The organism is Streptomyces sp. NPDC003943 (assembly GCF_053605265.1).
Window position 1 is genome coordinate 1 of the sequence record NZ_JBSGIW010000045.1, and the last position, 55138, is coordinate 55138.

At 73.7% G+C, this 55138-nt stretch carries 54 protein-coding genes and 1 pseudogene (1 of these 55 cut by a window edge); 25 read left to right on the forward strand and 30 right to left on the reverse strand.

Features of this window, described 5'->3' with window-relative positions; translation table 11 throughout:
- From ACWEV0_RS19580 to ACWEV0_RS19590, 3 genes are all read right to left on the reverse strand, one after another.
- Nucleotides 1–2408 (reverse strand): AAA family ATPase (locus ACWEV0_RS19580; protein WP_453150573.1); only part of this gene is annotated, 2408 nt, incomplete at its 3' end.
- The gene (locus ACWEV0_RS19585; protein ID WP_453150574.1) at nucleotides 2405–3574 is read right to left on the reverse strand and encodes an exonuclease SbcCD subunit D; all 1170 of its coding nucleotides are present in this window, start codon (nucleotides 3572–3574) and stop codon (nucleotides 2405–2407) included. The genes ACWEV0_RS19585 and ACWEV0_RS19580, both read right to left, overlap by 4 nt.
- 69 nt (nucleotides 3575–3643) lie before the next feature.
- Complete coding sequence (locus ACWEV0_RS19590; RefSeq protein WP_453150575.1) at nucleotides 3644–4270, reverse strand: YigZ family protein; 627 nt, start codon at nucleotides 4268–4270, stop codon at nucleotides 3644–3646.
- Nucleotides 4271–4370: 100 nt separating this feature from the next.
- On the opposite strand from ACWEV0_RS19590, the gene ACWEV0_RS19595 reads away from it, so the two are divergent.
- On the forward strand, nucleotides 4371–4778 hold the full coding sequence (locus ACWEV0_RS19595; RefSeq protein WP_453150576.1) for a CoA-binding protein: 408 nt from the start codon (nucleotides 4371–4373) through the stop codon (nucleotides 4776–4778).
- Between the two features lie 2 nt (nucleotides 4779–4780).
- Here ACWEV0_RS19595 and ACWEV0_RS19600 read toward each other — a convergent pair whose 3' ends face one another.
- Nucleotides 4781–5344 (reverse strand): YbaK/EbsC family protein, encoded by a 564-nt coding sequence (locus tag ACWEV0_RS19600; protein WP_453150578.1) that lies wholly within the window; start codon nucleotides 5342–5344, stop codon nucleotides 4781–4783.
- 44 nt (nucleotides 5345–5388) lie between these two features.
- Entirely contained in the window at nucleotides 5389–5961 is a 573-nt protein-coding gene (locus ACWEV0_RS19605; protein WP_453150579.1) for a helix-turn-helix domain-containing protein, read from the reverse strand.
- A gap of 104 nt (nucleotides 5962–6065) precedes the next feature.
- Between ACWEV0_RS19605 and ACWEV0_RS19610 the strand changes: the two genes are divergently transcribed.
- Nucleotides 6066–6947: an EamA family transporter gene (locus tag ACWEV0_RS19610; protein ID WP_453150629.1), complete on the forward strand. Its 882-nt coding sequence runs from the start codon at nucleotides 6066–6068 to the stop codon at nucleotides 6945–6947.
- 122 nt (nucleotides 6948–7069) lie between these two features.
- Here ACWEV0_RS19610 and ACWEV0_RS19615 read toward each other — a convergent pair whose 3' ends face one another.
- Nucleotides 7070–7837: an acyltransferase gene (locus tag ACWEV0_RS19615; protein ID WP_453150580.1), complete on the reverse strand. Its 768-nt coding sequence runs from the start codon at nucleotides 7835–7837 to the stop codon at nucleotides 7070–7072.
- Nucleotides 7838–7959: 122 nt separating this feature from the next.
- On the opposite strand from ACWEV0_RS19615, the gene ACWEV0_RS19620 reads away from it, so the two are divergent.
- A complete protein-coding gene (locus ACWEV0_RS19620) occupies nucleotides 7960–8499 on the forward strand; it encodes a gamma carbonic anhydrase family protein (protein WP_403789293.1) in 540 nt (179 codons plus the stop codon).
- Nucleotides 8500–8527: 28 nt separating this feature from the next.
- Here the strand turns inward: ACWEV0_RS19620 and ACWEV0_RS19625 are convergent, their stop codons facing one another.
- The 3 genes from ACWEV0_RS19625 to ACWEV0_RS19635 form a co-directional block, all read right to left on the reverse strand.
- Nucleotides 8528–9199, reverse strand: coding sequence for a DedA family protein (locus ACWEV0_RS19625; RefSeq protein WP_453150581.1), 672 nt, complete (start codon nucleotides 9197–9199; stop codon nucleotides 8528–8530).
- Nucleotides 9200–9282: 83 nt separating this feature from the next.
- Nucleotides 9283–12063, reverse strand: a complete 2781-nt coding sequence (locus ACWEV0_RS19630; RefSeq protein ID WP_453150582.1) for a glycoside hydrolase family 3 C-terminal domain-containing protein — start codon at nucleotides 12061–12063, stop codon at nucleotides 9283–9285.
- Between the two features lie 125 nt (nucleotides 12064–12188).
- Nucleotides 12189–12626 (reverse strand): DUF4442 domain-containing protein, encoded by a 438-nt coding sequence (locus tag ACWEV0_RS19635; protein WP_453150630.1) that lies wholly within the window; start codon nucleotides 12624–12626, stop codon nucleotides 12189–12191.
- A gap of 157 nt (nucleotides 12627–12783) precedes the next feature.
- Between ACWEV0_RS19635 and ACWEV0_RS19640 the strand changes: the two genes are divergently transcribed.
- Both ACWEV0_RS19640 and ACWEV0_RS19645 read left to right on the forward strand, forming a co-directional pair.
- On the forward strand, nucleotides 12784–13911 hold the full coding sequence (locus ACWEV0_RS19640; protein WP_453150583.1) for a hypothetical protein: 1128 nt from the start codon (nucleotides 12784–12786) through the stop codon (nucleotides 13909–13911).
- A gap of 94 nt (nucleotides 13912–14005) precedes the next feature.
- Nucleotides 14006–15283: an MFS transporter gene (locus tag ACWEV0_RS19645; protein ID WP_453150584.1), complete on the forward strand. Its 1278-nt coding sequence runs from the start codon at nucleotides 14006–14008 to the stop codon at nucleotides 15281–15283.
- A gap of 237 nt (nucleotides 15284–15520) precedes the next feature.
- Here the strand turns inward: ACWEV0_RS19645 and ACWEV0_RS19650 are convergent, their stop codons facing one another.
- The 4 genes from ACWEV0_RS19650 to ACWEV0_RS19665 form a co-directional block, all read right to left on the reverse strand.
- Nucleotides 15521–16312, reverse strand: a complete 792-nt coding sequence (locus ACWEV0_RS19650; protein ID WP_453150631.1) for a spermidine synthase — start codon at nucleotides 16310–16312, stop codon at nucleotides 15521–15523.
- Between the two features lie 130 nt (nucleotides 16313–16442).
- Complete coding sequence (locus ACWEV0_RS19655) at nucleotides 16443–17306, reverse strand: patatin-like phospholipase family protein (protein WP_453150585.1); 864 nt, start codon at nucleotides 17304–17306, stop codon at nucleotides 16443–16445.
- Between the two features lie 304 nt (nucleotides 17307–17610).
- Complete coding sequence (gene tuf / locus ACWEV0_RS19660) at nucleotides 17611–18843, reverse strand: elongation factor Tu (RefSeq protein WP_453150586.1); 1233 nt, start codon at nucleotides 18841–18843, stop codon at nucleotides 17611–17613.
- Nucleotides 18844–19093: 250 nt separating this feature from the next.
- Nucleotides 19094–19804: a DNA alkylation repair protein gene (locus tag ACWEV0_RS19665; RefSeq protein ID WP_453150587.1), complete on the reverse strand. Its 711-nt coding sequence runs from the start codon at nucleotides 19802–19804 to the stop codon at nucleotides 19094–19096.
- 263 nt (nucleotides 19805–20067) lie between these two features.
- Between ACWEV0_RS19665 and ACWEV0_RS19670 the strand changes: the two genes are divergently transcribed.
- The 3 genes from ACWEV0_RS19670 (at nucleotide 20068) to ACWEV0_RS19680 (ending at nucleotide 22321) form a co-directional block, all read left to right on the forward strand.
- The gene (locus tag ACWEV0_RS19670; protein ID WP_453150588.1) at nucleotides 20068–20769 is read left to right on the forward strand and encodes a TVP38/TMEM64 family protein; all 702 of its coding nucleotides are present in this window, start codon (nucleotides 20068–20070) and stop codon (nucleotides 20767–20769) included.
- A 31-nt stretch (nucleotides 20770–20800) separates the two neighbouring features.
- Nucleotides 20801–21286, forward strand: coding sequence for a hypothetical protein (locus ACWEV0_RS19675; protein ID WP_453150589.1), 486 nt, complete (start codon nucleotides 20801–20803; stop codon nucleotides 21284–21286).
- Nucleotides 21287–21445: 159 nt separating this feature from the next.
- Nucleotides 21446–22321: an undecaprenyl-diphosphate phosphatase gene (locus ACWEV0_RS19680; RefSeq protein WP_453150591.1), complete on the forward strand. Its 876-nt coding sequence runs from the start codon at nucleotides 21446–21448 to the stop codon at nucleotides 22319–22321.
- A 150-nt stretch (nucleotides 22322–22471) separates the two neighbouring features.
- Here ACWEV0_RS19680 and ACWEV0_RS19685 read toward each other — a convergent pair whose 3' ends face one another.
- Nucleotides 22472–23335 carry a methyltransferase domain-containing protein gene (locus ACWEV0_RS19685; RefSeq protein ID WP_453150632.1) on the reverse strand — a complete coding sequence of 288 codons (864 nt, stop codon included), beginning with the start codon at nucleotides 23333–23335 and terminating at the stop codon, nucleotides 22472–22474.
- 354 nt (nucleotides 23336–23689) lie between these two features.
- On the opposite strand from ACWEV0_RS19685, the gene ACWEV0_RS19690 reads away from it, so the two are divergent.
- A complete protein-coding gene (locus ACWEV0_RS19690) occupies nucleotides 23690–25588 on the forward strand; it encodes an FHA domain-containing protein (protein ID WP_453150592.1) in 1899 nt (632 codons plus the stop codon).
- 158 nt (nucleotides 25589–25746) lie between these two features.
- Here ACWEV0_RS19690 and ACWEV0_RS19695 read toward each other — a convergent pair.
- Nucleotides 25747–26657 (reverse strand): annotated as a pseudogene (locus ACWEV0_RS19695) (cryptochrome/photolyase family protein); the annotation flags it as partial.
- 262 nt (nucleotides 26658–26919) lie between these two features.
- Here ACWEV0_RS19695 and ACWEV0_RS19700 point away from each other — a divergent pair.
- The 3 genes from ACWEV0_RS19700 to ACWEV0_RS19710 all read left to right on the forward strand — a co-directional run bounded on the left by ACWEV0_RS19700 (nucleotide 26920) and on the right by ACWEV0_RS19710 (nucleotide 30353).
- Entirely contained in the window at nucleotides 26920–27498 is a 579-nt protein-coding gene (locus tag ACWEV0_RS19700; RefSeq protein WP_453150593.1) for a fasciclin domain-containing protein, read from the forward strand.
- Nucleotides 27499–27592: 94 nt separating this feature from the next.
- Nucleotides 27593–28054 (forward strand): MarR family winged helix-turn-helix transcriptional regulator, encoded by a 462-nt coding sequence (locus tag ACWEV0_RS19705; protein ID WP_453150594.1) that lies wholly within the window; start codon nucleotides 27593–27595, stop codon nucleotides 28052–28054.
- A 226-nt stretch (nucleotides 28055–28280) separates the two neighbouring features.
- Nucleotides 28281–30353 carry an MMPL family transporter gene (locus tag ACWEV0_RS19710; RefSeq protein WP_453150595.1) on the forward strand — a complete coding sequence of 691 codons (2073 nt, stop codon included), beginning with the start codon at nucleotides 28281–28283 and terminating at the stop codon, nucleotides 30351–30353.
- Here the strand turns inward: ACWEV0_RS19710 and ACWEV0_RS19715 are convergent.
- Entirely contained in the window at nucleotides 30341–31234 is an 894-nt protein-coding gene (locus tag ACWEV0_RS19715) for an oxygenase MpaB family protein (protein ID WP_453150597.1), read from the reverse strand. The genes ACWEV0_RS19710 and ACWEV0_RS19715 overlap by 13 nt on opposite strands.
- Before the next feature lie 249 nt (nucleotides 31235–31483).
- On the opposite strand from ACWEV0_RS19715, the gene ACWEV0_RS19720 reads away from it, so the two are divergent.
- The 5 genes from ACWEV0_RS19720 (at nucleotide 31484) to ACWEV0_RS19740 (ending at nucleotide 36398) form a co-directional block, all read left to right on the forward strand.
- Nucleotides 31484–32107, forward strand: a complete 624-nt coding sequence (locus ACWEV0_RS19720; protein WP_453150599.1) for a sigma-70 family RNA polymerase sigma factor — start codon at nucleotides 31484–31486, stop codon at nucleotides 32105–32107.
- Nucleotides 32108–32204: 97 nt separating this feature from the next.
- Nucleotides 32205–33461 (forward strand): NAD(P)/FAD-dependent oxidoreductase, encoded by a 1257-nt coding sequence (locus ACWEV0_RS19725; protein WP_453150600.1) that lies wholly within the window; start codon nucleotides 32205–32207, stop codon nucleotides 33459–33461.
- Nucleotides 33461–34216, forward strand: coding sequence for a DUF1365 domain-containing protein (locus ACWEV0_RS19730; protein ID WP_453150601.1), 756 nt, complete (start codon nucleotides 33461–33463; stop codon nucleotides 34214–34216). The genes ACWEV0_RS19725 and ACWEV0_RS19730 overlap by 1 nt, the downstream gene beginning before the upstream one ends.
- Nucleotides 34213–35535: a class I SAM-dependent methyltransferase gene (locus ACWEV0_RS19735; protein WP_453150602.1), complete on the forward strand. Its 1323-nt coding sequence runs from the start codon at nucleotides 34213–34215 to the stop codon at nucleotides 35533–35535. The genes ACWEV0_RS19730 and ACWEV0_RS19735 overlap by 4 nt, the downstream gene beginning before the upstream one ends.
- Nucleotides 35532–36398 carry a DUF1295 domain-containing protein gene (locus ACWEV0_RS19740; protein ID WP_453150603.1) on the forward strand — a complete coding sequence of 289 codons (867 nt, stop codon included), beginning with the start codon at nucleotides 35532–35534 and terminating at the stop codon, nucleotides 36396–36398. Before ACWEV0_RS19735 ends, ACWEV0_RS19740 begins: the two co-directional genes overlap by 4 nt.
- A 13-nt stretch (nucleotides 36399–36411) precedes the next feature.
- On the opposite strand, the gene ACWEV0_RS19745 is transcribed toward ACWEV0_RS19740, so the two are convergent.
- From ACWEV0_RS19745 to ACWEV0_RS19755, 3 genes are all read right to left on the reverse strand, one after another.
- On the reverse strand, nucleotides 36412–37488 hold the full coding sequence (locus ACWEV0_RS19745; protein ID WP_453150604.1) for a MerR family transcriptional regulator: 1077 nt from the start codon (nucleotides 37486–37488) through the stop codon (nucleotides 36412–36414).
- Nucleotides 37489–37556: 68 nt separating this feature from the next.
- Nucleotides 37557–37994 carry an SRPBCC family protein gene (locus ACWEV0_RS19750; protein ID WP_453150605.1) on the reverse strand — a complete coding sequence of 146 codons (438 nt, stop codon included), beginning with the start codon at nucleotides 37992–37994 and terminating at the stop codon, nucleotides 37557–37559.
- Nucleotides 37995–38123: 129 nt separating this feature from the next.
- A complete protein-coding gene (locus tag ACWEV0_RS19755; RefSeq protein WP_453150606.1) occupies nucleotides 38124–39395 on the reverse strand; it encodes an NAD(P)/FAD-dependent oxidoreductase in 1272 nt (423 codons plus the stop codon).
- Between the two features lie 254 nt (nucleotides 39396–39649).
- Between ACWEV0_RS19755 and ACWEV0_RS19760 the strand changes: the two genes are divergently transcribed.
- Complete coding sequence (locus ACWEV0_RS19760; protein WP_453150607.1) at nucleotides 39650–40087, forward strand: nuclear transport factor 2 family protein; 438 nt, start codon at nucleotides 39650–39652, stop codon at nucleotides 40085–40087.
- 137 nt (nucleotides 40088–40224) lie between these two features.
- A complete protein-coding gene (gene lnt, locus ACWEV0_RS19765) occupies nucleotides 40225–41814 on the forward strand; it encodes an apolipoprotein N-acyltransferase (protein ID WP_453150608.1) in 1590 nt (529 codons plus the stop codon).
- Here lnt and ACWEV0_RS19770 read toward each other — a convergent pair.
- Both ACWEV0_RS19770 and ACWEV0_RS19775 read right to left on the reverse strand, forming a co-directional pair.
- Complete coding sequence (locus tag ACWEV0_RS19770) at nucleotides 41786–42691, reverse strand: Gfo/Idh/MocA family protein (RefSeq protein WP_453150609.1); 906 nt, start codon at nucleotides 42689–42691, stop codon at nucleotides 41786–41788. The two genes, lnt and ACWEV0_RS19770, sit on opposite strands and share 29 nt — an antisense overlap.
- 43 nt (nucleotides 42692–42734) lie before the next feature.
- The gene (locus ACWEV0_RS19775; RefSeq protein WP_453150610.1) at nucleotides 42735–43931 is read right to left on the reverse strand and encodes an FAD-dependent monooxygenase; all 1197 of its coding nucleotides are present in this window, start codon (nucleotides 43929–43931) and stop codon (nucleotides 42735–42737) included.
- 91 nt (nucleotides 43932–44022) lie between these two features.
- Between ACWEV0_RS19775 and ACWEV0_RS19780 the strand changes: the two genes are divergently transcribed.
- From ACWEV0_RS19780 to ACWEV0_RS19790, 3 genes are all read left to right on the forward strand, one after another.
- Nucleotides 44023–44652, forward strand: a complete 630-nt coding sequence (locus ACWEV0_RS19780) for a TetR/AcrR family transcriptional regulator (RefSeq protein ID WP_453150611.1) — start codon at nucleotides 44023–44025, stop codon at nucleotides 44650–44652.
- 43 nt (nucleotides 44653–44695) lie between these two features.
- Complete coding sequence (locus ACWEV0_RS19785) at nucleotides 44696–45232, forward strand: DinB family protein (protein ID WP_453150612.1); 537 nt, start codon at nucleotides 44696–44698, stop codon at nucleotides 45230–45232.
- A 136-nt stretch (nucleotides 45233–45368) separates the two neighbouring features.
- Complete coding sequence (locus ACWEV0_RS19790; RefSeq protein ID WP_453150613.1) at nucleotides 45369–45842, forward strand: hypothetical protein; 474 nt, start codon at nucleotides 45369–45371, stop codon at nucleotides 45840–45842.
- Nucleotides 45843–45876: 34 nt separating this feature from the next.
- Here ACWEV0_RS19790 and ACWEV0_RS19795 read toward each other — a convergent pair whose 3' ends face one another.
- From ACWEV0_RS19795 to ACWEV0_RS19825, 7 genes are all read right to left on the reverse strand, one after another.
- Nucleotides 45877–46368: a hypothetical protein gene (locus tag ACWEV0_RS19795; protein WP_453150633.1), complete on the reverse strand. Its 492-nt coding sequence runs from the start codon at nucleotides 46366–46368 to the stop codon at nucleotides 45877–45879.
- 86 nt (nucleotides 46369–46454) lie between these two features.
- A complete protein-coding gene (gene ung / locus ACWEV0_RS19800; RefSeq protein ID WP_453150614.1) occupies nucleotides 46455–47138 on the reverse strand; it encodes a uracil-DNA glycosylase in 684 nt (227 codons plus the stop codon).
- Between the two features lie 106 nt (nucleotides 47139–47244).
- Nucleotides 47245–48825: an ABC transporter substrate-binding protein gene (locus ACWEV0_RS19805; protein WP_453150615.1), complete on the reverse strand. Its 1581-nt coding sequence runs from the start codon at nucleotides 48823–48825 to the stop codon at nucleotides 47245–47247.
- 148 nt (nucleotides 48826–48973) lie between these two features.
- Complete coding sequence (locus tag ACWEV0_RS19810; RefSeq protein ID WP_453150616.1) at nucleotides 48974–49741, reverse strand: SDR family oxidoreductase; 768 nt, start codon at nucleotides 49739–49741, stop codon at nucleotides 48974–48976.
- A gap of 41 nt (nucleotides 49742–49782) precedes the next feature.
- Nucleotides 49783–50544 (reverse strand): 3-oxoacyl-ACP reductase FabG, encoded by a 762-nt coding sequence (gene fabG / locus ACWEV0_RS19815; RefSeq protein WP_453150617.1) that lies wholly within the window; start codon nucleotides 50542–50544, stop codon nucleotides 49783–49785.
- Nucleotides 50545–50707: 163 nt separating this feature from the next.
- A complete protein-coding gene (locus ACWEV0_RS19820) occupies nucleotides 50708–51091 on the reverse strand; it encodes a DUF3037 domain-containing protein (protein ID WP_403789314.1) in 384 nt (127 codons plus the stop codon).
- Entirely contained in the window at nucleotides 51088–51942 is an 855-nt protein-coding gene (locus ACWEV0_RS19825; protein ID WP_453150618.1) for a HipA family kinase, read from the reverse strand. Before ACWEV0_RS19825 ends, ACWEV0_RS19820 begins: the two co-directional genes overlap by 4 nt.
- Before the next feature lie 121 nt (nucleotides 51943–52063).
- On the opposite strand from ACWEV0_RS19825, the gene ACWEV0_RS19830 reads away from it, so the two are divergent.
- Nucleotides 52064–52465 carry a Rieske (2Fe-2S) protein gene (locus ACWEV0_RS19830; protein WP_453150619.1) on the forward strand — a complete coding sequence of 134 codons (402 nt, stop codon included), beginning with the start codon at nucleotides 52064–52066 and terminating at the stop codon, nucleotides 52463–52465.
- Here ACWEV0_RS19830 and ACWEV0_RS19835 read toward each other — a convergent pair.
- On the reverse strand, nucleotides 52452–53102 hold the full coding sequence (locus ACWEV0_RS19835; RefSeq protein ID WP_453150620.1) for a cysteine hydrolase: 651 nt from the start codon (nucleotides 53100–53102) through the stop codon (nucleotides 52452–52454). The genes ACWEV0_RS19830 and ACWEV0_RS19835 overlap by 14 nt on opposite strands.
- An 85-nt stretch (nucleotides 53103–53187) precedes the next feature.
- Between ACWEV0_RS19835 and ACWEV0_RS19840 the strand changes: the two genes are divergently transcribed.
- On the forward strand, nucleotides 53188–53655 hold the full coding sequence (locus tag ACWEV0_RS19840; protein WP_453150621.1) for a pyridoxamine 5'-phosphate oxidase family protein: 468 nt from the start codon (nucleotides 53188–53190) through the stop codon (nucleotides 53653–53655).
- Nucleotides 53656–53708: 53 nt separating this feature from the next.
- Here ACWEV0_RS19840 and ACWEV0_RS19845 read toward each other — a convergent pair whose 3' ends face one another.
- Nucleotides 53709–54614 carry a LysR family transcriptional regulator gene (locus ACWEV0_RS19845; protein ID WP_453150622.1) on the reverse strand — a complete coding sequence of 302 codons (906 nt, stop codon included), beginning with the start codon at nucleotides 54612–54614 and terminating at the stop codon, nucleotides 53709–53711.
- 75 nt (nucleotides 54615–54689) lie between these two features.
- Here ACWEV0_RS19845 and ACWEV0_RS19850 point away from each other — a divergent pair, with 75 nt between their 5' ends.
- Nucleotides 54690–55138, forward strand: the 5' portion of a protein-coding gene (locus ACWEV0_RS19850) for a DMT family transporter (protein WP_453150623.1). Its footprint extends 565 nt past the window's final position; only the first 449 of its 1014 coding nucleotides appear in the window; it begins with the start codon at nucleotides 54690–54692; its stop codon lies beyond the right edge, outside the window.

The window sequence follows — 55138 nt, forward strand, 5'->3', positions numbered from 1 at the left end:
GCGTGCGCGGCTTCGGCGGCGGCCGGGTCGGCGGGCGGCAGCGCGGCGGCGGCAGCGGTGGCCTCCTCCCCGAGCCGGTCGGCGACGGCCGCGGCCTCGGCCTGCCAGGCGTCGACCCGCTGCTGCAGCGTGCGGCGGGTGGTCTCGTCGAGCAGCGCGGCCGCGGCCTCGGCGGGCGTGTCGAACCCCGCCCTGAACGCGGCGTCGGCCAGCCGGTCGTCGGCCTCCTTGAGCCCCCGCGCGGTCACCTCGGCGGCCCGCACGGCCTCCGCCGCCTCGGTCAGCAAGGCGATCCGCCGCTCGAGCAGCGTCGCGTGCGCGGCCACACTCCCGGACTCGCCGCGCCCCCGCGCCAGTTCACCCGCCAGAACGGCCTGCTCCTCCTCCAGCGCCTCGCGCCGTGACGTCCGCGCCGCCACCCGCCGCTCGGCCTCACGCAGCGCGGCCCCCCGCTCCTCGTACTCCCGCTCGGCCCGCGCCAGCTCCTCACGCGCGGCATGCGTCTGCGCGGCGAGCGCATGCGCTTCGGCGTACGCCCGGGTGAGCTCGTCGACCTCACGGACGAGATCCGCGACGGCGGGATCGAGGGCCGGGTCGGCGCCGGAGCCATCGGCCGGCGCCGGGTGCGCGGCCGCGGTCCGGACGCGAGCGCCGGGCTCGTCGGCGGCCGTCGACGCCGCGCGCGCCTCCTGCCGCGCCGCCTCCCACGCCTCCGCGGTCGCGGCGACGCCGGTCTCCGCCGCCGTGCGCAGCTCGTCGGCGTGTGTGTACGCGGCGTAGGCGGTGTCCTCGGCGGCGCGGTCGACGTGGCCGGCGGTGGTGCGGGCGGGGGCGGGGTGGGTGGCGGAGCCGCAGACCTGGCAGGGGGCGCCGGGTTCGAGGGCGGCGGCGAGTTCGGCGGCGATGCCGCGCAGACGGCGGGACTTGACGTCGAGCCAGTGCTCGTGGGCCTCGTTCCGGCGCTCGCGGGCGGTCGTCAACCGCTCCCGGGCGGCCGCGAGTTCGGCGGCGAGCTCGTCGCGGCGGCGGGCGGCGGCGAGGCGGCGGCGGGCCGGGGCGAGGCGGCCGGCGAGCTGTTCGGCGCGGGCGGTGGCGTCCTGGGCGGCCTCGATGCGCTGCCGCAGTGCGGTGCGGCGCGGCTCCCAGCCGGCCAGCCAGGCGGCGGCGTCCTGGAGGAACTCCTCGTCGGCACGGGCCTCCCGGTCGAGGCTCGCGCGCTCGGCGGTGATCTCGGCGTGCCGGGCTTCGGCACGGCGGGCGGACTCCAGACCGCCGAGCTCCTCGCGGAGCCGCCGCTCGACCGTGGAGAGGTGTTCGGCGCCGGCGTCGGCGAGGTCGGGCGGCAGCACGGAACGGGCCCGGTCGCGGGCGCTGTTCGCGGTGCGGTGGGCTGCCTCGGCGTGCTCGCGCAGGCCGAGCGCGGGGGCGACGCGGTCGGCCTTGAGGGAGCGGTCGAGGGCGGCCTGCCAGTCGTCGCGCTGCGGGCGGCGGGCGGTCAGCTCCGCCTGGCGGCGGAGCGCGTCGGCGTGCCGGGCCTGCCGGTCGGCGAGTTCGCGGGCGGCGTCGAGCGCGGCGCGGGCGCCGGTCTGCCGCCGCTCGGCGGCGGCGAGGCGCAGCTCGGCGATGTCGAGGGTCTCGCGGGCCTCGCTGCGGGCGAGGGCGGCGCGGATCTGGACGGCCTCGGCGAGGCCGGGTTCGCCGGGCCGCTCCGCCACGTCGGCGGCGCTCCCGGTCCCGGCGGCCTGGGCCATCCGGTGGGCGAGGGCGAGCAGCCGCTCGTCGCCCTCGCGGACCTGGTGCTCGGCGACCCGGCGCAGCTCGGCGAGGCGGTCCTCGACGGCCGCGAAGCGGCGGGTGTCGAAGAGCCGGCCGAGGAGCTTGCCGCGGGCCTCGGCGTCGGCGCGCAGGAAGCGGGCGAAGTCGCCCTGGGGCAGCAGCACGACCTGGCAGAACTGGTCCCGGCTCATGCCGAGGAGCTGGCTGATCTCCTCGCCGATCTCCTGGTGGGAGCGGCTGAGCGCGCGCCACTCACCGGTCCCGGCGTCGCGCTCGCGCAGCCAGCTCTGCGCCTTCTCCGTGGTGAAGCCGCTGCCACGCTTCTTGGGGCGCTGCTGGGCGGGCCGGCGGGTGATCTCCAGGCGCCGCTCTCCGACGGTGAGGTCGAGGGTGACCTCGGTGTACGTGCCGGCGGCGGCGTGGTCGCTGCGCAGTCCGGCGCCGGGGCTCTGCCGGGCGCCGGGAACGGCTCCGTACAGCGCGAAGCAGACGGCGTCGAGGACGGAGGTCTTGCCGGCGCCGGTGGGTCCGTGGAGCAGGAAGAGCCCGGCGGACGACAGGGCGTCGAAGTCGATCTCCTGGGTGGTGCCGAAGGGCCCGAAGGCGGTGACGGCGAGGCGGTGGAGTCTCACCGGCTCACCTCGCGCTCGGCCGCGTCCACCCGGACGTCGTCGAAGGCGCCGTGGAGGACGGTCCGCTCGGCGCCGTCGGGTCCGGCGCCGCCGCGGACGTGCGCGACGAAGTCCTCGGCGATCTGCTGGTCGCTGCGGTCGCGGAGGCGGCTGGCGTAGGAGACGAGGGCGTCGTCGTCGCCGCGCTCGGGGTCGAAGACCAAATTCAGGGTGTGCGGGAAGCGGGCGCAGATCCGGGCCATGGGGTCCGCGGGGCGCACCGGGTCGGTGAGGGTCGCCTCGACCCAGGCGTCCTCGTGGCGGGCGAGGGCGGGGTCGGCGAGCAGGTCGTCGAGGTGGCCGCGGATCCGGGCGAGCGGGCGGGGCACGGGGCAGTCGACACGCTCGGCGAGGTCGACGGCGCCGTCCGCGCCGAGCTCGATCAGCCACATGGTCTTGCGGTGGTCGGCCTCGGAGAAGGAGTACGCGAGCGGGGAGCCGGAGTAGCGGACGCGCGGGGTGATGGTCTGGCTGCCGTGGAGGTGGCCGAGGGCCACGTAGTCGACGCCGTCGAAGACCCCGGCGGGGACGGCGGCGACGCCGCCGACGGTGATGTCGCGCTCGCTGTCGCTGGGTTCGCCGCCGGCGACGAAGGCGTGGGCGAGGACGACCGAGCGGGTGCCTTCGGGGCGGGTGGCGAGGTCGGCGCGGACCCGGTCCATGGCGGCGGCGAGCACGGCCTCGTGGCCGGCCTTCTCGGCGCCGAACTGCTCGCGGACCAGGGCTGGTTCGAGGTAGGGCAGGCCGTAGAGGGCGACATCGCCGTGGGCGTCGGCGAGCACGACGGGGGTGCCGGCGCCGGCCGGGTCGGTGCGCAGGTGAATGCCGGCGCGCTGGATGAGGCCGGCGCCGACGCCGAGGCGGCGGGCCGAGTCGTGGTTGCCGGAGATCATGACGGTGGGCACCCCGGCGTCGGCGAGCCGGTGCAGGGCGGTGTCGAAGAGCTCGACGGCCGCGAGCGGGGGCACGGCGCGGTCGTAGACGTCCCCGGCCACCAGCACCGCGTCCACCTCGCGCTCGCGCACCGTCGCCACCAGATGGTCGAGGAACGCGGCCTGGGCGTCGAGCAGCGCGACCCGGTGGAACGACCGTCCCAGGTGCCAGTCCGACGTGTGCAGAAGCCTCATGGTTCCTGAGCGTATCGGTGGGGTACGACAACGCCGGCCGGCTCTGCGGTGCCGGACCGGGACGCCGGCTCACCCGTCGCCGTATGCCTCGCCGCCCAGTTCGAACGTGGCCTCGCCTGCCGTGGCGTCGGCGAGCCAGGCCGTGAAGTCCGTCACATCGGCGTCGGGCAGCCCGATCTCGATGGTGACGGCCTCCCCGTACGCCACCTCGCGGACGGACCGGCCGGTGGACCGCAGGTCGTTCTGGAGCTTGCCCGCGCGGTGGTGGTCGACGGTGACGGTGGCGAGCCGGTAGCGGCGCCGGGTGATCGTGCCGAGCGCGTCCAGCGCCTCGCCGACGACCCCGCCGTACGCGCGGATGAGCCCGCCCGCGCCGAGCTTCACGCCGCCGTAGTAGCGGGTGACGACGGCGGCGACGTAACGCATCTCGCGCCGCAAAAGCATCTGCAGCATCGGGACCCCGGCGGTGCCGCCGGGCTCGCCGTCGTCCGAGGCCTTCTGGACGGAGGCGTCCGCGCCGATGACGTACGCGAAGCAGTTGTGGGTGGCCGTCGGGTGCTCGCGCCTGATCCTGGCGACGAACGCCTGCGCCTCCTCCTCGGTGGCGACGGGCGCCAGCGCGCAGATGAAGCGCGATCGGTTGATCTCGGTCTCGTGGACGCCCTCGCCGGCGAGCGTGCGGTACTGCTCCTGCATCCCGCCAGCCTATGCGCTCCCCGCGTGCGGGAATCTCCTGGTGATCGTGCCGGTTGCACGGTGCGGCAGACCACGTCACCAGGCCCGCAGGAGGCAGCGCATGTACGGCACCCCGGAGACCGTTCGCAGGATCCTCACCGAGAGCGGCGACACGTGGGCGATCGTGGGGCTGTCCAACAACAGCGCCCGGGCGGCGTACGGGGTGGCGCGGACGCTCCAGCGGTTCGGGAAGCGGATCGTGCCGGTGCATCCGAAGGCGGAGACGGTGCACGGCGAGCAGGGGTACGCCTCGCTCGCGGACATCCCGTTCCCGGTGGACGTGGTCGATGTGTTCGTGAACAGCGAGCTGGCGGGCGCTGTCGCCGATCAGGCGGTCGGGATCGGCGCCAAGGCCGTCTGGTTCCAGCTCGGGGTGGTCGACGTGGAGGCGTACGCGCGGACGCGGGAGGCGGGGCTCGAGATCGTGATGGACCGCTGCCCCGCCATCGAGATACCGCGGCTGGGCTGACGCTACTCCGCCGCCAGGCCCAGGCCCTCCAGGACGACGGCGCCGGGGAGCTCCGCGAGGGCCTTGCCGGGCACGATGAGCTTGCCGCGCCGGCGTCCGCTGCCGATGAGGACCCACTCGGTGTCGACGACGGCGGCGTCCACGAGGACGGGCCAGGCGGCGGGCAGGCCGATCGGGGTGATGCCGCCGTATTCCATGCCGGTGTCGCCGGTCGCGGTCTCGATCGGCGCGAAGCGTGCCTTGCGGGCACCGAGTTCGCGCCGGACGGCGCCGTTGACGTCGACGCGGGTGGCGGAGCGGACGACGCACGCGGCCAGGGTGGTGGTCTCGCCGCGCTTGCCGGCGACGATCACGCAGTTGGCGGAGTCGTCGAGCAGCCGCGGCCCGTAGTGCTCGACGAAGACGGCGGTGTCGGCGATGGCCGGGTCGGTGTCCACGTAGAGGAGCTGCTCGGCCGGCACGGTGCCGCGCCAGGCGCGGACGGCCGCCGCCACGGGGTCGGTGAGCAGGTCGAGGCAGTCGGGGGCGGGTCGGGCGTCGTCGAAGTCTCCGAGAGGTGCGCGCATGCCCGGCACGCTAGCAAGTCGGCTTGCCGCGGCGGCCGTTCGTCTCAGCGGGCGGGCGGGATGGAGACGGCCATCGTCATCACCACGGTCTGGTCGCCGTCGTTGCGGTAGGCGTGCGGCACGTTGCTCTCGAAGACGGCGGAGGTGCCGGCCGGCATCGGGTGCTCCACTCCGTCCACGACGAGGGTGAGCGTCCCGGCGGTGACGTGGAGGAGTTCGGTGGTGCCGTCGGGGTGCGGGTCGGAGGCGCTGCCGTCGCCCGGCATCAGGGTCCACTCCCACAGCTCCAGGGGTCCGCGGGCCTCGGTGCCGACGAGGAGCGTGGTGTGGCTGCCGGTGGAGGTGGACCACATCCGTACGGCCTGCTCCGGCGGCACGAGCCGGACGTGGGGGCCCTGCTCGTAGTCGAGCAGGGTGGTGATCGAGACGCCGAGCGCGTCGGCCAGCTTGACCGTGGTGCCGACGCTGGGGTTCGTGCGGGCCTGCTCGATCTGGATGATCATGCCGCGGCTGACCCCGGCCCTGGCGGCGAGGGCGTCCAGCGTGAAGCCGCGTTCGTTGCGCCAGCGCCTGAGGTTGCGGGCGAGCGACTGGGTGAGCTGATCGAGGTCCGACACTTTCCGTCCAATATCGTGAATGACAGAGTTCAACAGGTTGTACTACCGTGTGGTGCACCCGATTGTTCACTGCACTGTACTGCGAGGCACCCCTGATGACGGCACTGACGGCGGTGTTCGCCCTGGCCACCAGTCTGCTCTGGGGACTCGCCGACTTCGGCGGCGGGCTGCTGACCCGCCGCTTCCCCGCCTTGACCGTCGTGGTCGTCTCGCAGTCCATAGCCGTCGTCGTCCTCAGCACGGTCGTCCTCGCCACCGGCGCGCTCGACGAGGCCGGGCCCCGGCTCTGGTACGCGGTCGCGGCCGGCACGGTCGGCCCCGCCGCGATGCTCGCCTTCTACCGGGCCCTCGCGCTCGGCCCGATGGGCGTGGTCTCCCCGCTCGGCTCGCTCGGCGTGGTCGTCCCCGTCGGCGTCGGCCTGCTCCTCGGCGACCGGCCGGGACTGCTCCAGTTCGCCGGGATCGCGGTGGCGGTCGTCGGTGTCGTCCTGGCCGGCGGCCCCGAACTGCGCGGCGCGCCCGTGCAGCGCCAGGCGGTGCTCCTCACCCTGGTCGCGGCTTTCGGCTTCGGCGCGGTGATGGCCCTGATCTCCGAGGCGTCCACCACTCTGACCGGCCTCTTCCTCGCCCTCTTCGTGCAGCGCGTGACCAATGTCGTCGTGGGCGGCGGCGCCCTGTGGTTCTCCGTCAGGCGCGGCGGCCGCGCCCTGCCGGAGGCCCTGCCGGAGGGCGGCGGCGCCCTCAAGGCCATCGCCCTGGCGCTCCCGGCACTCGCTTTCGTGGGGCTCGCGGACGTCGCCGCGAACGGCACCTACTCACTGGCCGCCCAGCGCGGCCCGGTCACCGTGGCCGCGGTCCTCGCCAGTCTCTACCCCGTGGTCACGGCGCTGGCCGCCCGCGGCGTGCTCAAGGAACGGCTCCGCGCGGTCCAGGCCGCGGGCGCGGGCCTGGCCCTGGTGGGCACGGTCCTGCTGGCGTCCGGCTGACGCGCCGTCAACCGTCCCCCTCGTACGGTCACGCCGTCAGTCACGCGGGGCGCGGTCACGCGGTCAGTCTGACCGCCACGCCGTCGGATGCCGCCCGGAAGACCGACGTGCCGACCGCGGAATCAGCGCTCCAGCTCCGCCAGGTCGTTCAGCTCCTGATCGCCGAGCCCGGCGAGCGCCGCCAGCTGCTCCGGGGTGATGCCGTCCGGTATCGGTCGCGGTGCCGGCGTGCGCAGCGGGGGCTGCCAGCCCTTCTCCGGGTCGTAGGAGCGGACCACCTTCGCGGGCGCGCCCGCCACCACCGCGTGGTCGGGCACCTCGCCCCGTACGACCGCTCCGGCGGCCACCACCACGTTCCGGCCGAGCCGGGCGCCGGGCAGGATCACGGCGCCGGTGCCGAGCCAGCAGCCGGGGCCGATGACGACCGGTTCGGAGCGGGGCCACTGGCGCCCGACGGGCACGTCGGGGTCGTCGTAGCTGTGGTTGGTCGAGGTGATGTAGACGTACGGGCCGCAGTAGGTGTCCGAGCCGATGGTGATGGGCGCGTCGGCGATGACGTGGCTGCCGCGGCCGAGGACGACGCCGTCACCCAGGGTCAGCACCGTGTCCGTGCCCAGGTCGAGGTCGGGCAGCATGCCGGCGGTCAGCGTGACCTGCTCGGCGATGATGCAGCAGGCGCCTATCTCGATCCACCGCTCGCCGAAGACCGTGCCCTGCGGGAACGCGAGCCGGGTGCCCTCGCCGATCCGGCGGAAGCGCAGCCGCCCCGGGTGCTCGGCCGTGACCGCGCCGGCCTGCTGGATCCGGCGCCAGCCGCCCTGCAGCGCGCGGGCGACGGCACGGCGCCGCCAGGCGGTCAGCGATGAGAACGTGTTTCTGTTCCGGGGCACCCGGACACCGTAGTCGGCGGCGTCGCCGCTGATCAGGCCGGTGCGCTGTGATGTCCGTCATGAGCGCGGACTAGGGTGCGGTCCGAGCGCGACCGACACAGCCAGCGATGCAGGAGCGAACGATGTCAGAGATCTCAGGGGCGTTGATCAAGGGCGTGGGCGGCAAGGAGCCGCAGGTGGATCCGACCGCCTTCACCGCCCCGACCTCGGTGGTGCTCGGCGAGGTGACCCTCGGGCCGCGCACCAGCGTCTGGTACCACGCCGTGCTGCGCGCGGACTGCGGGCCGATCGAGCTCGGCGAGGACACCAACGTGCAGGACAACTGCACGGTCCACGTCGACCCGGGCTTCCCGGTGTCGATCGGCGCGCGGGTGACCATCGGCCACAACGCGACCGTGCACGGCTGCGTCATCGAGGACGACGTCCTCGTGGGCATGGGCGCGACCGTCCTCAACGGGGCCCGGATCGGCGCCGGCTCGCTGGTCGCCGCGCAGGCGCTCGTCCCGCAGGGCATGCAGGTGCCGCCGGGCTCCCTGGTGGCGGGCGTGCCCGCGAAGGTGCGCCGTCCGCTGACGGAGGAGGAGCAGGCGGGGCTCCGGCTCAACGCCGAGATGTACCTGCACCTCGCGAAGGCCCACGCAGAGACCTTCGCGGACGAGTAGCCCCGGCGAACCCGAGACCCTGAAGGCGCTATTCGGCGGCGGCCGTCTTCGGGACGGCCGTCTGCTCACCCGAGGCCGAGGCCGCCGAGTGGGCGGCGGCGGCCTTCTTGGCCCGGTTCTTCAGGATCAGCATCGACACCAGGCCGATGAGGACCGCGAGCACCAGGCCGAGCCACGAGAAGCGCTTGAGCCATGCCTCGGCGACGATGCCCACGGTGTAGATGACGGCCGTCGTGCCGCCGGCCCACAGCACGCCGCCGAGGACGTTGGCGATCAGGAACTTCCAGTACGGCATGCGCAGCACGCCCGCGAGCGGTCCGGCGAAGATCCGCAGCAGGGCGACGAAGCGGCCGAAGAAGACCGCCCACATGCCCCACTTCTCGAAGGAGCGCTCGGCGAGGCCGATGTTGGCCTCGCTGAAGTGCTTGGGGAACCGCTTCCCGAGCCTGGTGAGCAGCGGCCGGCCGCCCTTGCGGCCGATCGCGTAGCCGATGGAGTCGCCGACGACCGCGCCGACGCTGGCGCAGGCGCCGAGCACGTACGGGTTGATGTGGCCGTGCTGGGACGCGAGCAGGGCCGAGCTCACGAGGACGATCTCGCCGGGCAGCGGGATGCCCAGGCTCTCGATCCCGATCACCACCCCGACCAGTGCGTAGACGGCGATCGCGGGGATCGTCTCCAGCCATTCCTGGACGTGCACGCGGGTTCCTCTCCCGTGTCGGCGACCGTTTCGGCGACCGTAATCGATCCGGGGCAGCCTACCCCGGCCGCGGTAAGCGGGCTCTAAGCGCGGCCCCGCCCGGGCGGGCTCTGGGCGCCGCCCCGGCCCGGTGCCGCCGGGACCTCGGCCCGCGCCGTCAGCCGGAGTTCGCGGGAGGACGCCCCGACCCACACCTGCCGCCGCCCGGTGCCGAGCACCCAGCGGTGCCGGGCCGGGTCCCAGGAGGACAGCGTCCGCGCGGCGACCGGGACGGTGATCCGGCGGCGTTCCCGGGGGGCGAGCTGGAGCCGCCGGTAGCCGGCGAGCAGCCGGACCGGCTGGTCGATGCCGAGGGCGGCGAGGTCGGGCGAGGGGCCGAGGTAGATCTGCGGCACGTCGACGCCGGTGCGCAGCCCGGTGTTGACGACGGTGAAACTGACGTGGAGCCCGTCACCGGCCGCCGCGACGTCGAGTTCCCCGTACCCGAAGGTGGTGTACGACAGGCCGTGGCCGAACGGGAACAGCGGCGTGACGCCCTGGGCGTCGTACCAGCGGTGGCCGACGTGAATGCCCTCGCCGTACTGCTCGATGCCGCCCTGCCCGGGGTAGCGGCTCGGGTCGCCGGCGGTGGGGTGGGCGTCCGCGGAGCGCGGGAAGGTCTGGGTGAGCCGACCGCCGGGGTCGGCGTCGCCGAAGAGCACGGCGGCGGTGGCGGGCCCGCCCTCCTGGCCCGGGTAGTACATCTGGAGCACGGCCGCGGTGGCGTCGAGCCAGGGCATGGTGACGGCCGACGAGGTGTTGAGGACGACGGTGGTACGGGGGTTGGCGGCCGTCACGGCCGTGATCAGGGCCTCCTGGCGGCCGGGCAGGGCGAGGCCGGTGCGGTCGCGGCCCTCGGTGGCGTCCTCGTAGGCGAAGAGGACGACGCTGTGGGCGCCGCGGGCGGCGGTGACCGCCTCGGTGACGTCGGCGGCCCGGCTGGTGCTGTCGGCGGCCCGCAGCCGGATGAGCTGTCCCTCGGCGCCGCCGCCGGCGGCCACGGTGAGGACGTGGGTGCCGGCGGCGAGACGGCGGTCGGCGCGGCGCAGCTCGAGGCCGTCGGCGGCGCGGCCGCCGAGTCCGCCGGTGAAGTACTCGGCGATGCCCGCCCGGACCGGGAAGAGTTCGGCGCCGTCGAGCAGCACGGTGGGGCGTCGGCCGCTGTAGTGGACGAAGAAGCTCCAGTCGTCGTCGACGGTGGTGGTGAGCGTGCCCTCGTAGCTCCAGGTCTCGCCCGCGGCGATGCCGACGGCGTCGAGGGAGCGGGCGGGTGAGAGGACCCCGCCGGTCTGCGCGAACGGCTTGCCGTAGGGGTCCTCGCCGAGGGCGTACGTGACGGTGGCGCCGTCGCCGGCCCGCGCGCGCAGCGCGTCGAGGGGGCTGATGGCGGCGTCGGGGACGACGTGGGCGCTGCCGCCGCCGCTGACGAACGGCACGGCGCCGGTGGGGCCGATGACGGCGAGCGAGCGTGCGGCCGGGCCGGTGAGCGGCAGCGCGTGGGCCTCGTTGCGCAGCAGGGTGGCACCGGCGACCGCGACGCGCAGCGCGAGCCGCGCCCCGGCGGCCGCGTCCCGCTCGGGCCGGCCCTTGGGATCGGTCCGCGTGGGCCGGTCCGCGGGATCGGTCCGGTCCGCGGGATCGGGCCCGTCCGGCCCGCCCGTGAGCAGGCCGAAGCGTTCGCACACGGTGAGGAGCCGGCGTACGGCGGTGTCGACGGCGGCCTGATCGACGCGTCCTTCGCGTACGGCGCGGGCGAGCGCGGCCCCGTAGTAGCGGCCACCCGGCATCTCCATGTCGCAGCCGGCGGTGAGCGCGGCGGCGGTGGAGTGGACGGCGCCCCAGTCGCTCATGACCCAGCCGTCGAAGCCCCACCGGTCGCGCAGGATGTCGCTGAGGAGCGCGCGGTTCTCGGAGGCGTGGACGCCGTCGACCTTGTTGTACGCGGCCATGACGGCGCCCGCGCCGGCGGCGACGGCGGCTTCGAAGCCGCGCAGTTCGGTCTCGTGGAGGGTCTGTTCGCCGGCCCGGACGTCGACGGTCATCCGGTCGCGTTCCTGGTTGTTGAGGGCGAGGTGCTTGACGGTGGCGATCAGGCCCTCGGCCTGGATGCCGCGGACCTCCGCGGCGACGAGGTCGGCGGAGAGCAGCGGGTCCTCGGCGAAGGTCTCGAAGTTCCGGCCCGCGTACGGGGTGCGGATGAGGTTGACCATCGGCGAGAGCAGCACGTCCTGGCCGAGGGCGCGGCCCTCGCGGCCGATGACCTGGCCGTAGGCGCGGGCGAGTGCGGGGTCGAAGGCGGCGGCGAGCATCACGGGCGCGGGCAGCGCGGTGGCGGGCTCGTGGACGCGGACGCCGGCGGGGCCGTCGGCGAGGCGGAGGGCGGGGATGCCGAGCCGGGGCACGCCGGGCACGTAGCCGGCCTGGCCGAGGTCACGGGGGTCGGTGGCGCCGTGCAGCAGCGCGGTCTTCTCGTCGAGGGTGAGCTTGGCGAGGAGTCGGTCGACCCGCTCGGAGACCGGTCCGGTGGGGATCCGTCGGCCGCGGGCCGTGGCCCGGGCGCCGCCGGGCAGGGCCGGGGCGACGGTGAGGGCCGCCGCGCCGGCGAGGGCGAGCAGCAGCCGGCGCCGGGAGGTCGGGCGGGATGCGCGGGCAAGGGCGGCAGCGGTGGGGGGAACAGCGGGAGAGCCGGCGGATGAGGCGGCGGGAGTGGTGGCTCGGAGGGTGGCGGGGGTGGTGGTCGGCGCGTCCTGGTCGGCGGCCATGTGCCGCGACGGCTCCGGCCGTTCGCGCTGTTCCTGCTGCTCCGGGGTGGGGGCGTGGGGCACGGCGGCGCTCCTTCGGACCGGCACGATTCCGACGATCATGCGTTGATCGCACTATGCGTGACGGTTCGTCCGATTCGGCGCCGCCGTGCCGGGCTGCCCTCAGGGAACCCGGCGCCGGGCCCTGGTCAGTTGTTCGGGCGCAGGGTCCACACGACCGTCATCTCGCCGGTGACGGCACCGTCCTCGCGCGTGATGTCGATCCGCACCGGGAACTCGGGGCGCTGACCGGCGTCGAGTTCGGCGACGACCTCGGCGGCCGGGCGGCCCAGGGTCGCGGTGGCGGTGACGACGCCCATGGCGAGCTTCTTGTAGCCGATCTCGGCCTTGACGGCGAGTGGCACGGCCCGGCCGAGCTGGTCGCCGAAGGCGGCCAGGACGATGGCGCCGCTGGCGGACTCGGCGAGGGTGAACATGGCTCCGGCGTGCGGGCCGCCCACGTGGTTGTGGTAGTCGGCCTGGTCCGGCAGGCGCACCACGGCACGCTCGGAGGTGGTCTCCAGGAACTCGAGGTTGAGGGTCCTGGCCATGGGCACCGTGGCGGCGAGCATCTCGCCGACGGACATCTGGTCTGCGCTCATGAGCCGTGATGTTACCCACGGGTAGCAGACTTGGCCATCCCGTTCCGCCATCCTGTCCGGCAACCCGTTCGGCAACCCGTTCCGCATCCCGTACGGGGGCGGCCGTAGCCTGTGACCGGCCGCACCTCTATCGTTACGGCCCATGTGGCCAGGACAGCAGCCGCCCGGGGGCGAGCAGAACCCGCAGGACCAGAGTCAGAACCCGTACGCCCAGCCGGCACCGCAGCCCGGCTACGGCTACCCCAACCAGCAGCCGGGCGCACAGCCCGGGCCGTACCAGCAGCCGGGTCAGCCCGGACCGGGCCAGCCCGGCGGTTACGGCCAGCCGAACCCGTATCAGCAGCCCACCCAGCAGGGCGGATACGGCCAGCCGAACCCGTACCAGCAGCCGACGGTGCCGCAGTACGCGATGCCGGGCCCCGTCCAGCCGGGCGGTGGTGACGGCAGCGGCGGCAAGAAGAAGCAGACCACCGTGGTGGCGATCGTCGCCGCCGTCGCCGTGCTCGCCGCGGCCGGTGTCGCCGGCTGGCTCGTCCTCGGCAAGGACGACGACAAGAAGAACCAGGCCGACGACCCCAAGCCGAGCCAGTCGACGAGCGCGGCGCCGACCACCTCGTCCTCCCCGTCGCTCGACAACCCGCGCGACGAGGCGTCGCACCAGCCGACGATCCCCGGCTGGAAGGTCGTCTACAACCCCAAGTACGGCACGCTGTTCGACGTACCGCCGGAGTGGGAGCTGTCCAAGCCCGGCACGATCAACTTCTTCGAGGACGAGAAGAAGGGCGACGGCTCCCCCGTCGTCACGATGTCGGCGCCGGCGCACCTCAAGAGCAACTGGTGCTCCTACGACACCAACAAGGACGGCTCCCCGGAGACCTGGGGCCTGAGCACCGCCGGCACCAAGGGCGGCCAGGGCGCCAAGGACACCGCCGAGGCCGCCTACAACGAGGCCGGCAACTGGGTGTGGGCCGGCTACGCCCAGCACATGCCCAAGGGCACGATCAAGATCACCAAGGCCGTGCCGTTCACCACCGCCTCCGGGCTCCAGGGCAGCATGGCCACGGCCGTCGCCCCGAACATCAAGAAGCGGAACAAGTGCGAGTCGGACGGCAAGTCCATCGCCTTCTCCTTCAAGAACGCCAAGGGCGACTTCTCCTCCTTCGTGCTGTACGCCGCCAAGGGCGTCAAGGAGGAGGTGCCGGACGAGACCATCAAGAAGATCGTCTCCACCGTGCGCCTGGCCCCCGAGGCCCCGTCCTCGCAGTCGTGACCGGAGTCATGACCGAGTCGGGAACGGAGCGGGGACCGGGGCCGGAACCCGAATCGGAACCGGAATCCGGACCGGAACGGGGACCGGAGTCGTGATGCGCGACCGGATACCCGACTGGGCCGGGCGGAACTACCTGCTCCTGACCGCCGCCGCGATCGTCACCAACCTGGGCACCCACGGTGCCCTGATCGCGGCGGCGTTCGCCGTCATCCAGTCCGGCGGCGACGGCGGCGACGTGGGCCTGGTGGCGATGGCGCGCACCCTGCCGCTGGTGCTCTTCCTGCTCATCGGCGGCGCGGTCGCCGACCGGGTGCCGCGGCACCGCGTGATGGTCGCCGCCAACGCCCTCAACTGCGTCTCGCAGGCGGTGTTCGCGGTCCTCGTCCTCACCGGCGAGGCCCGGCTGTGGCAGATGATGCTGCTGACCGCGCTGTGCGGCACCGGGCAGGCGTTCTTCAGCCCGGCCGCCGAGGGCATGCTGATGTCCAGCGTCAGCGGCGAACAGGCCGGCCGCGCCTTCGCGCTCTTCCGGATGGCGATGAACGGCGCCGGCATCGGCGGCGCGGCGCTCGGCGGCGCGCTCATCGCCGCCCTCGGGCCCGGCTGGGTACTCGCCGTGGACGCGGCGGCCTTCGCCGTGGCGGGCGCGCTCCGCGCCTTCCTCGACGTCCGGCACATTCCCGAGCGCGCGCCCGGCGGCGGGCTGCTCGCCGATCTGCGGGAGGGCTGGGACGAGTTCGTGAGCCGGCCCTGGCTCTGGTCGATCGTCGCCCAGTTCTCCGTCGTGGTCGCCCTGGTGGGGGCCGCCGAGTCGGTGTACGGACCGCTGGTCGCCCGCGACCAGCTCGGCGGCGCCCGGCCCTGGGGCCTCGCGCTCGCCGCGTTCGGTGTCGGCACGCTGTGCGGCGCGGTCCTGATGGCCCGCTGGAAACCGCGCCGGATGCTGCTCGTGGGCACGCTGTGCGTCTTCCCGATCGCGCTGCCGTCGGCGGCGCTCGCGGTGCCGCTCGACGTGGTCGGGCTGTCGGTGGCGATGTTCGTCAGCGGGGTCGCCATCGAGGGGTTCGGCGTGTCCTGGATGACGGCGCTGCACCAGGAGATCCCGGAGGACAAGCTCTCCCGCGTCTCCGCCTACGACTGGTTCGGCTCCACCGCGATGCTGCCGCTCTCCACCGCCCTCGCCGGCCCCGCGGAGACCGCCTTCGGCCGCGGCACGGCGCTGTGGGGCTCGGCGGCGCTGATCGTGCTGGTGACGGCGCTGGTGCTGCTGGTGCCGGACGTACGGAATCTGACGCGGCGTACGAAACCGGTGGCAGCGTCGGAGGGCAGCCGTGAAGGCGTCGTACGCAGCGAGTCGGCGGACCTGAGCTGACGCGCGGGGGCCGGCGGCCGGCAGGGGCCCGCCGTTCGGACGAGGCAAGCCCAGCAAGCCTGGCGAGAGCCGGAACTGGCCCTCCGGCCGGGCCCCGCTGTTCGGACCAGGCCGGCTGAACAAGCCTGGCGAGAGCCGAATCCGACCCTCCGGCCGGGCCCCGCTGTTCGGACCAGGCCGGCTCGGCAAGCCCGGCAAGAACCGAAACCGGCCCTCGGTCCTCTCCCCCTCCCCGTCTCAGCCGATCCCGAACGCGCCCTCCGGCGGCACCGGCGACGGCACCGCCTCCGCGTCGTGCACCGGCCGTGCGTCGCCCGTGAAGCGGGCGAGCGCCTCGCCCCACTCCACCCGCGCCGGGAAGGGGTCGGCCGCCGTGCGGCGGGCCAGGCCGGCGGTGTCGATCTCCGCGTCGGAGGCGACCAGGACGGCGTTGCCGAAGCGGCGGCCGCGCAGGACCGCCGGTTCGGCGATGAGGGCGAGGTGGGGGAAGACGCCGGCGAAGGTGGCGAGCTGGGAGCGGAGGAAGGCGAAGGGGGCGCCGTCGGCGAGGTTCGCCGCGTAGGTGGCGCCCGGGCGCAGCACGCGGCGGGCCTCGCGGGCGTACTCGACGGAGGTGAGGTGGGCCGGGACCCGTGAGCCGCCGAAGACGTCGGCGATCAGCAGGTCGGCGGAGGCGTCGGGCGCGGCCTCCAGCCAGGCGCGGGCGTCCGCGGCGTGGACCTCGATGCCGGAGCCGGGCGGCAACGGCAGGTGTTCGGCGACGAGCGCGAGCAGCCCCCGGTCGGCCTCGGCGACGTGCTGCCGGGAGCCGGGCCGGGTGGCGGCGACGTAACGGGGCAGGGTGAGCGCCCCGCCGCCCAGGTGCAGCACGTCGAGCGGGGCGCCTTCCTCGGCGACCCGGTCGACGACATGGGCGAGCCGCTGCGCGTACTCGAACTCCAGATGCGCCGGGTCGTCGAGGTCCACGTACGACTGGGGCGCGCCGTCGACCGTGAGCAGCCAGCCCCGCGCGGTGTCCACGTCGGGCATGAGCCGGGCGGTGCCCCAGTCGACGTCACGGACGACGGGAATCGGCTCGTCGTGCTCGTCCTGCTCGTCCTGCTCGTCCTGCTCGCGGTCGTGGAAGTGGTCGTAGTGCTGGGGGTCCTCGTTCACTCCCTCATTGTCCCCACAGGGCCGCGACGGCCTGGGCGTGGGCCGCTGCCTGGGCGCGTCCGGCGCGGGCCGCGGGTGCCCGGCGGGCCGGGTCGAGCGGGTTGCGGCCGAACGCCCGCTTGGACTCGGCGTCGGGCGTGATCACCTCGACCCGCGCCCCGGCCGCGGCGAGCGCGGCGCCCTGTGCGGCCGGCGAGGCGATGACCTTGCTGCCGGCGCCGCTGGGCGCGACGATCACGACCCGCTCGTAGCCGGCGGCGAGGTGGGCGTTGGCGGTGGAGTGGAGGCCGCCGTCGATGTAGCGGTGCCCGGCGAGCTCGGCGACGGGCCAGACGCCGGGGATGGCGCAGCTGGCGGTGACGGCGTCGACGAGCGAGACGCCCGCGTCGGCGCCCTCGAAGGTGGCGAGTTCGCCGCTGTCGGCGTCGACGGCGGTGATCACGAGCCGCCGCTCGGCGGGCCACTCGGTGGCGGGACCGAGCCGGCCGGCGATGACCTGACGGCGGACGGCCGGAGCGACGGTGGTGGCGGCGCCGGCGAGCCGGCCGAGCCGCCGCCCGTACTCCTCCGGGGTGCGGGAACGCAGCACCGCCAGCGCGTACTTCAGGATCTGCCCGAAGCCGAGCCGTGCCGACGGCTCACCGAGCGGGTCGCCGAGCTGACTCTCGTACAGCGCGTCGAGCGGGAACTTCCCGGAGGTCAGCTGGGCGCCGACGATCGCGCCCGCGGAGCTTCCGACGATCAGATCGGCGGTCGTCAGATCCGTCCCGGCCTCGGCGAGGCCCTGCAGAAGCCCGATCTCCCACCCCCCACCGGTCACGCCGCCCGCGCCCAGTACCAGTGCCGTCTGCCTCGCTGTCTCGGTCATGATCAGAGTGTGGCGGACGGTCGGAGACCCGTGTCCCGCGGGGCCCGGAATGCGGCGCTCCGGCCGAGGTGCCGACGGGGACGGCCGGTGCGGCGGCGCGCCCGTGACACGGGTGCCGCGAGCGCATGCCACCGCACCACACCGGTGCCGCCCGGCGTCACCGTCCGGCGCGCGGCCCGCGGGTGCCGGCGGCACCGGGTCGGCGTGGTCCGGGTGCGTTTCCTACGCCGGTACGGCGAGGGCGACGCACCCGGACCACCCCGACGACGTCGGCGCACCGCGCGCCGCGCACCCCGCGCCCGGGTCAGAGCACCTCGGTCACCGTGCCCGCGCCGACCGTGCGGCCGCCCTCGCGGATGGCGAAGCCGAGGCCCGGCTCCAGGGGCAGGTCGCGGCCGAGCTCGACGGTCATGGTGACCGTCTCGCCGGGGCGGGCCACGCCCTGGTCGCCGAGGTCGACGGCGCCGACGACGTCGGCCGTGCGGAGGTGGAACTGCGGCCGGTAGCCGGTCGAGACGGGCGTGCGGCGGCCGCCTTCGGCGGCGGACAGGACGTGCACCCGGGCCGTGAAGCGGCGGCGCGGCTCGACGCTGCCGGGCCGGGCCACCACATGACCGCGGCGGACCGCGCCGCGCGGCACGCCGCGCAGCAGCAGCGCCACGTTGTCGCCGGCCTGCGCCGACTCCATCGGGCGGCCGAAGGTCTCGACACCGGTGACGACGGTCTCGGTGTCCGCGTCCGCGCCGAGGACGGCGACCCGGTCGCCGACCCGGACGGTGCCGCGCTCGACGGCGCCGGTGACGACGGTCCCGCGGCCGGAGATGGTGAGCACGCTCTCCACCGGCATCAGGAACGGCGCCTCCACATACCGCACCGGCACCGGCACGTACGTGTCCACCGCGTCGAGCAGCGCCTCCACGGCTGCCGTCCAGCGCGGGTCCCCTTCCAGGGCGCGCAGCCCGGACACCCGGACGACCGGCAGGCAGTCGCCGCCGTACCCGTGCGCGGTGAGCAGCTCGCGTACCTCCAGCTCGACCAGGTCGGTCAGCTCGTCGTCGGCGCCGTCCGCCTTGTTGAGCGCCACCACGATGTGGTCGACGCCGACCTGACGGGCCAGCAGGACGTGCTCGGAGGTCTGCGGCATGATCCCGTCGAGCGCGGAGACGACGAGGATCGCCCCGTCGAGCTGCGCCGCGCCGGTGATCATGTTCTTGACGTAGTCGGCGTGTCCCGGCATGTCGACGTGCGCGTAGTGCCGGGTGTCCGTCTCGTACTCGACGTGCGCGGCGTTGATCGTGATGCCGCGTCGCGCCTCCTCGGGCGCGCGGTCGATCCGGTCGAACGGCACGTACGTCGTCGGGCCGCCGGTGCCGCGCTCGCTGAGGACCTTGGTGATGGCGGCGGTGAGGGTGGTCTTGCCGTGGTCGACGTGGCCCATGGTGCCGATGTTGAGATGCGGCTTGGTGCGTGCGTACGCCTGCTTGGACGTGCGGGACGACGTGTTGGACGTGCGGGACGTGTGGGACGTGTGGGACATGCTCGATCGCTCGATTCGCTGCTCGAAGCGTGTGCGGGGACCCCTGGGCCGGACCGACCCTCCCCCTCTGGGGTCCGCCGGACTATCCGGGAAGGGTCAGCTTCGGTCGCCGCCGAGCGTCGCGACTGCGGTCGGAACGGCAGCCTTCGGCGCGTCCGCGACTGCGGACGGCGCTGCGAGGAAGGCGTACCGGGACATGCCCACGATGATCCGGGTTCGCCGCGTCCCCGTCGAGCGAATTTCGGTGCGCTCAGAGGTTCTTGAGCGCCTCGCGGACCGAGAGCGGGGAGAAGCGGGAGGTGTTGTGGGTGACGAAGTCGCGGACCTCGTCGGGCGCGGTCTTGGCGTACTCGCGCAGGCTCCAGCCGATCGCCTTGCGGATGAAGAAGTCCGGGTGCGCGGAGCGCAGCAGGCAGTAGGAGAAGAGCCGGCCGGCGTCGGTGGCGGTCTTGTAGCGGAGCTGGTGGAGCAGTGCGGTGCGGACGATCCAGAGGTCGTCGTCGGCGATCCACTCGTCCATGTCGGAGACGAGCGCGGGGTCGGCGAGGACCAGGCCGCCGACGACGTGGGCGGCGAGGTGGTCGACGGTGTCCCACCAGGAGACGGTGGTGACGAGGGTGCGGGCGACCGGCAGGAAGGCGGAGGAGCAGCGCCTGACGTGCCGGCGCAGGTAGTCGACGGCGAAGTAGTGGTACTCCCGCTCGGGCAGCGCGAAGCAGCGCAGCGCGATCGCCGTGCAGTCGGCCTCGCGGGGCGCGGGGAGCCCGTCCAGGACGGTGCGGGACAGGGCGCGGCGCTCGGGCGTGCGCAGACCGAGGAAGGGGGCCACGCCCTTCATGTACGCGACCATCTCCTGGGCCCGGAAGGGGTCGCCCGCGGCGGGGTAGACCTCGGTCAGGCGGGTGAGGACGGTGTCGGCGAGGGCGCTTTCGGGGGCGGCGGGCGTGATGACCTCGGTCATGTCCTTCACGATAGGGGCCCGATCTGACAGTGGGGCCAGGCGTCGCGGGCCGGGTGCTGGTTCGGCAGCGGCACGAGGCGTCGCGGGCCGGGCGCGGCCCGGGGCGCGGTCCGACAGCGGCACTGGGCGCCGCCGGCCGGGCGCGGCCCGCCGCCGGCGCGAGGCGCCGCGGGCCGGGCGCGGACCGGGCGCGGCGCTCGTCACGGCGGGAGGGGCGTGCAGCGGTACGGCGATCACATCCGCCTGTCGGTTACGCTCCCCAGGTGCTTCTGTCGCCCAAGGCCCGGCTGACCTATCTGGCCGTGATCCTGCTGTCCGCGGGGGTGTCGGTGCTGCTCTTCCAGCCGCAGCGGCTGCTCTCGGCGGGCTGGCCGCCGCAGTGGGGCGGCGCCGGCGCGGTGGTCGTCTTCGGCCTGGCGTACGGGGTGTGCACGGCGGCCCTGGTTCCGCGGCCGATCCTGAACCTGGCGGCGGGCGCCCTCTTCGGCACCGCGGCCGGCTTCACCGCGGCCCTCGCCGGCACGGTCCTCGGCGCGGGCCTCTCCTTCGCGCTGGGCCGCGCGCTCGGGCAGGACGCGCTCCGCCCGTACGTCCGCGGCCGCTGGCTGCAGGCGGCGGACGGCCAGCTGAGCCGGCACGGCTTCCGCTCGATGCTGGCGATCCGGCTGTTCCCGGGGATGCCGTTCGCGGTGGCCAACTACGGGGCCGCCATCTCCCGGATGCGCTACCTCCCCTTCCTGCTGGCCACCGGCCTCGGCTCCGTACCGAACACGATCGCGTACGTCGTCGCGGGCAGCGAGGCCACCTCCCCCACCTCCCCCGCCTTCCTGATCTCGACCGGCTTCATCGTGCTGTCGGCGGCGGTCGCGGCGGTGGTCGGCTGGCGCAAGCGGCACCATCTGCGCAGGCCGGCCGACGCGGAGGCCCAGGCGGCGGCCCCGGAGCGCGAGCACGCGGCCGTATAGTCGCCGCAGCTTCACGCGCTGGGGAGGCGTCATGAGCGTGCGGGACACCGAGGACGTCGAGGACGTCGGGGAGATCGAGGACACCTGGCGACGACCGTGGTGGCTCGTGCTCGGCGGGGTCGTCTCGTCGGCCATGGCGTGGGCGGTGGTGGACTTCTGGATCACGCCGTTCGGCGCCGGCTTCCCTGACGACTGTGCGCGCGGGCCGCGCGGCGGCTGCGTCGCCGACGGCTTCGAGATCCACTGGGTGCCCGGCATCGTGTTCGCGGTCCTGCTGCTCCCGGCCTTCGCGGTGACGGTGATGGGTCTGGTCACCGACCGCTGGCCGCCGGCGCTCGGGCTCGCCGTGGGATGCGCGGGCGGCGGGGCCTACGCCCTCGTCCGGGGCGGGACCAAGGCGCACGTCATCTTCGCGGTCGTGCTCTTCGCGCTCGCGGCCACGGCCCTGTCCCTGACCGGGCTGCGGAAGCTGCGCTCGGCACACCGCGAGTCCCGGGAGGACTGGCTCCGCCAGTGACCCGACCGCCCCTCACCCGGGCGTTTCCCCACCCTTCACCGACCGTTTACCCGTCCCGGGGACCGCCCGCCGCCCCGTGAACGATCACGTCACTCCGTGCCTGTACGCTGCGCACCGACCATATGACCGCACACGTACATCCGGGACGGCCCTGGCCCCATGAGTTGGTTCGAATCATTCATCCTCGGACTCGTCCAGGGGCTGACGGAGTTCCTTCCCATCTCCTCCAGCGCGCACCTGCGGCTCACCGCCGCGTTCGCCGGCTGGCAGGACCCGGGAGCCGCGTTCACCGCCATCACCCAGATAGGCACCGAGACCGCGGTCATCATCTACTTCCGCAAGGACATCGCACGGATCGTCTCCACCTGGTTCCGCTCGCTCTTCGACAAGGCGCTGCGCCAGGACCACGACGCCCAGATGGGCTGGCTGGTCATCGTCGGCTCGATCCCGATCGGCGTTCTCGGTGTCACGCTCAAGGACCAGATCGAGGGCCCGTTCCGCGATCTGCGGCTCACCGCCACCTCTCTGATCGTCATGGGCATCGTGCTCGGCATCGCGGACCGGCTCGCGGCCCGCGACGAGATGGGCGGCCGGCACCGGGCGGCGCGCGAGCGCAAGACGCTGGCGGAGCTCGGCGTGCGGGACGGCCTGATCTACGGCGTCTGCCAGGCGATGGCGCTGATCCCCGGCGTCTCCCGGTCCGGCGCGACCATCTCCGGCGGTCTGCTCATGGGCTACACCCGTGAGGCCGCCGCCCGCTACTCCTTCCTCCTCGCCATCCCGGCCGTGCTCGCCTCGGGCGGCATGGAGCTCAAGGACGCGGCCCAGGACGGCGGCGTCTCCTGGGGCCCGACGATCTTCGCCACGATCATCGCCTTCGCCGTCGGCTACGCGGTGATCGCCTGGTTCATGAAGTTCATCACCACCAAGAGCTTCATGCCCTTCGTGTACTACCGGATCCTGCTCGGCGTCCTGCTGATCGTGCTGGTCTCGGCCGGTGTGCTCAGTCCGCACGCCGGCGAGTCCGCCGGCTAGGCGCAGACATGCAGCGCTGTGCGGCACGTTCCAGCGCCCGACCGAGGGCGGCTTCCGCACAGCGAAAGGGGGACCCGGAAGGGCCCGCACGGCGCCGGCCGTGCGGGCCCTTCCGTACGGAGGGAAGCCGGAAACGAGTGCCGGAGGGTGCTAGGCCGGACGCCGTCCCCAGGCCGAGATCAGCGGCGCGAGGGTCAGGTCGAGTTCGCCCGCGTCGACGGCGGCCAGGTGCGCGTCGATCTCGGCGTCGTCGGCCAGACCGGCCGCGAGCAGCTCACCGCGCACGTGCCGGATGGTCGCCGCCTCCAGCCGGTCGCAGGCCGGCCCGCCGACCGGGAACGTGCCCGCCGCGGCGACATCCACCAGACCGGCCTCGCGCAACGCCCGCGGCAGTGTCCTTCCGTAGCGCAGGTCCGCGCCGCGGCGCGCCAGCAGCTCACGGACCGCGTCGCGCAGCCGGTTGGCCCGCCGCTGCGCGGGGCCGCTCTCGTCCAGGCACGCCAGCGGCTGCAGAGCGGTGTCGGCGTCCTCGATCAGCAGCCGGCCACCGGGCCGGAGCGCCGCCGCCATCGTGGCCAGCGCGCGGGCCCGGTCGGGCACATGGACCAGCACGAGCCGGGCGTGCACCAGATCAAACGTCCCCGGCTCCGGAGGGGGATCAGCGGCGACGTCGTGCCGCCGCACCTCGTAGCCGTCACCGGCCCCCAGCCACGACGGGTTGATGTCCGTCGCCAGTACGTACCCGGTCGGACCGACGGCCGCCGCGAGCGCCTCCGGGACACCGGGGCCACCGGCCCCCACCTCCCAGCAGCGCCACCCGGCCCCGACCCCCAGCCGGTCGAAATGCCCGCGCGTCACCCCGTCGAACAGCTCGGCCAGCCACACGAACCGCTCGCCCGCCTCGGCACGCGCGTTGTCCAGCAGGTACCCGCGGGCGGCAGCGGGCTCGCCACCGGGCGCGGCACCCCCGCCCGACGGATCCGAGCGGTCATCGACATGCGGCGAGCGAGGCAAGGAAGTCATGACCACATGGTCGGCCTTCCGGGCCGCCGGCGCCACGACGGCGGGCGAGCGATGCCTCACACGAACGGCCAACCCCACAGTTCCCACAGTGCAGTTGTGCGCCGTGCAGCACCGCGAGGGGTGGCGGAGCCCTGCCCGCCTGACCTTCGCCGTCACATCTTCACCGAATGGTCACCACGTGATGATCGTTGGGTCCGCACGCCTTCTCATCCGCCTCGTGGCCGGAATATCATAGCCCTGCGTTCCGGTCAGCTCGCTGTGTGTGACGCGTGGGGGTGCTGTTCGTCTGGGTGGCCGGTTTCGCGTTTCGTCATCGGATCCGTGACTCATGGAATTGGGTGACCCATGCCTCCTCGGCTCGTCGGCCATAAAGGCTCTCTGGCGGGACAGCAGTTTCCGATCGGCGCCACACCTCTCACCCTGGGTCGCAACAGCGACAACAGCGTGGTGATAACGGTGGGGAACGTCTCGCGCTTTCACGCCGAGGTGCGTCGCGAACGCCACGGATTCGTCCTCTACGACAGCGGCAGCAGCAATGGAACACGCGTCAACGGGACGCGAGTCACCTCTCACGAACTGCAGCCCGGGGACCTCATCGAGATCGGCACCGAGACGTTCCGCTTCGAAGCGGCGGACGCGATGGAGACCATCCTCGACCTCTCCGTGCTCGGGCCGGTCGCTCCGTCCGCGGCGACCCTCGCGGCAGGACCGGTACTGAACGTCACGGTGACCGGCGGCGGCCCCGTCGGTCTGAGCTTCGCCCTCCTCCTGGAAAGCCTCATGGGGCCCCGCGTGTCCATCACCGTGTACGACGGCCGGTGGGTCCAGGACGGGGCGAAGGTCGTCTGGAAGAGCGAAGGGCAGGGCAACGTCAGGCGGCAGCAGGTCGTCACCGTGCAGAGCCGCCAGTACCTGAACCTCCCCGAAGAGGTTCAGGACCGGCTTTTCCGCGGCGACGCGTACTCCGAAATGTGGCCGGTCGGCCCCGATTCGCTCCGTGGCCGCAAACCGAGGAACCTGCGGATCGCCTACATCGAGGACACCCTCCTCGAATTGGCCAACGAGAAGCCGGAGCGCATCCGACTGGTTCCCGAGGTGTTCGACCCGGCCGAGTACCAAAAGGCGGAGACCCGGGGCCATGTACTCGCCGTCTGCGAGGGAGGCCGCTCCCGAACGCGCGAGTATTTCACGGACAGGTTCGGCAACGCCGACAAGTCCATCTACTCGCTGAACGGGCAGCACATTCAGGATGTCGTCCTGGGCCTGCGCGTCAAATCGACGCTGACGGACCCCATGACGGTCCTGCTGACCGTGGCCCAGAACCGCTTCCTCCTCAACGCCCTGCGCGGCGAGGGATTCCTGAACATGCGGCTCACGGACGCCGAGGCCGCGGAAGTGATCGGTATCGACCCGGTCCGGCACGTCTTCGAGGAATGCATCGCCTCGCGCCCGTGCGTCATGGGACGGGACGACCACGGCGACTTCCAGTGCTCGACGCACAGCACGCTCTTCCTGCCCGCCATGGTCAGGGGTTCGGCGCTGTGGAAGCGGGTGCTGGAGGGGCTGGCGCTGTTCGGCGTCGCCGAGCGGGACCTGAGCGCCGTCACGGCGTTCCGGCTCGACATGGTGCAGCGGCCCAGGTTCACCACCCGGCTGTTCCCGGCCACGTCGACGACCCCGGGAACCTACGGATTCCTGCTCGGCGACGCCGCCAACGCGATCCACTTCTGGCCCGGTCGCGGGCTCAACAGCGGCCTGGGCTCGGCCATTTCGCTGGCCCGGTCCCTCAACGGCGCCTGGACCGGCAGGGCGTTCCGGGACGCCGACTTCGCCCGCCACGAAGCGGCCATGTCCATGCTCCAGTACCGGCACAAGAGCCGTGCCTGGAACACGATGATCACCACCGACGAGAACGGCGTCAGCCGCGCGATCAAGGAGAAGATCGCCCAGAGCATCGCGGAGTCCGAAGGGAAGGACCTGGAGCGGGACGCGGACATCGACGCGCTCATGGAACGGCTCCGGGGAATCCGCGACCGGCTGGCACCGCGCGTTCCCGGCATGCCCGACGACGCGACCCTCCGGAACCACCTGGAGACGCTCGACTCCTCCACCCTGCGGACCCTGTGGGAGAGCGGCGCCTGGGACACCCTGATGGTCGGCGGCGAGGAAGTGGACATCGACATCTTCTACCAGCCGGCCGCATCGGCCAGGACCGACGCACCCAAGGCCCCCGCCCCGCGCTGATCTCGCGAGTCCCGCACCGCTCGTGTCCGTTCCCGCGCCCCGTTCACGGCGGCTCGTCGCCCCGCTGCCGCTCCTGCTCCAGCAGGGCAGGCAGGTCTCCGAGGCGGTCGAGGCCGTGAACGGCCTGGGACATCCGGGGGTTGCGACCGAGCGTGCCGCAGTGGTGGGACGTGGTGCGTCCAGCCCGTGTCCCGCACCTGCCGCAGCACCGTCGCGAGACAGCGGGCCGACACGGTGTCCGCATCGAGTTCGCTCCACCACTCGGGCAGGGCCGCGGTGTGCCGGAGGGCGTTCGACGTCCGGCAGTCCTCGCCGAAGTACGAGTAGAGCTGCCAGACGTACTCGCGCCGCCCGGCGATCTGCCGGACGAAGCCCTCGACCGAGTTCAGCGGTGCCTCGCCCGCCCGGTACGCGGCCTCCGCCGCCTCCACGCACTCGCCCGGGTCGAGCAGGCCCAGGTTCAGGGAGGAGGACAGCAGGCTGTGGCTCATGGTGTCGTCTTCGGCGAGCATCGCGGCCTCGTGGGCGCCGAAAACGGCCAGCCGGTGACGCACGAAGCGGCGCAGTGCGGCGCGTGCCTCCCTGCGGTCCGCGGGGAAGAGCCGCGGTCCGTCGCGACCGACGAACGAGATCCCGCCCTCGCGCTCCCATCGGTCGAGGTCCCGGCGGACCTCTTCGTCGACGGCGTCCTCACGGGGACGGTAAGGAGCGTCGGCGCCCAGCGTCGGGGCCCGTCGTGGTGGCGGTTCCCTGTTGCCGTGGTCGAGGTTCCACGTGCCGCCGACCGGTCCGCCGCCCTCCATCAGGAGGTCGTGGTCGCGTCGGACGTTGCGGTAGAAGGCCTCCATGCGGACACTCGTTGCCCGCGCGCCCAGGTGGCGAAGTCCTCCTGACGGACGAGGAAGCCGCGGGGTGGCAGGACGGCGACGCGGTTTTGGGACCGTACCAGCGCCAGTGCCGCCCGGGACTCGGTCATCACCACGCGGGCGTCACGCGAAGGTCCGTCGCCGCCCGGCGCGAGGAACGCGGGTCCCAGTCGGTCACCGAACAGCCAGTGCGTACCGGTCATGGCGGCCCCGTCCCTTTCCGTGTCCGCGGTGCGCATGTCGCACCACCCGTTCTTCGGCGCGCGGACGCGCCCCGGATGCGACGGACCGCGTGTCGCGCACGGCGCGGGACGAGCCGCCCCACGGTCGGGCCGACGCCCGTCCGACGAGCGAGGAAGAGTGCCGTCGGCCTCATCCGGAGAGCCCGTCGGCCCGGAAGGCTGAGTGAGAGCACAACCGATCCACGGCCGTGGCCCCTCGGCGTCGGCCGGTGAGGAGCACATCATGAACTCCACGTCTGCCCGACGCCGTCTCTCCGTCGCTCTGGCCGCCTCCGCACTCGCGGTCTCGTTCGGCGCCCTCGCCCCGCAGGCGTCGGCCGACGGCGGCACCGCTCCGTTCGGTTCGGGCTGCGGCTCGGTGCCGAAGGAGGGGGCTGGTTCGTTCGACGGCATGGCCGCCGAACCGGTGGCCACCGCGGCGTCGCACAACCCGGCCCTGTCGACGCTGGTGACCGCCCTGAAGAAGGCGGGCCTGGTCGACAGCCTGAACCAGGCCAAGGACATCACGGTGTTCGCGCCGACGAACGACGCCTTCGCCAAGATCCCGAAGGCGAAGCTGGACAAGGTCCTCGCCGACAAGAACCTCCTCACCGAGATCCTCACGTACCACGTGGTCGGCGAGACCGTGCACAAGGCGGACCTCGCCGGCGGTTCCTTCAAGACCCTGCAGGGCGGCACGCTGACCACAGCCGGATCCGGGGACGCGTACCGGGTGAACGGCACCGCCCACGTCGTCTGCGGCGACATCGAGACCTCCAACGCGACCGTCCACGTCATCGACACCGTGCTCATGCCACGCTGAGGGAGGCCGCCACGGAGAGGAAACGGGTGATTCCGTGTTCCCGGGCACGTCCGCATAGGCTTGCCGCGTGGGCGACGGGCAGGCTGGGAAGAGCATGACGGACGACGGGACCAGGACCGATCTGCAGGCCTTCGCGGTCGCCCTGCGCCGGACGATCGGCGAGGTGAACCGTCTGGTGCACGGCTTCGCCTCCGCGGAGAGCCTGCATTCCACCGACGTCCACGCGCTCTCCTTCGTGCTCGACCACCCCGACACGGTCACTCCGGGACTGCTGAGGGAGCATCTCGGCCTGACCTCCGGCGCGGTGACCGCCTGCCTCGACCGGCTGGAGAAGGCCGGGCACATCCGGCGGAGCAGGTCCGAGGACGACCGGCGGGTGGTCCGCATCCACTACGTTCCGGGAGCCCGGGCCGTCGCGCGGGCCCACTTCATGCCGCTCGCGCAGGCTGCGGACCGTGCGCGCGACGGGTTCACCGAGGACGAGCTCTCGATCGTGCTGAGATACCTGGACGCGCTGAACGAGGAGCTCGGCGAGCTGCGCGCTCCCCGCCGCTGACCGCGCGGCGTGCGGCCGGCGAGACGCGTTCCGCGGTCGGCCAGGGCCGGGCAGGACCCTTTCGACGCAGTGCATCCGTGCAGTGCCGGTACGCGGAAGGCATCGCCGTACGCATGGGTACACGGCCGTCATCCCACCACCCGGTTGCCGGGCTCGAGACGGGCCGTGGTTCAGTTTATTTCAATCATTGAGATTATTGATTGTCGAGAGACTTGGGGGTCTCTTCATGTCCACACCTCTGCGGTGGGCGAGCCGGGTGCTGCCCCTGCTGGTGCTCGTCACCTGGCTCGCCATCGGAGGAGGGCTCGGTCCCTACGCGGGCAGACTCGGCGAGGTGTCGACCGCCGACCAGGCCGCCTTCCTGCCCCGCAGCGCGGAGTCGACCCAGGTCCTCCGGGCCCAGGAGGCCTTCCGCCAGGAGGTGACCCTGCCGGTCCTGGTCGTCTGGACCGGCGGGAACGGCGGCGCGCTCGATCCGTCCGCTCCGGCGGACGCCACCCGCGCGCTGGCCTCCCTGAAGGGCGCCGAGGGCGTGGTCGGCGTCCCCTCGCCGGCCTTCCCTTCCAAGGACGGAGAGGCCCTGCGGGGCATCGTCCAGCTCCGCCCCGACCTCGGCGACCGACTGCCGGCCACGCTGGACCGGGTCGAGGCGGCGGTCTCCGCCGTACCGGGGGCCGAGGTGTGGCTGGCGGGCCCGGCCGCCTCGCAGGCGGACCTCCGGGACGCGTTCGCGGGCATCGACGGACTGCTTCTCGTCGTCGCCCTGGTGACCGTCCTGGTGATCCTGCTCCTGGTCTACCGAAGCGTCCTGCTGCCGCTGGTGATCATCATCGGCGCCGTCTTCGCCCTCGGTCTGGCCTGCGCCCTCGTCTACGTCCTGGCCGACCACGAGGTCGTGCGCGTCGACGGCCAGGTGCAGGGCATCCTGTCCATCCTGGTCATCGGCGCGGCGACCGACTACGCCCTGCTGCTGGCCGCCCGCTACCGGGAGGAGCTCGGCGCACGGGACGGCGACCGCCTGCCGGCCATGCGGGCCGCCCTGAAGCAGTCGTTCGGCCCGATCATGGCCAGCGCCGCCACGGTAGCGCTCGGTCTGCTCGCCCTTCTCCTCAGCGACCTCACCAACAACCGGGCGCTCGGCCCCGTCGGCGCCATCGGCATCGGCTGCGCCGTCCTCAGCGCGGTCACGTTCCTCCCTTCCGTCCTGGTCCTCCTCGGACGGGCGGCCTACTGGCCCGCCCGCCCCAGGGCGGCCGCCGGGGAAGACGCGCACCCCGTCTGGCGCAAGGTCGCGGCGCTCGTCGACCGAGCGCCGCGCAAGGTCTGGGCCGGTTCCCTCGCGGCCCTGCTCGCCTGCGCCGCCTTCTCCTTCACGCTCGAATCCAAGGGCGTCCCGCTCGACGAGATCTTCGTCAAGGACGCACCCTCCGTCGCCGCCCAGGCGCGCCTGGGCGAGCACTTCCCCGGCGGCGCCGGCAACCCCGCCGTCGTCATCGCCGACGCCGACGCGGCGGAGAAGGTCAGGGCCGCCGCGACGGCCGTCGCCGGAGTCGACTCCGCGACCCTCTTCGCCACCCCCGGCACCCGGCAGCCGCTCGTCGCCGACGGGCGCGTACGGATCGACGTCACCCTCGCGGACGCCGCCGACTCCGATGCGGCCAAGCACACCGTCGCCTCCCTGCGCGGCGCCCTGCACGCCGTGCCCGGCGCCGACGCCCTCGTCGGCGGCTACACCGCCCAGCAGTACGACACCCAGGTCACCGCCGAACAGGACAGGAAGCTCATCGTCCCCGTCGTGCTGGCGATCATCCTGGTGATCCTGGTCGGTCTGCTGCGCTCGCTGCTGCTGCCCGTGCTCCTGGTGGCGACGGTCGGGCTGAACTTCGTGGCCACGCTGGGCGTCTCCGCCCTCGTCTTCGAGCACGTCTTCGGATTCACCGGGACGGACGCCGCCGTCCCGCTGTACGGATTCGTCTTCCTGGTCGCCCTCGGCGTCGACTACAACATCTTCCTGATGTCACGGGTGCGCGAGGAGACGGCGCTGCACGGGACACGCGAGGGCATGCGCCGGGGACTGGTCGCCACGGGAGGCGTCATCACGTCCGCGGGTGTCGTCCTCGCCGCCACCTTTGCCGCGCTGGGGGTGATCCCGCTGGCGTTCCTGGTGCAGATCGCCTTCATCGTGGCCTTCGGCGTCCTGCTCGACACCCTGGTGGTCCGCTCGCTCCTGGTGCCGGCCCTCGTCCGGGACATCGGCCCCGCCGTGTGGTGGCCAGGCTCGCTCCGTCACCGCCCCTGACCGAGAACGCTCGTGGCCGCCCGGGCGGGCGGCGCCGGCATCACCCAGCGGATCAGTGTGGTGACGGCGCGGCCGCCGCGCCGCGCGACGGGCAGGAGCAGCCGGATGCTCACCGGGAGGGTGAGGAACTCCCTGGCCCAGGAGGGCAGGAGATCCACGGCCGCGGCCGCGAGGAGTGCGTAGGGAACGCGGACCGGCCACGGCAGCGGCGGCCTCGCCAGCAGATAGCGGGCGGTGGCCGCCGACTCGTCCGTGGCCGCAAGCTCGGGGCGCCGGCGGTCCAGCGCCTCGACGAGACCGGCCTCGGTCGCCGGCGGCCGGGGGACGCCCAGCCGCCGGGCGACCGACGCCATGTCCTCCACGTAGGCGTCCCGGCGGGCCTCGGTGAGCGAGGTCCGGCCGTATTCCTGGTACGCCCGCAGGAAGCAGAAGGTCTCGGCGATGTGCACCCAGGCGAGCAGTGACGGATCCGAGGCCCGGTAGGTCACCCCGCCGGACGTCGTCCCGGTGACCCGCGCGTGCACCGCGCGCACCCGCTCGACCGCCCGCTCGGCGTCCTCCGCCGGCCCGAACGTCGTCTCCGCCAGGAAGGTGCTGGTGCGCTGGAGACGCCCCCAGGGGTCACCGCGGAACCCGGAATGCGCCCATACGGCGGCCATGGCGACCGGGTGGAGTGACTGCAGGAGGAGCGCCGCGAGCCCTCCGACGTACATCGAGGCGTCCGCGTGCACCACCCGGATCGGCCGGTCCGGAGCGAACCAGCGCGGACCCGGCGTGCCGTGGATGCGGGCGCGCTTCCGGTGAGCCGTGGGCCCCGCCACCCGTAGCAGCAGTGCTTCCCCGGCTCTTCCACGCAGCCTGTCGATCAGCACCAGGGACACGGGAACCGCCTCCTTGCCTCACCTACCCTCGCGCGGCCGCGCGCATGCCGGCACCGGGTGGGAGGCCGAAGGGCTTGGTGTGCGCGCTGCCGGATTTCGATGCGGAAACGATGCGAGTTGAGGGGCGGAGGGCGCCGGCCGGAACGTGAGGACACGGAACCGACGAGGTTCCGCCGTACCGCCGCTCCGGGACCGCCGGTCTCACGTGCCGGTGGTCACCCACGCCGCCCGCCCGGAGGAGGAACCGCCATGACCGCGAACCGGATGACCGGCCACCTCGCCACCCCGGCCGATTCCCACGCCCACCGGGCGCCGCGCGACGCGACGGCCGACGACGAGCGGATCGCCCGGGGGCTGGTGCAGGGCGACGAGCGCTGCCTGGACGCGGCCTACCACCGCTGGGGACGGCTCGTGCACATGCTCGCGGCCCGCGCCCTGGGCGACCCCCGCGAGGCGGAGGACGTCACCCAGCAGGTGTTCGTCGCCGCCTGGCGGGGCCGCGCGAACTTCCGTGCCGACCGGGGAAGCCTGCCCGCGTGGCTCACCGGCATCACCCGCCGCAAGATCGCCGACGCGCTGACCGCCCGCACCCGGCGCACCGAACTCACCGCGGCCCTCGGCGCCGCCCTGGAGCACACCGGCGGCTCCCGCGAAGACCCCGAGCGGATCATCGACCGGCTCGCCGTCACCGAGCAACTGGCCAGGCTGCCCCGCGTCCAGCGCGACGTCCTGGAACTCGCCTACTTCGCCGACCTGACCCAGACGCAGATCGCCGACCGCACCGGCATGCCGCTCGGCACGGTCAAGAGCCACGCCCGCCGCGGCCTCCAGCGGATGCGTCACAGTCTCGACCTCGCCGCGGCCGGTGGGTGATCCGGCCCGGCCGGCAGCACGCGTCCCCGAACGACCGACAGCAGAACGCAGGCCGCCGCCTCGACCGGCCGCGGCCGCCACACGACGGGTGGGAACCATGAACCGACGGAGTATCGCCGTGGTGGGGGCGGGGGTGGCGGGGCTGACCGCCGCGCACATCCTGAACCGCGCGCACGACGTGGTGCTGTACGAGGCCGACGGACGGCTCGGAGGTCACGCGCACACCCACGAACTGCCGGCCGCCGGGGGCGGGACGCTCCGCGTGGACACCGGATTCATCGTCCACAACGAGCGCACCTACCCCCACCTGCTCCGGCTCTTCCGCGAACTGGGCGTGGCCACACAGGACTCCGAGATGAGCATGTCCGTCCGCTGCGACGGCTGCGGCCTCGAATACGCCGGAGCGCGCGGGATCCGCGGCCTCCTCGGCAACGACAACGTCCTTCGGGGCCGCCACCTGAGGACGCTCGCCGACGTCCCGCGCTTCCACCGCGCCGCGCGCCGGCTGCTGGCCTCCGGCGACACCAGCGCGACCTTCGCCGACTTCCTGCGGGCGCGGCGCTTCCCCGCCCACTTCGTCAGCCACTTCGCCGTCCCCCTGGTCGCCGCCGTCTGGTCCTGCGCCCCCGACACCGCGCTGCGCTACCCGGCCGGGTACCTGTTCCGGTTCCTCGACCACCACGGGCTGCTGTCGGTGACCGGCTCCCCGCAGTGGAAGACCGTCACCGGCGGCTCCGCGACCTACGTCGAACGGATCGCGAAGGGCCTCTCCTCCGTGCGGACCACCACCCCCGTGCGCGCCGTCGTGCGCGGCGCCGCCCGGGCGACCGTCGTCACCGCCGACGGCGAGTCGGCCGAGCACGCCGCCGTGGTGATCGCGGTCCACCCCGACCAGGCCCTGCGTCTCCTGGCCGACCCCACCGAGGAGGAGCGGCGTGTCCTCGGCGCCTTCACCTACTCCCGCAACCCGGCGGTCCTGCACCGCGACACGCGCCTGCTGCCGCGCTCGCCGCACGCGAGGGCCTCATGGAACTACCGGCTGCCGTCCTGCACCGCCCGTCCGGGAGCCGTCCAGGTCAGCTACGACATGAACCGGCTCCAGCGGCTCCCCGCCCACGAGCCCCACATCGTCACCCTCAACCCCGGCGGCCGGGTCGACGAGTCGACCGTTCTGGCCCGCATGACGTACGAACACCCCGTCTACACCGCGGAGTCCGTGGCCGCCCAGCGTCTCCTGCCCACCCTGCGCAGCCCCGTCACCGCCTACGCCGGCGCCTACCACGGCTGGGGCTTCCACGAGGACGGCTGCCGCTCCGGTGTCGAAGCCGCCCGCCACCTGGGGGTGACGTGGTGATGACCGGCCTGGCCCCGCCACCCGTCCCCGCCCTGTACACGACCGAGATCGCGCACACCCGCGTCACCCCCGTCCGCCACGCCCTGCGCCATCGCACCTATCTGTGGCTGGTCGACATCGACGACCTGCCCGTCCTGCCCCGGCCGCTGCGTCCCCTCGCCCGCTTCGACCCGCGCGACCACTTCGACGGGACCGCGCCCTCGCTGCGCGCCGGGCTCGACGCGTACCTGGCCGCGAACGGCGTACGGGACGCGGACGGAAGGGTGCTGATGCTCGCTCACGCCCGCGTCCTGGGGCACGTCTTCAACCCGCTCACCCTGTACTGGTGCCACGACCGCGCCGGCCGGCGCGTGTGCGTGGTCGCCGAGGTGCACAACACCTACGGCGGACGCCACTGCTACCTGCTGCGCCCCGACGCACGGGGCCGGGCCGAGACCGCCAAGGAGTTCTACGTCTCGCCGTTCCTCGACGTCGAGGGCACCTACCGCATGCGGCTGCCGCTCCCGGGCGAGCGCCTCGACCTGACCGTCCAGCTCCGCCAGCCGGACGGGTCCCGCCCCCTGACGGCCACGGTCCGCGGCGCCCGCTCCCCCGCCCGCCCGGGCACGCTGCTCGCCGCCGCCGTCCGCCATCCGTGGTCGACCGCCGCCGTCTCCCTCGGCATCCGCCGCCACGGCATCCACCTCTACCTCAAGGGGCTCCGCGTCCGGCCCAGGCCGCCCCGTACGGCCCCCGCCCAGGAAGGCACGTCATGACTGTCCCGCCTCCTCCCACCGTGCCGCCCGCCGCTCGTCCCGGCCGCGTTCCGGTGGACCCGGACCGCTGGCCCGACGTCGCCCGGCCGCCGCACTCCTCCGCGCCGCGCACCGCCGTCGCCCGCCGGCTAGTGGACCGTGCCTTCGCCCGGCTGCCGCTGCGGATACGGACCGGCCAGGACACGTTCCCGGGCCCCGCGCGGGCCGGCGGGGACGACACCGCACCGACCCTCACGCTCCACGACCCGGACGCGTTCCACCGCCGGATCGGCGCAGCCGGGCTGATCGGCTTCGGCGAGTCGTACATGGCCGGCGAGTGGGACGCCGACGACCTCGTCGAAGTCCTCACCGTCCTCGCGCTGCACGTCGACGAGCTCGTCCCCGCGCCACTGCACCGGTTCCGGGGCGTATGGGTCCGGCGCAGGCCCCGGGCCGACCGCAACACCCCCGAAGGGGCGCGCGAGAACGTCCACCGGCACTACGACCTCTCCAACGAACTGTTCGCCCTCTTCCTCGATCCCGGTCTCAGCTACTCCTCGGCGGTCTTCGACCCCCTCCCGGCAGAGCCCGCGCTCCTCACCGACGCGCTGTTCACCGCGGCCCAGCACCGCAAGATCGACCGGCTCCTCGACCTGGCCGGGACGGGACCGGACACCGCGCTCCTGGAGATCGGCACCGGCTGGGGCGAACTCGCGATCCGCGCCGCGGCCAGGGGCGCCCGCGTCCGAACCGTCACCCTCTCCGAGGAACAGCTAGCCCTCGCGCGCCGGCGCGTGGCGCAGGCGGGCCTGGCCGACCGTGTCTCCGTCGAGCTCCTCGACTACCGTCATGTCCGCGGCCGTTACGACGCGGTCGTGAGCGTCGAGATGATCGAGGCCGTCGGAGCGGAGTTCTGGCCCGACTACTTCACCGCGCTCCGCCGCCTGCTCGCCCCCGGCGGCCGCGTCGCGCTCCAGGCCATCACCATGCCGCACGAGCGGATGCTCGCCACCGCCCGCGCACAGACGTGGATCAGCAAGTACGTCTTCCCGGGCGGCCTGATCCCCTCGCCGGAGGCCCTCGCGCGCGAGAGCGCCGCCGCGGGCCTGCGCATCGCCCACGACCAGGGGTACGGCGCCCACTACGCCGAGACCCTGCGCCAATGGCGCACCCGCTTCCTCCAGCAGGAGAGCGCCGTCGCCGCGCTCGGCTTCGATCACGTCTTCCGGCGGATGTGGGAGTTCTACCTCGCCTGGTCCGAGGCCGGATTCCGCGCCCACTACCTCGACGTCCGCCAACTCCTGCTGACCGCCGACGCCCACCGAGGGGAGAGGCCATGAGCGGCGTCGACGCCGGTGCCCTCGGTCTCGTCCTCGCCGCCTCGGCGGTCACCGCCGGCACCGTCATGCTGACGGCCTTCGTCGTCGGCACCGCCAGGGGGCTGCACCGGATCGTGGACGTCGCCTGGGGGATCGCCTTCGCGGCCGTCGCCGTCGTGGCCTGGTGCCTCTCGGCCGGGCACGGCGACGACGTGCGCCGGACCGCCGTCGCGCTCGCCACCGTGCTCTGGGGACTGCGGCTCGCGATCCACATCGCCCGGCGCGGACGCGGCCACGGCGAGGACCCCCGGTACGCCCGGATGCTCGCCCGCGCCCGCGGCAACCCCACGCTGTACGCGCTGCGGAAGGTCTACCTCCTCCAGGGCGCCCTGGTGTGGCTCGTCTCGCTCCCCGTCCAGGTCGCGGTCCTGCTGCCCGGCCCGCCGGAGGCGACCGCGTGGCTGGGCCTGGCCGTGTGGGCGGTGGGGCTCGTCTTCGAAGCGGTGGGCGACCACCAGCTCGCTCGGTTCAAGGCGGATCCGGCGAACCGGGGCCGCGTCATGGACCGGGGGCTGTGGAGCTGGACCCGCCATCCCAACTACTTCGGCGACTTCCTCGTCTGGTGGGGCCTGTACCTGACGGCCTGCGCCACCTGGCAGACCGCCCTGCTCACCCTCGTCTCCCCGCTCGTCATGAGCGGTCTCCTCGTCTGGGGCAGCGGCAAGCGGCTCCTGGAGGCCCACATGGCCGACCGCCCCGGCTACGCGGCCTACCGGGCGCGCACCAGCGGTTTCGTCCCCCGCCCGCCCCGCCGGGGGCCGCACGCGGGGCGACCCGGCGACGCCGCGGCCCGGGTACGAGGAGCGACTCGCCCCCGCCCGTGAGGGGGCGGCCGCGTCACTCCTCCGTGCTTCCGGCCGGCTCACCGTACAGCCGGGCGATCAGGCCGATCGCCTCGCGCAGCCCGGTGGGACGGACCGTGCCGGGAGCCGGGGGCCGGCCGAGCCAGCCGGGGCCCGCGAGCAGGACCACGGGGGCCGTGCGTGCTCCCCGTACCCCGAACGCGGTCCCCGCGACGTGCCGGGCCAGGGCGTGGTTCGCGGTGGACCTCGCCTGGGACCAGAGGGCGACGGCGGCCGGCCCCGAACGTCGCACCGCCGCGTCGAGGGCCTCCGCGGGCACCGCCGCGCCGAACATCCTCGTCGGCAGGCCCCGCTCGGCCAGTCCCGCCGCGAGCGCCTCCAGGGGCAGCGAGTGCTGCTCCCCGGGGACGCAGGCCAGCACGACCGGGGCGGCCGTGGAAGCCGTCGCCGGACCGGTCACGGCGGCCCGCCGCAGCGCGGTGGAGACGTGCCAGGACAGCAGGTGCTCCACCTCCACGTAGCGGTCGTCGGACGACTCCCACTTGCGGCCCACCGCGTGCAGCGTCGGGACCATCACCTCCTCCCAGGCGGTGACCAGCCCGTGCTGGGCCAGCGCCTCCTGGAGCAGCCCTTCCATGGCGGGGCCGTCGAGGCGTACGGCTGCGCGGGCGAGCCCGCGGGCTTCCTGCCGTGCGCCGCCCAGCGGCAGGCCGCCACCGGGTCCCGGTCGACGGGTCCTCTCGGGGGACGCGCCCACCAGCGGCGTGACAGCCCCGGCCGTGGTCCCGGATCCGGCGGGAGGAGTGCCGGACCGGGCTCCGGGTGCGCGGGCCGGCGGGGCGGCGGCATCCGGAACGGCGGTCGCCTCCGGCGCGGGCCGCGCCTGCCGGGCGGCCCGCGCGGCCTCGGCGGGCGGGACGCCCGAGGCCGTGAGGCGGCACATCTCGTCGAGCATCGCGATGTCCGCGGGGCTCCACCGCCGGTGCCGTCCGTCCGCGCGTACGGCCGGGCCGATGCCGTACCGCTGGTCCCAGGAGCGCACCGTGGTGGGGGAGACGCCCAGACGCCGTGCCACGGCGCCGGTCGTGATCCCGTGAGCCGTATCGGACATGTCACCTACCCTACGAGTTCCGGACGATGCGGAAACGATGCGCGGAAGGGGCTCGTGGGCGGAGGGTGTCAGGAGCGGCGTGCCTCGACTGCGAGCGGAAGGCGCGTGGCCACCGCGTCACCCAGCCGTTCGAACTCCGCGCGCACGAACGGCTCGGCCAGCCGCGCGAAGCCCTTGAACACCAGTGAGGCCCGGTACGTCAGCCGGGTGGCCGTACCCTCGTCGGCGAAGCGGAGGTCGTCGGTCGCACGCACGGTCCGGTTCTCCCCGACGAACAACAGCCGGGCGGGCTCGGACCCGGCGAGCTCGTAGAGGAGCTCGGTCTCCCGGCCCCGGAACCGTGAGGTGTTGCGCCACCGGGCACCCGGCCGGACCGGCCCGTCGTCGAGCCGTACGCAGCGGACCGTGCCGGGATCCCATTCCTCGGTGTGCCCGAAGTCCGCGAGATAGGCCACGAGTTCGGCCAGGGGACGGCGTACCACGATGACGCGCTCCACTGTGATCACCGTACGGTCCTCCTCCTGCGTTCCACAGCTGTTCCACCGGGTCCGTGGACCGTCCCGGCCACTTGTCGTTCCGGCCGAGCGGCCCCTGCGGATGCGCCCGGACCCGCGGTTTTCCGGCACCGTCCTTCCTCACGGCCCGTCGTGACCTCCGGGGCCCCCGTCCCCGAGGTCGGCGAGCACCTCGCGGGCCGCACGCGCACCCGACGCCAGCGCGCCCTGGAGCGAACCGGTGGCCCGGTGGTCTCCGCACACGTACCGGCCCGGGGCGAACCGCGTGCGCCGGGACAGCGGCCCGGGGCCGGACATCGCGGGCAGGGCGTCGGGCACCGTGATCCGGTGGACGAGCTCCCAGTCGGCCGTGTCCGAGCCGTACACCTCGCCCAGCGCGCGCAGCACCGCCGACGACTCCTCCGGGCCGGGCGAGCCCAGCACCGAGGTGGACACCAGGGCCCGTCCGTCGGCCGAGAACCGGGGCTGCACGGCGGTGAGGACGCAGGTGTTCAGGAACCTGCGGCGGGCGTCGACGCGCAGCACCGGCTCCGTCGACGGCGCATCGGCCGTCGCGTGATAGAAGGTGGTGACGGTCCGGGCGTCCGGCGTCCGGAGCCCCGGGAGCAGCCCGGCCGCCACCCGCTGCCCGGTGGCGACGACGACGGCGCGGGCCCGCAGCGCCTCGCCGCCCGCGACGGCGACCCCGCCGGGCGTCACGGCCGTGACGCGGCAGGCGGTCCGCAGCACCCGCGGCGGCAGTCGGGAGGCGAGCTGGGCGGGAACGGCCCCGATCCCGTCGGCCGGCAGGGAGAGGGTGCCGCGGAGCATGCTCCGCCACACCAGGTGGAAGAAGCGGGCCGAGGTCTCCAGCTCGTCCTCCAGGAACACCCCGGAGAGGAAGGGCCGGAAGAACGTCTCCACCAGCTCCGGTGACACACCCGCGTCGGCCAGCGCCTTGCGCGTGGTGCCGTCGCGGCCCCTCCGCAGCACCGACGCCGGTGCCAGCACGTCCCGGGCGCTGAGCGCGGCGACCGCCGCCAGATCACGCGTCGACGCAAGCCTGCCGGGAAGCAGGTCGCGGCTCTGCCGGAGCCGGCGGGTCGGGTCCGTGAACCGGCGCGGACCGTCCTCGGTGTGCACGAGGACCCCGGGCGTGAACGGACGCAGTCCCAGCGCCTTGAGGTCCAGCCGTCGCCGGACCTGGGGATAGGAGGTGTTGAAGACCTGGAAGCCCCGGTCGACGGTGAAGCCCGCCACCTGGTCGGTGCGCATCCGCCCGCCGACCGTCCCGTCCGCCTCCAGCAGCCGCACCGTCAGGCCGGCCGCGCACAGGTCGCCCGCGCAGGCGAGTCCGGCGGCCCCGGCCCCGACGACCAGCACGTCGTACCGTCCGGAATCCGTTCCGTCCATGACAGCCTCCTCGTCGCCCGGGGTCCGGTGGCGTTCGCTCCCGGGGACCGATGTGCGCGGGCCTGTCACCGGTCCCGCGGAATCCGTCCCTGATGGCTTCCCGCCGCGGGGGCGGTGCGGATGCGCCGGCGGAATGTCCGCTCGACGTCCTCGCCCCGCACGCGGGTGCGTCCGCCGGCTGACGCACCGGTCGTCAGGGAATCACCCGTCGCACGGGCCTTGGCTGCGCGCCCGTCAGGCCCGACACTGAGCCGATGACGCAGCGCGTGGATCTCGCGACCGTGATGGACCGGCTCGCCGTCGACGACCTGGTCACCGGCTACGCGATGGCCGTGGACGACTCCGACTGGACGGCGTACCGGGCGCTCTTCACCCCGGACGGGCGGGCCGACTACCGCGGCTCGGGCGGGATCGAGGGGCCGGCCGCCGAGGTGGCCGACTGGCTCGCCGAGACGATGCGGCTCTTCCCCGTACGCCAGCACCTCATCGTCAACCGCCGGGTCCGCCTGCAGGACCTCGGCGGCTACCCGGGCGACGCGGCGACCGTGCGTGCCGACTACGTGAACCCGATGCGCTTCGAGTCGGGCGCGGACTTCGTGTGCGGCGGGCGGTACGGCTTCACGCTGCGGCGCACGGAGGACGGCTGGAGACTGCGCTCGGTGGTCGTCGAGGAGAAGTGGCGCCGGATGTGACCGGGCCCGGGCCCGCGCGGCCGTCCGGTCCTTCCGGCGCGTCTCGGCCACCCCACGCGTCCCGACCTCCCGGCGCGTCCGAACCTCCCGGCGCGCCCCCGGGCGCGCACACTGGAGGCGACTCCTGGAGGCGGGGCATGACCGTCGGCGCACGCACCCAAGCCACGCCCGCGGCCGGCGACAGCGGCGGCGGGCGGTGGTCCGGTGTGCGGCGCTCCGCACTCGCCCTGGTGCTCGGCGCGCTGCCCGCGCTCGCCTTTCCGGCGCCGTCCCTGTGGTGGTTCGCCTACGTCGCCCTCGTTCCCTGGCTGCTGCTGATCCGTACGGCTCCGAGCGCGCGCCGGGCCGGTCTGGACGGCTGGTCCGGCGGGGTCGGCTTCATGCTGGCGGTGCACCACTGGCTGCTGCCGAGCCTGCACGTGTTCCTGCTGGTGCTCGCCGTGCTCATGGGGCTGCTCTGGCTGCCGTGGGGGCGGCTCGTGCGGGCGATGCTCGGCGGGCCGCCGTCCCCGGCGCGGGCCGCCGCGGCGCTCCTGGTCGTCCCCTCCGGCTGGCTGATGGTCGAGCTGGTCCGCTCCTGGCAGGGCCTCGGCGGGCCCTGGGGGCTGCTCGGGGCGAGCCAGTGGCAGGTGCCGCCGGCGCTGCGGCTCGCCTCGGTCGGCGGGGTGTGGCTGGTGAGCCTGCTGGTGGTGGCGGTGAACACGGCGGTCGCCCTGCTCTTCGCCACGACCGCGCCCGTACGCCGTACCGGGATCGCCGGTCTCACCGGCGGCGCGCTGGTCCTGGGTCTTGTCTGGTGGAGCGTGCCGGCGCCGCGGCTCACCGGCACGGTGCGGATCGCGGTGGTCCAGCCGGGCGTGTACGACCCCGCCGGGGCCGGGGTCGCGGGCCTGCGGTTCACCCGGGGCGAGGCACTGACCCGGGCGCTGGCCGGGCAGCGGCTCGACCTGGTGGTGTGGGGCGAGAGCAGCGTCGGCGCGGACCTGCGGACCCGGCCGGAACTCTCCGCCCGGCTCACCGCGCTCGCCCGGCGGGTCGGCGCGCCGATCCTGGTGAACGTGGACGCGCGCCGCTCCGACCGGCCGGGCATCTACAAGAGCGCGATCCTGGTCGGGCCGGACGGGCCGACGGACGAGCGCTACGACAAGATGCGGCTCGTGCCGTTCGGCGAGTACATCCCGATGCGGCCGATGCTCGGCTGGGCGACCTCGGTCGGCAAGGCGGCGGCCGAGGACCGGCGGCGCGGCACGGCGCCGGTGGTGATGACCCTGCCGGCCGCCCCCGGCGGCACGGCGCCCGGCCTGCGGATCGGTCCGCTGATCTGCTTCGAGACGGCCTTCCCCGACATGAGCCGGCGGCTCGCCGACAACGGCGCGGCGGTGCTCGTCGCCCAGTCGTCGACCTCGACCTTCCAGGACAGCTGGGCCCCGGCGCAGCACGCCTCGCTCGGCGCGCTGCGGGCGGCGGAGACGGGCCGGCCGATGGTGCACGCGACGCTGACCGGGGTCAGCGCCGCGTACGGCCCCGACGGGCGGCGTACCGGGCCGGTGCTCGGCACCCGCGCCAGCGCCTCCGCCGTCTACGAGCTGCCGCTGTCGGACACCCGGACGCCGTACGACCGGCTGGGCCCGTGGCCGCTGTACGCGGCGGTCCTGGTGCTGCTGGCCACCGCCGCGGCGAGGTGGCTGACGAGCCGGCTCAGGACGCCTGGGCGAGGGACTCGCTGACGACGCGCTCGCACAGCTCGTGGGTCAGCAGGGCGTCCCGCGCGCTGAGCAGGCGCCCCTCCCGTACGGCGTGGAGGAAGGCGTGCACCGCCTGCTCGATGCCGCGCTGGCGGGCCACCGGCACCCAGTCGCCGCGCCGCCGCACGGTGGGCTGGCCCTTGTGGTCGACGATCTCGGCGAGGTTGAGGACCTGGCGCTTGGAGTCCTGCCCGGAGACCTCCAGGATCTCCTCGGTGGAGCCGCTCATGTGGTTCATGGTGCCGATGGCGGTGAAGCCGTCACCGGACAGCTGGAGCACGACGTGGTGCATCAGGCCCTCGCGGATCCGGGCGCGTACGTCGATGTGCTCGACCTCGCCGGGGATCAGGAAGCGCAGGGTGTCGACGACGTGGATGAAGTCGTCGAGGACGAAGGTGCGCGGGTCCTCGGGCAGTCCGATCCGGTTCTTCTGCATGAGGATCAGGTCGCGCGGGTGGTCGGCGCACTGGGCGTAGCCGGGCGCCAGGCGGCGGTTGAAGCCGACGGCGAGGCTGACGGCCCGCTTCTCGGCGAGTGCCACGAGCAGTTCGGACTCGGCGTAGTGGTAGGCGAGCGGCTTGTCGACGTACGTGGGCACGCCGGCCTCCAGGAGCCGGGTGACGATTCCGGAGTGCGCGGAGGTGGGGGCGTGCACGAAGGCGGCGTCGAGTCCGGCGGCGAGCAGCGAGTCCAGGTCGCGGTGGCGGCGGCCGGCGGGCACATGGAAGGTGTCGCCGACGCGGTCGAGGGTGGCGGCGGTGCGGGTCTGGAGGTGGAGCTCGACCCCGGGAAGGGTGGTCAGCACGGGGAGATATGCCTTCTGGGCGATGTCGCCGAGTCCGATGCAGCCGACCTTCACGGGGGTCTCCTCCTGGGGGTGGGGGTAGCGCCGTTCGCGCCGGTCAGCTTACGCGCGCGGGCGCGTCGCCGACCGGCGGGTGCCAGTCCGCGATGCCGTCGAAGCCGCGCAGGATCAGACCGGGGCCGAAGCGGGAGACGGCGGCGGCGAGTGCGTCGCGCAGGGCGACGGCGGGGGCGGCGCTGAGCATGGTGGCGCGGCCGGTGCGGGCGGCCCGGCGGACGACGGCGGTGGTGCGGGGCAGCCGGTCGGCGGTGTAGGCGGCGAGGGCGCGGTCGACGGGCGCGCCGGGCCCGGCGTGGTGGGCGAGCACGATCGCGTCCTCGATGGCCTGGTTGCCGCCCTGGCCGAGGCTCGGGGTCATGGCGTGGGCGGCGTCGCCGAGGAGGGCGGTGCGGCCGTGGTGGAAGGCGGGCAGCGGGTCGATCAGGTGGTGGACGTCGTGGCGCAGCACGCCGGCCGGGTCGGCGGCCGCGAGGATCTCGGGCACGGGGTGGTGCCAGTCGCCGAACAGGCGCAGCAGTTCGGCGCGTTCGTCGTCGGGGGCGTGTGCCCCGGCGGGTGCGGTGGCCGCGGCGTACGCGTAGATCCGGCCGTCCTTCAGCGGCTGGGTGCCCCAGAGCCGGCCGCGGCCCCAGGTCTCGTGGGGGGCGAAGGGGGCGGCGGGGGCGGGGATGACGGTCCGCCAGGTGGTGAAGCCGGCGTAGCGGGGGCCGGGGTGGGCGGGGAAGAGGGTGCGGCGCAGGGCGGAGTGGATGCCGTCGGCGCCGACGACGAGTTCGGCCTCGAGTTCACCGTCGGGGGTGGTGAGGCGGGCGGGGCGGGCGGGACGGTGGGCGTCGCCGGGGTCGGCGAGGACGGCGGCCGTGCCGGTGCGGATCGTGCCCTCGGGGAGTTCGGCGCGCAGCAGGTCGACGAGGGTGGCGCGGTGGAGGGCGACCAGGGGGTCGCCGAAGCGTGCGGCGGCGGCCTTGGCGTCGGTCCGGACGAGCCAGCGGCCGTCGGGGCGGCGCATGCCGCCGTCGCCCTGCCAGGCGGCGAGCTCGCGGACCCGGTCGCCGAGGCCGATGACGTCGAGGGCGCGCAGGGCGTTGGGGGCGAGGCCGATGCCGGCTCCGACGGGGCGGTGGGAGGCGGCGCGTTCGAGGACGGTGACGTGCCAGCCGCGGGCGCGCAGGGCGATGGCGGCGGTGAGGCCGCCGATGCCGGCTCCGACGACGACGGCGCGGTGCTGTTCCATGACTCCCCCTCGGGACTACAGCTGTAGTGACGTCTCGAACGTACTACACCTGTAGTCGCGATGCCAGGGCGGGCTCGATAGGTTGTCCCCCATGACCGCAGCACCCGCTCCCGACGCTCCCGGCGCCCCGCCGGGCTCCCCGCCCACCCGCGCCGAGCGCATCGGCGACGCCGCCCTCGACCTGCTGGTGGAACGCGGGATGCGCGGGCTCACCCATCGCGCCGTCGACGAGCGGGCCGGACTCCCCCAGGGCTCCACCTCCAACCACGCCCGCACCCGCCAGGCCCTCCTGGAGGCCGCCGTACGCCGCCAGGTCGAGCTGGAGGCGGCCGTGCTCGCCCCGCACGAGCTGCCCGCCGCCGGCGCCGGGCCCGAGGCCCTGGTCGACGCCCTCGCGCTCGCGCTGCACCGCTATCTGACGGACCACCGGGCGCTGCTGGTGTCCCGCTACGAGCTGGCCCTGGAGGCCACCCGCCGCCCCGAGCTGCGCTCCTTCTTCGACTCGGCGGGCAGCGTCTTCCACACTCCGCTGATCGCGATGATGCGGGCCGCCGGCTCCCCCGCGCCCGAGCGGCACGCGCTCTCGCTCATCGCCTGGTGCGAGGGGCTGATGTTCTCCTGCGCCGCCGGTTCCTTCCACGCGGCCGTGCCCGGCCGGGCGGAGCTGCGCGCCGGATTCGAGGAGCTGCTGCGGGGCATGCTCGGCGCCGCCGACGGCTGAACCCGCATCAATTCCCTGGCCTCGGAGGGATTCCTCGGCCAGGATGCGGAGCATGTTTGCCGAACGCATCGACACGGACCCGCGCACCCTGCCCGCCACCCAGGAGGCGGAGCGCACGGCTCTGGAACAGTGGCTCGACTGGCACCGCCTGACCCTGGCGGTGAAGTGCGCGGGCCTCGACGACGCGCAGCTGCGCACCGCCTCCGCGCCGCCGTCCGACCTCAACCTGCTCGGCCTGGTCCGCCACATGGCCGAGGTCGAGCGTGGCTGGTTCCGGCGGGTCCTCACCGGGGAGGAGGCCGGCTGGATCTACTGCACGGAGGAGGACCGGGACCGGGACATCCACGTCACCGAGGAGGACACCTGGGAGGAGGCGTACGCCACCTGGCAGGCCGAGATCGAGCGGGCCAGGGCCAACGCGGCCGGCCGCGGCCTCGACGACCTGACCGTGGGCAAGCACCGCTCCGGCCAGACCTTCAACCTGCGGTGGATCTACCTCCACATGATCGAGGAGTACGCCCGCCACAACGGCCACGCGGACCTCATCCGCGAGCGCATCGACGGCGCCACCGGCGACTGAGCCGAAGCGGCCCGGGCTCCCCCCGGGCGCCGTGCCTGGCCCGCGCGGTCAGCCCGCGCCCGGGTGATCACTCGTGCGGGGCATTCCCCGCGAGTAGGGGTTCGCGGAACCCGCCGCGACCAGCAGAGTTGCGCGGGTGCATGGAACCAGAACCACAGTGACGCTGCTCGCCGGCGTGGCCGGGATGGCGATGGCCGCCCTCTCCGGCTGCGTCGCCGTCGAACCGTCCCCCGCGGCCCCCGCGCCCGCCCCCGCCGCCTCGCCCGGCCCCGCCGGTCAGGACGTCGCGCCCCAGATCGTCCAGGGCCCCGCCCGGGAGGCCCTGGAGGCGGCGATGCCCGATGCCCCGACGCCCGAGCCCCGCTCGACCGTCGCCCGCCACCCGGTCGCCGGCCCGGCCCCGGCGCACCGGCACCAGGCCACGAGCCCGCACCCCGACCACGCACCGGGACAGCAGCGCAGACACCCGGCCGCCGGACTGCCCGAGCTGCCGGAGGTGGCGAAGGCGCCGCACTCCCGGGCCGACGTCTGCGCCCTCGGCGAGGCGTACGGCGGCTGGAGCCCGCGCAGCGAGCAGGCGCGGATCTGCCGGGGCACCTACGGGCACTGAGGCACAGGAGCCCGCGGGCCCCGGGGTGCGTGCCTCACTGCCCGCGCAGCAGCAGCTCCAGGCGCTCGATCGCGGCCCGCACCCCGTTCCCGTACCCGTCGTCGTCCAGGTACGCGGAGGCGGCGCGGGCCCGGTCCAGGTGGACGCGGGCCGCGTCGGGGCGGGCCAGCTTCACGTAGTCGGCGGCGAGGTTGAGGTGGAGCGACGGGTAGAGGGCCCGCAGCGCGGCCGCCGAGTCGTGCCGGGCCAGCCGGTCCTCGTCGAGGCCCTCTGCGGCGGTCAGCGCCCGCAGGTCCCAGGCCAGCTCGGTGTCCGGGTCGTCCTGGGCGTCGGCCATGTAGTGGGCGAGCGTGCAGCGCTGCAGCGGGTCGCCGTCCGGTCCGAGCTGCTGCCAGATCGCGCCGAAGCGGTTGCGGGCCTCCTCCCGGTCGCCGCCGTGGAGCAGCATCATCGCCTGCCCGATCCTGGTCATGACGGCGTCGTCCGACACCTGCTGCCCGGTCACTACGGCCTCCACGCTGTCCATGCGGTCGCTGCGGCCCTCGTACGAGACGGCCGGGGACAAGACTCGGATCCGACGCTAACCGGCGCCGCGCCGGATCCGGGCGAGGCTCAGCCGAGGTCGGGGATGCGCCAGTCGATCGGCTCGTGTCCCTGCGCCGCGACGGCCTTGTCGATCTGGGTGAACGGCGCGGAGCCGAAGAACTTCTTGGCCGACAGCGGCGAGGGGTGGGCGCCCTTCACCACCACGTGCCGCGACTCGTCGATGAGCGGCAGCTTCTTCTGCGCGTAGTTGCCCCACAGCACGAAGACCACCGGGTCGGGGCGGGCGGAGACGGCCGAGATGACGGCGTCGGTGAACTTCTCCCAGCCCTTGCCCTTGTGCGAGTTGGCCTCGCCGGCGCGGACCGTGAGCACCGCGTTGAGCAGCAGCACGCCCTGCTCGGCCCACGGCATCAGATAGCCGTTGTCGGGGATGGGGTGGCCGAGCTCGTCCTGCATCTCCTTGTAGATGTTGCGCAGCGAGGGCGGGGTCTTCACGCCAGGGCGGACGGAGAAGCACAGGCCGTGGCCCTGACCCTCGCCGTGGTACGGGTCCTGGCCGAGGACCAGGACCTTCACCCGGTCGAACGGGGTGGCGGCGAGGGCGGCGAAGACCTCCTCGCGCGGCGGGTAGACCGGCCCCTTGGCCCGCTCCTCCTCGACGAACGCGGTGAGCTGCGCGAAGTAGGGCTTCTCCAGCTCGGCGCCGAGGACGCCGCGCCAGGACTCGGGCAGCATGTCGGTGTCGGTCACGTCAACAACCTCCGGTGGGCGTTCTTGTTACTCCGAACGAGAACCTACCGGGACCCACTGACAATGCCGCCCGCTCCCTCCTCCCGCGCGGGCTTCCGCGGGTGTCCTACCAGCTGGTACGGCGGCTGAGCTCCCACATCTGCATGACGGTCTGCGGGTCGAGCGCCCGCTCGCCGCCGCCGATGTCCTCGCTGGCGGCGATGTAGAGCTTGCCCTGCCACAGCGGCAGCAGCCGGACGTCCTGGACCAGGATCTCCTGGGCCTCGTTGAACTCGTCCGTGACGGCCCCGCGGTCGCTGACCCGGCGCGACTTCGGCAGCAGGTCGTCAGTGATCTCCGGGCTGATGTAGGGGGTGCCGAGGACGTTCTCCTTGCCCACGAAGGGCGCGATGAAGTTGTCCGGGTCGGGGAAGTCGGGGAACCAGCCGCGGCCGAAGACCGGGTACTCGCCGTGCTGGTAGCCGGCCTGGAACTCCTTCCACGGCTTGCCGTGCAGGGTGATCTTGAACAGCCCGGACTCCTCGAGCTGCCGCTTGAGCTCGGCGAACTCGCCGGCGGTGGCGGAGCCGTAACGGTCGGTGGTGTACCAGAAGTCCAGCTCGACGGGCTCGGTGATGCCGGCGCCGCGCAGGATGGCCTTGGCCTTGGCGACGCTGGGCGAGCCGAAGCGGTCGTAGAACTTGGTGGTGTGCCCGGCGATGCCCTTGGGGACCATCGAGTACAGCGGCTCGGCGGTGCCCTGGTAGACCTTGCTGACCAGTTCGTCGCGGTCGACGAGCTGGGCGATGGCCTTGCGCACGGGCAGCTTGGCGACCGCTCCGCCATTGGCGTTGAAGACCAGGTAGCGGATGTCCGCGCCGGTGGACTCGACGAGCTGGAGGTGCTCGTTCTCCGGCTTGTCGGCCTGGAGGTCGACCACCTCGGCGGCGGTCAGACCGCGGTAGGTGGCGTCGATCTCCTTCTTCTTCAGGGCGGCGACCATCGGCTCGGACTCCTTGAAGTACCGGATGGTCACGCCGCCGTTCTTGCGGTCGGCGAAGCCCTTGTAGCTGGGGTTGGTGTTCAGCCTGGCCTCCTCGCCCTCCTCGTAGGAGTCGAGGACGTACGGGCCGGAGCCCATGAGCTTGCCGTCCTCGCGGAGCTTGTCCGCGGGGTACTCGGCCGGGTCGACGATCGACATGGCCGGGGTGGCGAGGATGAACGGGAAGGTCGCGTCGGGCTTGTTCAGCCGGAAGACCACCGTGCTCGGGTCCGGGACGTCGATCTTGTCGAGCGATCCGAGCATGCCGTTGGGGCCGCCCTCGACCTTGATGGTGCGGATCCGCTCGATCGAGTACTTGACCGCGTTGGCGTCCAGCTTGTGCCCGTTGGAGAAGGTCAGCCCGTCATGGATCGAGCACTCGAAGACCCGGCTGTTGGAGTCCGGCTTGAACTGGCAGTCGGCGGCGTCCGGCTTCGGTGCCGCGCTGCCGGTGGGGAAGGCCACGAGCGTCTGGAAGACATTCCGGAAAAGCTCCCAGGAATTGTCCCAGGCGGCCGCGGGATCGAGCGTCGTGGGAGAACTCGTCGTCCCCACGACGATTCTCTGTTCCGCCGTGGATTCAGCGTCCGAAAACACGCTGCATCCGGACAGGACGGATATGGACGCAAGGGCTGCAGTCGCCTGCAGACTCGTCCGGTTGAACACGCGCACGCTCCTCGTTCAGCCTGGGGTCGGCAGACGATACCGCAGCGCCCCGCCAGATCAATGGCCGACCCTGGCGGGGCACTTGAGGCATTCCGCGTGCAACCGGGGCCAAACCGGTCAGGAATTCAGGGAAGTGTCCGGATACCGGTCACTCGACTCCGGAGTTCAGGAAAAGACCGCCGTCGACGACCAGTGTCTGGCCGGTGATCCACTCCGCCTGGGACGAGGTGAGGAAGGCGGCGGCACCGCCGATGTCCTGCGGTTCGCCGAGCCGGCCGAGCGCGTAGCGGGAGGCCGCCTCGGCCTCCCGGCCCTCGTAGAGCGCGGCGGCGAATTTCGTCTTCACGACGGCCGGGGCGATCGAGTTGACCCGGACCAGCGGGGCGAATTCGTGCGCCAGCTGGAGGGTGAGATTGATCATGGCGGCCTTGCTCATTCCGTACGCGCCGATGAACGGCGACGCGGAGATTCCGGCGATCGAGGCGATGTTCACGATCGCCCCGCCGTGCTCCTTCTGCCAGGCCCGGTAGGTCTGCTGGGCGAAACCGAGCGCCGAGACCACATTCGTCTCGAAGACCTTGCGGGCGACACCGAGGTCGAGCTCGGCGATCGGACCGAAGACCGGGTTCGTACCGGCGTTGTTGACCAGGAAGTCGACCCGGCCGAAGGCCGCCATGGTGGCCTCGACCGCGGCGGCCTGGTGGGCCTCGTCGTGTGCCTTGCCGGGCACCGCGATGACCCGGTCGGCGCCGAGCCGCTCCACGGCCTCCTTGAGGGCCTCCTCGCCGCGTCCGGTGATGCAGACCCGGTCGCCGCGGGCGACCAGGGCCTCGGCGACGCCGTAGCCGATGCCCCGGCTGGCGCCGGTGACCAGGGCGACCTTGCCCGACAGCTCGGGCAGCTGCTTCGCGCTCATGTCCTTGACTCCTTCGTCCTTGACTCCTTCCGCGCCGCGCGTCAGTTGAGCGGTCCGCCGGCCACGTACATGACCTGGCCGGAGACGAACCCGGCGTCGTCGCCCGTGAAGAAGGCGATGGCGTTGGCGACGTCCTCGGGGCGGCCGACGCGCTGCACCGGGATCATGGAGGCGGCGGCCGCCTGGAACTCCTCGAAGCCCATGCCGACCCGCTCGGCGGTCTGCGCGGTCATCTCGGTGACGATGAAGCCGGGGGCGACGGCGTTGGCCGTGATGCCGAACTTGCCGAGCTCCTTGGCGAGGGTCTTGGTGAGGCCCTGCAGACCGGCCTTGACGGCGGAGTAGTTGGCCTGGCCGCGGTTGCCGAGCGCCGAGGAGGAGGAGAGCGAGACGATCCGGCCGAAGCCGGCGTCCACCATGTGCTTCTGGACGGCCTTGGCCATCAGGAACGCGCCCTTGAGGTGCACGTTCATCACGATGTCCCAGTCCGACTCGGACATCTTGAAGAGCAGGTTGTCGCGGAGCACGCCCGCGTTGTTGACGAGGATCGTCGGCGCGCCGAGCTCGGCGGCGACCCGCGCGACCGCGGCCTCCACCTGGGCGCTGTCCGAGACGTCGCAGCCGACGGCGAGCGCGCGGCCGCCCGCGGCGGTGATCTTCTCGACGGTGTCCTTGCAGGCCGCCTCGTCGAGGTCGAGCACGGCGACGGCGCGGCCCTCGGCCGCGAGCCGGATCGCGGTGGCGGCGCCGATGCCCCGCGCCGCACCGGTGACGACGGCTACGCGCTGCTCGGTGGTGGACATGCTTGTTCTCCTCGCCCTTGGATCGTCCCTGGATACGGTCCGTACCCGCGGTCCGCTCGCGCTCCCGCACATGAGCAACCGCTTAGTAGGTCCGCAGACGAGACGCTAGAAGCCCTGGCACCCGGTGTCAACGGCCCACCGGGTGCACCGGGCCGCGCGCGGGCTAGCGCACGAGCAGGTCGAGCAGGCGTTCCACCTCGGCCTCGGGGTCGGCGGTCAGCCCGGTGTGCACGGGCCCGGGCTGGACCACCGTCGAGCGCGGCGCGATCAGCCAGCGGAAGCGCCGGCCGGCGTCGTCCCGGGCCGCCTGCCCCGCGGCGTCGCCGCCCAGGCAGACGCCCTCGACCGCGTGCAGCGCGGCCCGTACGCCGGTGACGTCGGCGTTCGGGTCGAGCGCGGCGAGCTTGGCCTCGTCCAGATGGGTGCGGGCGGCCACGAAGGACCGGGCGCGGCAGTAGACGACCACGCCGGCGTTGAAGCACTCGCCGCGCTCGACGCGGGGCACGACGCGCAGCAGCGCGTACTCGAAGACATCGCGGTCGGTCACGTGGTGCTGTCCTTCTGGGTGCTGTCCTTCTGGGCGGTGCGCGGGGCGAGCCGGTCGGCGAGCCAGCCGGGGGGCTGCTGGGGCCGCCGGTCGGTGCGGGGCCCGAGGGTGATCCGCTCGTGGATGGTCGCCGCGCGCGGCAGCAGCGCCTCCACATAGGCCGCCCGCAGTTCGTCGGTGCTCGCGAAGCCGGGCTCGTCGACCAGCCACTCGTCGGGCACGTCGGCGGCCACCTCGGTGAGCAGCTCGCGGGTGACGAGCGGCGCCAGTTCGGCCGCCGCGGCCGCGATGTCGGGCCCGAAGGGCGCGAGGGCGTGGTCGGAGGCGTCGTAGGGCTTGGCGGCGGACGCCTGGGCGCCGGGCCAGTTGTGGTGCCAGATCATGGTGGCGCCGTGGTCGATGAGCCACAGCTCGCCGTGCCAGACCAGCATGTTGGGGTTGCGCCAGGACCGGTCGACGTTGTTGATCACGGCGTCGAACCAGACGACCTTGCCGGCCTCCTTCGGGTCGACCTCGTACGCGAGCGGGTCGAAGCCGAGCGATCCGGGCAGGAAGTCCATCCCGAGGTTCAGCCCGCCGCTCGCCTTCAGCAGCTCCTGCACCTCCTGGTCCGGCTCCGAGAGCCCGATCACCGGGTCCAGCTGGATCGCCACGAGCTCCGGCACCCTGAGCCCGAGCCGCCGGGCCAGCTGCCCGCAGATCACCTCGGCGACGAGGGTCTTGCGCCCCTGTCCGGCGCCGGTGAACTTCATGACGTACGTGCCGAGGTCGTCGGCCTCGACGATCCCGGGGAGCGAGCCGCCCTCGCGCAAGGGCGTGACATAGCGGGTCGCTGTCACTTCGGTAAGCATCCCCCCAGGCTATCGAGTCGGTCCGGCCGTTCGGGCGCGCGCGGGGCTCGTTCCGCAGGGGGTGCGTCGGGCACGATGGCGCGCGTACATCCGGCACGACGGTGAACAAAGGGGTTGCGGTATGAGCGGTGTGGCGCGCAGGACGGTCGTCGCGGCGGCGGGCACGGCGGGGTTGGCGGCGGCGCTGGCCGCCTGTGGCGGCGGGGACGGCGGGGACAAGCAGGTCGTCGAGGAGAACGCGCCGCTCGCGAAGACCGGTGACATCCCGGTGGGCGGCGGGAAGGTGCTCGCCGACAAGGGCGTGGTGATCACCCAGCCGAAGGCCGGCGAGTTCCTGGCGTTCTCCGCCCGCTGCACGCATCAGGGCTGCACGGTCGGCAGCGTGGCGGACGGGGTCATCGTCTGCCCGTGCCACCAGAGCAGGTTCGACGCCTCGGACGGCAGCGTGAAGCAGGGTCCGGCGACCCGCCCCCTGGAGCCGACGCCGATCGAGGTGTCGGGCGACACGATCAGGCTCGGCTGATCCGCCCGGCGGTCTTCCAGCAGTCGAGGACCTCGTCGGTGGTGGCGATGCCGGCCACGAGCGCGAGGGTGTGGCGGATCATCGCGGGCGTGTAGTCGGCCGGCACGCCCGCGACGGCGTCGCTCGGCACGACGACGGTGTAGCCCAGGTTCACGGCGTCGAAGACGGCGTTCGGGACGGCGACGTTGGCGGAGACTCCGCTGACGACCAGGGTCCGGCAGCCGAGGTTGCGCAGCAGCGCGTCGACGTCGGTCCCGGCGATCGGCGAGAGCCCGTGCAGCCGCCGCACCACGAGGTCCTCCTCGGCGACCTCGACGGGTTCGGCGATCCGTACGGCGGCGCTCGCGGTGTGCTGCTGTACGGGGAGCCGGGCGGCGGCGCGGAAGAGCGGCGCGTTGCCGCTGGCGCCGCGCCCGTCGGGGCGCCGCTCGGCGACGGCGTGCAGGACCTGCACGCCGGCCTCGTGCGCGGCGGCGACGAGCCGGGCGACATTGCCCAGGGCGCCCGACTCGCGTGCCACGGCGGCGAGTTCGGGCAGCGCACTGTCGGGCCCGACGACGCCCTGCTGGCACTCGACGGTGAGCAGCACGGTGCCGTCCGGGGCGAGCTGCTCCCTGAGCCGTTCGGACCGGGTCATGACCATGACGTCCTCCCCTTGCACCTCGACTGCGGTGGCAGCATGATTTCTGACACCTCATCAGAAATCCAGAAGGGTGCGGACGATGACCGTCGCACAGCGCCACGGCCGCCGGATCATGATGACCCCGGCCGAGCTCGACACCTTCCTCACCGAGCAGCGCACCTGCCGGGTCGCGACCGTCTCGGCCGACGGTCGCCCGCACCTCGGCGCGCTCTGGTTCGCCTGGGACGGCACCTCGCTCTGGCTCTACTCCCTCACCCGCAGCCGCCGTTGGGCCGAGCTGAGGGCCCGGCCCCAGGTCTCGGTCCTGGTCGACGACGGCGTGGCGTACGGGGAGCTGCGCGGGGCGGAGCTGTCGGGCAGCGTGGAGTTCGTGGGCGAGGCGCCGCGCACCGGCGAGCCCTGCCCCGAACTCGACGCCCCCGAGCGCCTGTTCGCGGCCAAGAACTTCGGCCTCGACGCCATGCCGCACGACGGGCGGCACGCCTGGCTGCGGCTCACCCCGACCGCCGTCGCCTCCTGGGACTTCCGCAAACTCGCCGGAGGCTGAGGCGGGCTCCGTAAGGTCCAGGGCCTGTCCGACCCTGATCCGCCGAACAGCCCCTAGCCGGAGACCGGCGCCCCGGCCGCCCGCAGCGCGTCCACGACCGCGCGGATGGACGGCCGGCGCCCGGCGTCCGTGCGCCACGTCGCGTAGATGTGGCGGCGCACCGACTGCCGTACGGGCACGAAGGCGACGCCGTCCATGGTCACGGGCCGGCCGAGCCGGGGCGCGACGCAGATGCCGAGCCCGGCGGCGACCAGGGCGAGCTGGGTGTGGTGGTCGCCGGCGACGTGGGCGATCCGGGGCTCGATGCCCTTGCCGCGCAGCGTGAAGATCAGCCAGTCGTGGCAGAACTCGCCGGCCGGCCAGGAGACCCACTCCTCGTCGGCGAAGTCCTCCAGGTCCACGGTCTCCCGCCCGGCCAGCGGATGGTCGGCGGGCATGGCCACGTCGGCGGAGTCGTCGAGCAGATGGGCCCGTTCGAGCCCGGCCGGGAGGGGCGCCCGCTTGTTGTTCCAGTCGAGGACGACGGCGAGGTCGCTGTCCCCGCGCAGCACCTCGCGCACCCCGAGGTCCGGCTCCAGTTCCGCGGTGTGCACGCGCAGCTCGGGGTGGGCTGCGCGCAGCGCGCGGATCGCGGTCGGGAAGAGCCCGCGCATCGCCGTCGGGAAGGCCGCGATCCGCACCTCGCCGACCACCTGGCCGCGCTGCGCCTCGATGTCCGCCTGGGCGAGGGCGACCTGGGACAGGATCCGGGCCGCGTGCTCGGCGAGCAGCAGCCCGGCGTCGGTGAGCCGCACCCCGCGCCCGTTCTTGGCGAGGAGCTGCTGGCCGATCTCGCGCTCCAGCTTGGTGAGCTGCTGCGAGACGGCGGAGGTGGTGACGTGCAGTCCTTCGGCGGCGCCGCTCACCGAGCCGTGCCGCGCGACGGCGTCGAGGGTCCGCAGGCGCTCCAGGTTCAACATGTAAGCGATGCTAAGACATCGGGTCGAGGAATTCTCGCTTGTACTACGAGGTTCAGGTCGGCGACCCTGAGGGACATGAGCAGCCCCTCCCCTTCCCTCACCCGCCTCCCCCGCGCTGTCGACTGGCGCGTCCGCTTCGGTGTCCTGGCCCTGATCTGGGGCTTCAGCTTCCTCTTCATCAAGGTCGGCACGGAGGGCTTCGCCCCCTTCCAGGTGACCTTCGGCCGGCTCCTCTTCGGTACGGCGGTGCTGGCCGTCGCGCTCCTCGTGAAGCGCGAGCGGCTGCCGCGCGGCGCGCGCACCTGGGTCCATCTCGCGGTGGCGGCGTTCCTGCTCAACGCGCTGCCGTTCTCGCTCTTCGCCTACGCCGAGCTGACGATCCCGTCCACGCTCGCCGGCATCTGCAACGCCACGACCCCGCTGTGGGGCATGGTCCTCTCGCTGGTCGCGCTCTCCGAGGACCGCCCGACGCGGGTGCGGGCCGCAGGCCTGGGCATCGGCTTCATCGGCGTGCTGACCGTGCT

Bases quoted from the DNA above. Each gene is read 5' to 3' on its own strand.
- ACWEV0_RS19585 (WP_453150574.1), bottom strand. From the start codon at position 3,574: ATGAGGCTTCTGCACACGTCGGACTGGCACCTGGGACGGTCGTTCCAC.
- ACWEV0_RS19590 (WP_453150575.1), bottom strand. From the start codon at position 4,270: ATGCAGGAGCAGTACCGCACGCTCGCCGGCGAGGGCGTCCACGAGACC.
- ACWEV0_RS19595 (WP_453150576.1), top strand. From the start codon at position 4,371: ATGTACGGCACCCCGGAGACCGTTCGCAGGATCCTCACCGAGAGCGGC.
- ACWEV0_RS19600 (WP_453150578.1), bottom strand. From the start codon at position 5,344: ATGCGCGCACCTCTCGGAGACTTCGACGACGCCCGACCCGCCCCCGAC.
- ACWEV0_RS19620 (WP_403789293.1), top strand. From the start codon at position 7,960: ATGTCAGAGATCTCAGGGGCGTTGATCAAGGGCGTGGGCGGCAAGGAG.
- ACWEV0_RS19635 (WP_453150630.1), bottom strand. From the start codon at position 12,626: ATGTCCGTCGGCGAGATGCTCGCCGCCACGGTGCCCATGGCCAGGACC.
- ACWEV0_RS19640 (WP_453150583.1), top strand. From the start codon at position 12,784: ATGTGGCCAGGACAGCAGCCGCCCGGGGGCGAGCAGAACCCGCAGGAC.
- ACWEV0_RS19645 (WP_453150584.1), top strand. From the start codon at position 14,006: ATGCGCGACCGGATACCCGACTGGGCCGGGCGGAACTACCTGCTCCTG.
- ACWEV0_RS19650 (WP_453150631.1), bottom strand. From the start codon at position 16,312: ATGCCCGACGTGGACACCGCGCGGGGCTGGCTGCTCACGGTCGACGGC.
- ACWEV0_RS19655 (WP_453150585.1), bottom strand. From the start codon at position 17,306: ATGACCGAGACAGCGAGGCAGACGGCACTGGTACTGGGCGCGGGCGGC.
- tuf (WP_453150586.1), bottom strand. From the start codon at position 18,843: ATGTCCCACACGTCCCACACGTCCCGCACGTCCAACACGTCGTCCCGC.
- ACWEV0_RS19665 (WP_453150587.1), bottom strand. From the start codon at position 19,804: ATGACCGAGGTCATCACGCCCGCCGCCCCCGAAAGCGCCCTCGCCGAC.
- ACWEV0_RS19675 (WP_453150589.1), top strand. From the start codon at position 20,801: ATGAGCGTGCGGGACACCGAGGACGTCGAGGACGTCGGGGAGATCGAG.
- ACWEV0_RS19680 (WP_453150591.1), top strand. From the start codon at position 21,446: ATGAGTTGGTTCGAATCATTCATCCTCGGACTCGTCCAGGGGCTGACG.
- ACWEV0_RS19690 (WP_453150592.1), top strand. From the start codon at position 23,690: ATGCCTCCTCGGCTCGTCGGCCATAAAGGCTCTCTGGCGGGACAGCAG.
- ACWEV0_RS19700 (WP_453150593.1), top strand. From the start codon at position 26,920: ATGAACTCCACGTCTGCCCGACGCCGTCTCTCCGTCGCTCTGGCCGCC.
- ACWEV0_RS19705 (WP_453150594.1), top strand. From the start codon at position 27,593: ATGACGGACGACGGGACCAGGACCGATCTGCAGGCCTTCGCGGTCGCC.
- ACWEV0_RS19710 (WP_453150595.1), top strand. From the start codon at position 28,281: ATGTCCACACCTCTGCGGTGGGCGAGCCGGGTGCTGCCCCTGCTGGTG.
- ACWEV0_RS19720 (WP_453150599.1), top strand. From the start codon at position 31,484: ATGACCGCGAACCGGATGACCGGCCACCTCGCCACCCCGGCCGATTCC.
- ACWEV0_RS19725 (WP_453150600.1), top strand. From the start codon at position 32,205: ATGAACCGACGGAGTATCGCCGTGGTGGGGGCGGGGGTGGCGGGGCTG.
- ACWEV0_RS19730 (WP_453150601.1), top strand. From the start codon at position 33,461: ATGACCGGCCTGGCCCCGCCACCCGTCCCCGCCCTGTACACGACCGAG.
- ACWEV0_RS19735 (WP_453150602.1), top strand. From the start codon at position 34,213: ATGACTGTCCCGCCTCCTCCCACCGTGCCGCCCGCCGCTCGTCCCGGC.
- ACWEV0_RS19740 (WP_453150603.1), top strand. From the start codon at position 35,532: ATGAGCGGCGTCGACGCCGGTGCCCTCGGTCTCGTCCTCGCCGCCTCG.
- ACWEV0_RS19745 (WP_453150604.1), bottom strand. From the start codon at position 37,488: ATGTCCGATACGGCTCACGGGATCACGACCGGCGCCGTGGCACGGCGT.
- ACWEV0_RS19755 (WP_453150606.1), bottom strand. From the start codon at position 39,395: ATGGACGGAACGGATTCCGGACGGTACGACGTGCTGGTCGTCGGGGCC.
- ACWEV0_RS19760 (WP_453150607.1), top strand. From the start codon at position 39,650: ATGACGCAGCGCGTGGATCTCGCGACCGTGATGGACCGGCTCGCCGTC.
- lnt (WP_453150608.1), top strand. From the start codon at position 40,225: ATGACCGTCGGCGCACGCACCCAAGCCACGCCCGCGGCCGGCGACAGC.
- ACWEV0_RS19775 (WP_453150610.1), bottom strand. From the start codon at position 43,931: ATGGAACAGCACCGCGCCGTCGTCGTCGGAGCCGGCATCGGCGGCCTC.
- ACWEV0_RS19780 (WP_453150611.1), top strand. From the start codon at position 44,023: ATGACCGCAGCACCCGCTCCCGACGCTCCCGGCGCCCCGCCGGGCTCC.
- ACWEV0_RS19785 (WP_453150612.1), top strand. From the start codon at position 44,696: ATGCGGAGCATGTTTGCCGAACGCATCGACACGGACCCGCGCACCCTG.
- ACWEV0_RS19795 (WP_453150633.1), bottom strand. From the start codon at position 46,368: ATGGACAGCGTGGAGGCCGTAGTGACCGGGCAGCAGGTGTCGGACGAC.
- ACWEV0_RS19810 (WP_453150616.1), bottom strand. From the start codon at position 49,741: ATGAGCGCGAAGCAGCTGCCCGAGCTGTCGGGCAAGGTCGCCCTGGTC.
- fabG (WP_453150617.1), bottom strand. From the start codon at position 50,544: ATGTCCACCACCGAGCAGCGCGTAGCCGTCGTCACCGGTGCGGCGCGG.
- ACWEV0_RS19825 (WP_453150618.1), bottom strand. From the start codon at position 51,942: ATGCTTACCGAAGTGACAGCGACCCGCTATGTCACGCCCTTGCGCGAG.
- ACWEV0_RS19830 (WP_453150619.1), top strand. From the start codon at position 52,064: ATGAGCGGTGTGGCGCGCAGGACGGTCGTCGCGGCGGCGGGCACGGCG.
- ACWEV0_RS19835 (WP_453150620.1), bottom strand. From the start codon at position 53,102: ATGACCCGGTCCGAACGGCTCAGGGAGCAGCTCGCCCCGGACGGCACC.
- ACWEV0_RS19840 (WP_453150621.1), top strand. From the start codon at position 53,188: ATGACCGTCGCACAGCGCCACGGCCGCCGGATCATGATGACCCCGGCC.
- ACWEV0_RS19845 (WP_453150622.1), bottom strand. From the start codon at position 54,614: ATGTTGAACCTGGAGCGCCTGCGGACCCTCGACGCCGTCGCGCGGCAC.